General features: G+C 55.0%; 52 protein-coding genes and 1 pseudogene. 30 read left to right on the forward strand and 23 right to left on the reverse strand.

Going from position 1 to position 57,671, the window contains the following annotated elements; all coding sequences use genetic code 11:
* Positions 1–448: pseudogene (locus AAC076_RS05465) on the forward strand (hypothetical protein); the annotation flags it as partial.
* Positions 449–533: 85 nt separating this feature from the next.
* Here AAC076_RS05465 and AAC076_RS05470 read toward each other — a convergent pair.
* The gene (locus tag AAC076_RS05470) at positions 534–1,460 is read right to left on the reverse strand and encodes a DUF808 domain-containing protein (RefSeq protein ID WP_339843435.1); all 927 of its coding nucleotides are present in this window, start codon (positions 1,458–1,460) and stop codon (positions 534–536) included.
* A gap of 354 nt (positions 1,461–1,814) precedes the next feature.
* Here AAC076_RS05470 and AAC076_RS05475 point away from each other — a divergent pair, with 354 nt between their 5' ends.
* A complete protein-coding gene (locus AAC076_RS05475; protein WP_339843436.1) occupies positions 1,815–3,014 on the forward strand; it encodes a GGDEF domain-containing protein in 1,200 nt (399 codons plus the stop codon).
* Here the strand turns inward: AAC076_RS05475 and AAC076_RS05480 are convergent.
* Together AAC076_RS05480 and AAC076_RS05485 are read right to left on the reverse strand one after the other, a co-directional pair.
* Positions 3,001–3,888 carry an SDR family NAD(P)-dependent oxidoreductase gene (locus AAC076_RS05480; RefSeq protein ID WP_339843437.1) on the reverse strand — a complete coding sequence of 296 codons (888 nt, stop codon included), beginning with the start codon at positions 3,886–3,888 and terminating at the stop codon, positions 3,001–3,003. The two genes, AAC076_RS05475 and AAC076_RS05480, sit on opposite strands and share 14 nt — an antisense overlap.
* Positions 3,889–4,104: 216 nt before the next feature.
* The gene (locus tag AAC076_RS05485) at positions 4,105–5,364 is read right to left on the reverse strand and encodes a PQQ-dependent sugar dehydrogenase (RefSeq protein ID WP_339843438.1); all 1,260 of its coding nucleotides are present in this window, start codon (positions 5,362–5,364) and stop codon (positions 4,105–4,107) included.
* Between the two features lie 435 nt (positions 5,365–5,799).
* Here AAC076_RS05485 and AAC076_RS05490 point away from each other — a divergent pair, with 435 nt between their 5' ends.
* The gene (locus AAC076_RS05490) at positions 5,800–7,656 is read left to right on the forward strand and encodes an alpha/beta fold hydrolase (protein WP_339843439.1); all 1,857 of its coding nucleotides are present in this window, start codon (positions 5,800–5,802) and stop codon (positions 7,654–7,656) included.
* 117 nt (positions 7,657–7,773) lie between these two features.
* On the opposite strand, the gene AAC076_RS05495 is transcribed toward AAC076_RS05490, so the two are convergent.
* The 3 genes from AAC076_RS05495 to AAC076_RS05505 all read right to left on the reverse strand — a co-directional run bounded on the left by AAC076_RS05495 (position 7,774) and on the right by AAC076_RS05505 (position 9,755).
* Entirely contained in the window at positions 7,774–8,547 is a 774-nt protein-coding gene (locus tag AAC076_RS05495) for a DNA-binding domain-containing protein (protein ID WP_339843440.1), read from the reverse strand.
* Complete coding sequence (locus AAC076_RS05500; RefSeq protein WP_339843441.1) at positions 8,544–9,380, reverse strand: DUF692 domain-containing protein; 837 nt, start codon at positions 9,378–9,380, stop codon at positions 8,544–8,546. Before AAC076_RS05500 ends, AAC076_RS05495 begins: the two co-directional genes overlap by 4 nt.
* 111 nt (positions 9,381–9,491) lie before the next feature.
* Complete coding sequence (locus AAC076_RS05505) at positions 9,492–9,755, reverse strand: hypothetical protein (RefSeq protein WP_339843635.1); 264 nt, start codon at positions 9,753–9,755, stop codon at positions 9,492–9,494.
* A gap of 286 nt (positions 9,756–10,041) precedes the next feature.
* On the opposite strand from AAC076_RS05505, the gene AAC076_RS05510 reads away from it, so the two are divergent.
* The 7 genes from AAC076_RS05510 to AAC076_RS05540 all read left to right on the forward strand — a co-directional run bounded on the left by AAC076_RS05510 (position 10,042) and on the right by AAC076_RS05540 (position 15,734).
* The gene (locus tag AAC076_RS05510) at positions 10,042–10,278 is read left to right on the forward strand and encodes a DUF2282 domain-containing protein (protein ID WP_339843637.1); all 237 of its coding nucleotides are present in this window, start codon (positions 10,042–10,044) and stop codon (positions 10,276–10,278) included.
* A gap of 8 nt (positions 10,279–10,286) precedes the next feature.
* A complete protein-coding gene (locus tag AAC076_RS05515; RefSeq protein WP_339843442.1) occupies positions 10,287–10,826 on the forward strand; it encodes a DoxX family protein in 540 nt (179 codons plus the stop codon).
* 7 nt (positions 10,827–10,833) lie between these two features.
* A complete protein-coding gene (locus AAC076_RS05520; RefSeq protein WP_339843443.1) occupies positions 10,834–11,364 on the forward strand; it encodes a sigma-70 family RNA polymerase sigma factor in 531 nt (176 codons plus the stop codon).
* A 1-nt stretch (position 11,365) separates the two neighbouring features.
* Positions 11,366–12,007 (forward strand): DUF1109 domain-containing protein, encoded by a 642-nt coding sequence (locus AAC076_RS05525; protein ID WP_339843445.1) that lies wholly within the window; start codon positions 11,366–11,368, stop codon positions 12,005–12,007.
* 210 nt (positions 12,008–12,217) lie between these two features.
* A complete protein-coding gene (locus AAC076_RS05530) occupies positions 12,218–13,237 on the forward strand; it encodes an MBL fold metallo-hydrolase (RefSeq protein ID WP_339843447.1) in 1,020 nt (339 codons plus the stop codon).
* Between the two features lie 113 nt (positions 13,238–13,350).
* Positions 13,351–15,309 carry a DUF389 domain-containing protein gene (locus AAC076_RS05535; RefSeq protein WP_339843450.1) on the forward strand — a complete coding sequence of 653 codons (1,959 nt, stop codon included), beginning with the start codon at positions 13,351–13,353 and terminating at the stop codon, positions 15,307–15,309.
* Positions 15,310–15,515: 206 nt separating this feature from the next.
* Positions 15,516–15,734 carry a DUF2945 domain-containing protein gene (locus AAC076_RS05540; protein WP_339843452.1) on the forward strand — a complete coding sequence of 73 codons (219 nt, stop codon included), beginning with the start codon at positions 15,516–15,518 and terminating at the stop codon, positions 15,732–15,734.
* 100 nt (positions 15,735–15,834) lie between these two features.
* Here the strand turns inward: AAC076_RS05540 and AAC076_RS05545 are convergent, their stop codons facing one another.
* Entirely contained in the window at positions 15,835–16,746 is a 912-nt protein-coding gene (locus AAC076_RS05545; protein WP_339843455.1) for a DUF1295 domain-containing protein, read from the reverse strand.
* A gap of 56 nt (positions 16,747–16,802) precedes the next feature.
* On the reverse strand, positions 16,803–17,414 hold the full coding sequence (locus AAC076_RS05550; RefSeq protein ID WP_339843457.1) for a TetR family transcriptional regulator C-terminal domain-containing protein: 612 nt from the start codon (positions 17,412–17,414) through the stop codon (positions 16,803–16,805).
* Between the two features lie 466 nt (positions 17,415–17,880).
* Between AAC076_RS05550 and AAC076_RS05555 the strand changes: the two genes are divergently transcribed.
* The 6 genes from AAC076_RS05555 to AAC076_RS05580 all read left to right on the forward strand — a co-directional run bounded on the left by AAC076_RS05555 (position 17,881) and on the right by AAC076_RS05580 (position 25,428).
* Positions 17,881–19,752, forward strand: coding sequence for a diguanylate cyclase (locus AAC076_RS05555; RefSeq protein ID WP_339843459.1), 1,872 nt, complete (start codon positions 17,881–17,883; stop codon positions 19,750–19,752).
* 74 nt (positions 19,753–19,826) lie between these two features.
* Complete coding sequence (locus AAC076_RS05560) at positions 19,827–21,587, forward strand: diguanylate cyclase (RefSeq protein ID WP_339843461.1); 1,761 nt, start codon at positions 19,827–19,829, stop codon at positions 21,585–21,587.
* A 72-nt stretch (positions 21,588–21,659) separates the two neighbouring features.
* Positions 21,660–21,908, forward strand: coding sequence for a DUF3297 family protein (locus tag AAC076_RS05565; RefSeq protein ID WP_339843463.1), 249 nt, complete (start codon positions 21,660–21,662; stop codon positions 21,906–21,908).
* A gap of 16 nt (positions 21,909–21,924) precedes the next feature.
* Complete coding sequence (locus AAC076_RS05570) at positions 21,925–22,407, forward strand: DUF1456 family protein (protein WP_339843465.1); 483 nt, start codon at positions 21,925–21,927, stop codon at positions 22,405–22,407.
* A gap of 146 nt (positions 22,408–22,553) precedes the next feature.
* On the forward strand, positions 22,554–22,967 hold the full coding sequence (locus AAC076_RS05575; RefSeq protein WP_339843467.1) for a DUF4174 domain-containing protein: 414 nt from the start codon (positions 22,554–22,556) through the stop codon (positions 22,965–22,967).
* 217 nt (positions 22,968–23,184) lie between these two features.
* On the forward strand, positions 23,185–25,428 hold the full coding sequence (locus AAC076_RS05580) for an EAL domain-containing protein (RefSeq protein ID WP_339843468.1): 2,244 nt from the start codon (positions 23,185–23,187) through the stop codon (positions 25,426–25,428).
* Here AAC076_RS05580 and AAC076_RS05585 read toward each other — a convergent pair.
* The 5 genes from AAC076_RS05585 to AAC076_RS05605 all read right to left on the reverse strand — a co-directional run bounded on the left by AAC076_RS05585 (position 25,423) and on the right by AAC076_RS05605 (position 30,178).
* Positions 25,423–25,761 carry a hypothetical protein gene (locus AAC076_RS05585; protein ID WP_339843469.1) on the reverse strand — a complete coding sequence of 113 codons (339 nt, stop codon included), beginning with the start codon at positions 25,759–25,761 and terminating at the stop codon, positions 25,423–25,425. The two genes, AAC076_RS05580 and AAC076_RS05585, sit on opposite strands and share 6 nt — an antisense overlap.
* A gap of 81 nt (positions 25,762–25,842) precedes the next feature.
* The gene (locus AAC076_RS05590) at positions 25,843–28,359 is read right to left on the reverse strand and encodes an EAL domain-containing protein (protein WP_339843471.1); all 2,517 of its coding nucleotides are present in this window, start codon (positions 28,357–28,359) and stop codon (positions 25,843–25,845) included.
* Positions 28,360–28,488: 129 nt separating this feature from the next.
* Positions 28,489–28,860, reverse strand: a complete 372-nt coding sequence (locus tag AAC076_RS05595) for a hypothetical protein (protein WP_339843473.1) — start codon at positions 28,858–28,860, stop codon at positions 28,489–28,491.
* 84 nt (positions 28,861–28,944) lie between these two features.
* Positions 28,945–29,787: an META domain-containing protein gene (locus tag AAC076_RS05600; protein ID WP_339843474.1), complete on the reverse strand. Its 843-nt coding sequence runs from the start codon at positions 29,785–29,787 to the stop codon at positions 28,945–28,947.
* Positions 29,788–29,965: 178 nt separating this feature from the next.
* Complete coding sequence (locus tag AAC076_RS05605; RefSeq protein WP_339843476.1) at positions 29,966–30,178, reverse strand: hypothetical protein; 213 nt, start codon at positions 30,176–30,178, stop codon at positions 29,966–29,968.
* Between the two features lie 16 nt (positions 30,179–30,194).
* On the opposite strand from AAC076_RS05605, the gene AAC076_RS05610 reads away from it, so the two are divergent.
* Positions 30,195–31,040, forward strand: a complete 846-nt coding sequence (locus tag AAC076_RS05610; RefSeq protein ID WP_339843478.1) for a hypothetical protein — start codon at positions 30,195–30,197, stop codon at positions 31,038–31,040.
* Between the two features lie 141 nt (positions 31,041–31,181).
* Here AAC076_RS05610 and AAC076_RS05615 read toward each other — a convergent pair whose 3' ends face one another.
* The gene (locus AAC076_RS05615) at positions 31,182–32,168 is read right to left on the reverse strand and encodes a YhdH/YhfP family quinone oxidoreductase (RefSeq protein ID WP_339843481.1); all 987 of its coding nucleotides are present in this window, start codon (positions 32,166–32,168) and stop codon (positions 31,182–31,184) included.
* A 9-nt stretch (positions 32,169–32,177) separates the two neighbouring features.
* The gene (gene sohB, locus AAC076_RS05620) at positions 32,178–33,197 is read right to left on the reverse strand and encodes a protease SohB (RefSeq protein ID WP_339843483.1); all 1,020 of its coding nucleotides are present in this window, start codon (positions 33,195–33,197) and stop codon (positions 32,178–32,180) included.
* A gap of 177 nt (positions 33,198–33,374) precedes the next feature.
* Here sohB and AAC076_RS05625 point away from each other — a divergent pair, with 177 nt between their 5' ends.
* The 4 genes from AAC076_RS05625 (at position 33,375) to AAC076_RS05640 (ending at position 36,845) form a co-directional block, all read left to right on the forward strand.
* Positions 33,375–34,076, forward strand: a complete 702-nt coding sequence (locus tag AAC076_RS05625) for a histidine phosphatase family protein (protein ID WP_339843485.1) — start codon at positions 33,375–33,377, stop codon at positions 34,074–34,076.
* 56 nt (positions 34,077–34,132) lie between these two features.
* Positions 34,133–34,447 (forward strand): SCP2 sterol-binding domain-containing protein, encoded by a 315-nt coding sequence (locus AAC076_RS05630; protein ID WP_339843486.1) that lies wholly within the window; start codon positions 34,133–34,135, stop codon positions 34,445–34,447.
* A gap of 541 nt (positions 34,448–34,988) precedes the next feature.
* Positions 34,989–36,056, forward strand: coding sequence for a phosphotransferase family protein (locus tag AAC076_RS05635; protein WP_339843488.1), 1,068 nt, complete (start codon positions 34,989–34,991; stop codon positions 36,054–36,056).
* A 21-nt stretch (positions 36,057–36,077) separates the two neighbouring features.
* Positions 36,078–36,845 carry an SDR family oxidoreductase gene (locus tag AAC076_RS05640; protein ID WP_339843490.1) on the forward strand — a complete coding sequence of 256 codons (768 nt, stop codon included), beginning with the start codon at positions 36,078–36,080 and terminating at the stop codon, positions 36,843–36,845.
* A gap of 40 nt (positions 36,846–36,885) precedes the next feature.
* Here AAC076_RS05640 and AAC076_RS05645 read toward each other — a convergent pair whose 3' ends face one another.
* The 4 genes from AAC076_RS05645 to AAC076_RS05660 are packed head-to-tail and all read right to left on the reverse strand — an operon-like array spanning position 36,886 to position 40,931.
* A complete protein-coding gene (locus AAC076_RS05645) occupies positions 36,886–37,539 on the reverse strand; it encodes a hypothetical protein (protein ID WP_339843491.1) in 654 nt (217 codons plus the stop codon).
* 18 nt (positions 37,540–37,557) lie between these two features.
* A complete protein-coding gene (nudC, locus tag AAC076_RS05650) occupies positions 37,558–38,397 on the reverse strand; it encodes an NAD(+) diphosphatase (protein WP_339843492.1) in 840 nt (279 codons plus the stop codon).
* A 5-nt stretch (positions 38,398–38,402) separates the two neighbouring features.
* Positions 38,403–40,076, reverse strand: a complete 1,674-nt coding sequence (locus AAC076_RS05655) for a ferrous iron transporter B (RefSeq protein WP_339843494.1) — start codon at positions 40,074–40,076, stop codon at positions 38,403–38,405.
* 42 nt (positions 40,077–40,118) lie between these two features.
* Positions 40,119–40,931: a crotonase/enoyl-CoA hydratase family protein gene (locus AAC076_RS05660; RefSeq protein WP_339843495.1), complete on the reverse strand. Its 813-nt coding sequence runs from the start codon at positions 40,929–40,931 to the stop codon at positions 40,119–40,121.
* Positions 40,932–41,257: 326 nt separating this feature from the next.
* Between AAC076_RS05660 and nhaB the strand changes: the two genes are divergently transcribed.
* The gene (gene nhaB / locus AAC076_RS05665; RefSeq protein ID WP_339843496.1) at positions 41,258–42,754 is read left to right on the forward strand and encodes a sodium/proton antiporter NhaB; all 1,497 of its coding nucleotides are present in this window, start codon (positions 41,258–41,260) and stop codon (positions 42,752–42,754) included.
* A gap of 15 nt (positions 42,755–42,769) precedes the next feature.
* On the opposite strand, the gene dnaQ is transcribed toward nhaB, so the two are convergent.
* Genes dnaQ through AAC076_RS05680 form a run of 3 tightly spaced genes read right to left on the reverse strand, consistent with a single transcriptional unit; the run spans position 42,770 to position 44,719 of the window.
* The gene (gene dnaQ / locus AAC076_RS05670) at positions 42,770–43,495 is read right to left on the reverse strand and encodes a DNA polymerase III subunit epsilon (RefSeq protein WP_339843498.1); all 726 of its coding nucleotides are present in this window, start codon (positions 43,493–43,495) and stop codon (positions 42,770–42,772) included.
* Positions 43,488–43,949: a ribonuclease HI gene (rnhA, locus tag AAC076_RS05675; RefSeq protein ID WP_339843499.1), complete on the reverse strand. Its 462-nt coding sequence runs from the start codon at positions 43,947–43,949 to the stop codon at positions 43,488–43,490. Before rnhA ends, dnaQ begins: the two co-directional genes overlap by 8 nt.
* Entirely contained in the window at positions 43,946–44,719 is a 774-nt protein-coding gene (locus tag AAC076_RS05680; RefSeq protein ID WP_339843501.1) for a methyltransferase domain-containing protein, read from the reverse strand. Before AAC076_RS05680 ends, rnhA begins: the two co-directional genes overlap by 4 nt.
* 104 nt (positions 44,720–44,823) lie before the next feature.
* On the opposite strand from AAC076_RS05680, the gene gloB reads away from it, so the two are divergent.
* From gloB to fabI, 8 genes are all read left to right on the forward strand, one after another.
* Complete coding sequence (gene gloB / locus AAC076_RS05685; RefSeq protein ID WP_339843503.1) at positions 44,824–45,603, forward strand: hydroxyacylglutathione hydrolase; 780 nt, start codon at positions 44,824–44,826, stop codon at positions 45,601–45,603.
* Positions 45,604–45,808: 205 nt separating this feature from the next.
* Positions 45,809–47,275, forward strand: coding sequence for a LysM peptidoglycan-binding domain-containing protein (locus AAC076_RS05690; protein WP_339843504.1), 1,467 nt, complete (start codon positions 45,809–45,811; stop codon positions 47,273–47,275).
* Positions 47,276–47,343: 68 nt separating this feature from the next.
* A complete protein-coding gene (locus tag AAC076_RS05695; RefSeq protein ID WP_339843505.1) occupies positions 47,344–49,176 on the forward strand; it encodes an extracellular solute-binding protein in 1,833 nt (610 codons plus the stop codon).
* Positions 49,177–49,207: 31 nt separating this feature from the next.
* On the forward strand, positions 49,208–51,049 hold the full coding sequence (locus tag AAC076_RS05700; protein ID WP_339843506.1) for an extracellular solute-binding protein: 1,842 nt from the start codon (positions 49,208–49,210) through the stop codon (positions 51,047–51,049).
* A 2-nt stretch (positions 51,050–51,051) separates the two neighbouring features.
* Positions 51,052–52,125: a microcin C ABC transporter permease YejB gene (locus AAC076_RS05705; protein WP_339843507.1), complete on the forward strand. Its 1,074-nt coding sequence runs from the start codon at positions 51,052–51,054 to the stop codon at positions 52,123–52,125.
* 2 nt (positions 52,126–52,127) lie between these two features.
* On the forward strand, positions 52,128–53,162 hold the full coding sequence (locus AAC076_RS05710) for an ABC transporter permease (protein ID WP_339843508.1): 1,035 nt from the start codon (positions 52,128–52,130) through the stop codon (positions 53,160–53,162).
* A gap of 1 nt (position 53,163) precedes the next feature.
* Positions 53,164–54,801 (forward strand): ABC transporter ATP-binding protein, encoded by a 1,638-nt coding sequence (locus AAC076_RS05715; RefSeq protein WP_339843510.1) that lies wholly within the window; start codon positions 53,164–53,166, stop codon positions 54,799–54,801.
* A 17-nt stretch (positions 54,802–54,818) separates the two neighbouring features.
* A complete protein-coding gene (gene fabI / locus AAC076_RS05720; protein WP_339843512.1) occupies positions 54,819–55,613 on the forward strand; it encodes an enoyl-ACP reductase FabI in 795 nt (264 codons plus the stop codon).
* A gap of 105 nt (positions 55,614–55,718) precedes the next feature.
* Here the strand turns inward: fabI and AAC076_RS05725 are convergent, their stop codons facing one another.
* A complete protein-coding gene (locus AAC076_RS05725) occupies positions 55,719–57,608 on the reverse strand; it encodes a SurA N-terminal domain-containing protein (protein ID WP_339843515.1) in 1,890 nt (629 codons plus the stop codon).
* Positions 57,609–57,671: the final 63 nt, after the last annotated feature.

Genomic DNA, 57,671 nt, shown 5'->3' on the forward strand with positions numbered 1-57,671 from the left:
TATCTTTTTTGACGAGGCGCTGGCAAAAGACTTCGATCTGCGTCGCAAGCGCGCGGGTCATTTGGTGTCGAAAGGTCGCCTGTTTGGCGCGCAAATGTGCGCCTGGCTCAAGGACGATCACTGGCTCACGCTGGCCCGTCACGCCAATGAGCTGGCTCTGGCGCTTGAGCATTGCCTGCAGCCCTACCCCTCGATCCAGATCGCCTGGCCGGTTCAGGCCAACGAGCTGTTCGCTGTCATGCCCGAGCCGCTTTTCGTGTACCTCAAGGCACAAGGTGTACGCCTGAATGACTGGCTTCCAAGCAGCGTGCCACAGGCGCTGGATATCAAGGCAGGTCATCTGGCAGTGCGGTTCGTCACTTCATTTGAGACAGAGATGACAGAAGTACAACAGCTCCAGGATCTGCTGACAGCCTATTTCGACGCCTTAGTACTGGCGAATGGTTAAATGGGGTCAGATGATCATTTCTTACAAACCCATTTTCATCTGACTCCGATTACCTGGCTTCCCCCGCTTCTTGCCATCAGTCAGATTACTCATCCCCTTGTTTTCCGATGATCCGACCTGCAAACGTCACAACGCCCAAGATCACAGCACCAGCCAGTATGCCGAATAGCGCATCGAGTAGTGTTGGTACCAACCCGCCCAACACCGACCCGATATAAGGCAACGCCAGGGTAAACTCGGCGCCGGATTGAATCGCATGATGCACTGCGCCAAAGCCGTGGGTCAGAATGCCGCCACCGACCATGAACATCGCTGCCGTGCCGACAACTGACAGGGTTTTCATCAACCAGGGCGCGATAAAGAGTATGCCGTTGCCAATACGCTCTACAAAGGCACTGGACTTCTGACTCAACAAGAGACCGAGATCGTCGAGCTTGACGATGCCGGCAACCAGTCCATACACGCCAATGGTCACAAGCAACGCAATGCCTGACAGCACCAGTACCTGCTGCAGAAATGGCGCATCAGCCACTGTGCCTAGCGTGATCGCAACGATTTCTGCAGACAGAATGAAGTCGGTTCTGACCGCCCCGCTGATCTTGCTCTTTTCAAAAGCCACCATATCCACGTTCGGATCAGCCAGCGCTCTGACGGTTTCGGCATGCTTTTCCGTATCATCATGCAAAAATCGATGGGCCAGTTTCTCGAAGCCTTCGTAACAGAGGAAAGCGCCGCCCAGCATCAATAATGGCGTTACCGCCCAGGGAATGAAGGCGCTGATCAGTAGCGCCGCGGGGACCAGGATCAGCTTGTTGCGCAAGGAGCCTTTGAAAACGGCCATCACTACAGGCAATTCTCGGACCGGCTTTACACCCGTCACTTGCTGCGCGTTAAGGGCAAGATCATCACCCAGCACACCGGCGGTTTTCTTGGCAGCGATTTTGGTCATGATCGAGACGTCGTCGAGCATGGTGGCAATATCATCGATCAGCGCAAGCAGACTGGAAGCCAAGAGGTGAATCTCCTATTTGTTGGATGAGTAAACTTGGGGTCATAGTAGTTGGGATCAATGTAATGGGGGTAACCCCGATTACTCCAGACCCTCACTGATGTCGGGTGATACTCCAGCCTTGACGCATTAGCAGGCTTTGCTATAACAAAGGTGATGCTTTCGCGGCGAGTACACTATTTTGCCGCCAAGGAAATCAACCATTCCAACAAGACCTGCTGACGACAACGGACTTGGGCAATCTACAAGCTCGTCGTCAGATGCACTTGGTATAGGCTAAAAAATTAAAGTGGTGTCACCCTACTCTCTTTCAGTTACCCGTTATCCACTCCGCTTAGCCTGCACGGTGCTTTACCGATGATTGCTCACACGCCAACCATCTTCGCCTCGGTGGCCTGGGTGGCATTGATTATGGCCTTTTGTTTGCTGGTTGTCGGGCGCTTCAACCAGCGCGATGGCATGCTGACGGTGGGGGCCGGGTTGCTGGCTCACGCACTGGCCTACGTCTGCTTCACCCTGTTTGGCCATGCCTCCCTGTGGCTTACCTATGCCGTGCCCAACTCGTTACTGTCGGTCGCAGTGGCTTTCTACACAGCGAGCATTTTTCGTATTGTCGATCACCGGGTACCCTGGCTCTGGCTGTTCAGTCTGCCGCTCTGCCAGATAGTCCTGCTTACTGTTCTGCTTAATACGCTGGAGCCGCGCACACTGGTGGCCTCCGGCATACTCATGATTCAGTGCGCGTTCCTCATCCGCTGGGCATCACACTTCGCCCAGCCGGGCGGTCGCGCTCACATTCTGCTGATTGTCGGCGCGGGGATCAGTTTGATAGGCGTCCTTATCCGAGTAGTGTCTATCGTTGGGGGCAACGCCCCGGAAATGCGTTATGACGTCAGTAACCTAAGGCAATCCATATCTATCAGCATAGGCACGGTAACGGTGATGATGTTATCGCTGGGGTTGGTGCTCATGTCCAAGGAGCGTAGTGAGGTGGCTCTCAAACATCTTGCCCTGCGCGATGCCCTTACCGGCATACCGAACCGGCGAGCTATTCTGGAAGAACTGGAGCAAGAAGTAGAACGTGCGCGGCGGACCGAAACCGGGCTGGCCATCGTCATCATCGATCTGGATCATTTCAAGAACGTCAACGATCAGTATGGACATCTGGCTGGAGACGAGGTGTTGCGGCACTGCGTTGAACAAATGAAAAAGAGACTGCGGATGACCGACAGTCTGGGTCGTTACGGTGGCGAGGAGTTTCTTCTGATAATGCCCGGCGCCACCGAGGAAGGCGCCATGTCAGCGGTGGAAGAGCTGCGTCAGACCATTTCAGACAATCACACGACGTTTGGTGAGCTTAGCATTCACCAGAGCTTCAGCGCTGGCGTCTGGGTCGGTTTACCCGGCGCCAAGGACAATTGCAACAGCCTGATCGCTTATGCAGATACCGCTTTGTATGAATGCAAAGCGGCAGGACGAAATACAGTGCGATTGGCGGGTGGCAAGCCTGCTGAAGCCAGTATTACAGGGATATCCGCATCGCTTAACCGAAGCTGATAATCTCCTGATCCGCCACATCGGCCAGCAATGGGCTGGCTGCAGCACGCTCGAAAGCTTCATCAATGGCTTTGGAACGGGCCTGGGTAGAGGGTCGGTAGTTGGGATGAGTGAAGATATACAGTTCCTTTGCGTTCAGGGCTTCCACCACGCGCTCCCCAACAATCTCGACAGGCAAACCGTTATCTATGATTTTTTGCATATGCGCAGCCATAGCCGCCTGCTGTGGTGTGGCTTCGCGCTTGATGGCGTCACCTTTGTAGGTGCTTTGCTTGTTGCGCGTGGATAAGTTGATGCGCGTTTTCACAAAAGCCGGGCACAGCACAGATACTCGAATGTTGTGGGGCTGCAGTTCCGTAAACCAGCTTTCCGACATGCCAACAACGGCAACTTTACTGGCCGTGTAGGCGCCACCGTAGGGTACGCCGCCCATGCCGGCCATGGAGGCAACGTTAATCAACCAGCCTCCCTCGCCGTGCTGCTTGATGTGTGGAATCATGACCTGGGTACCGTTGATCACGCCCATCAGATTAACGTCCAGGACCCAGCGCCACTCGGTGGTATCCATTTGCTCGATGCTACCGGTACCGCCACCCACACCAGCGTTATTGACCAGCATGTGAATTTTGCCGAAGCGTTCAATAGCCTGTTTGGCAAGCGCTTGCCATTGATCGATCTGGGTCACATCCATCTGGGCGGTCATTACTTCGATGCCAGCTTGCAGCAGTTGCTCTTCTGCGAGTTTTAGCTGATTCGCATCAATATCGCCCAAGACGACTTTCATGCCTTGTTTGCCCATCGCCATGGCAATACTCAAACCGATGCCTTCAGCGCCGCCGCTGACAACAATGGTCTTACCTGCGAAGTCATTCATGTTCTGCTCCTTGTGAGATGCTCGTCGCTGGCTTGGCGCAAGGCGGCGAGATCGGGTGGAAGATGCTCAATTTGACCAATGTGCGCCTGATCTGCGCCGTCGGTACAGCACTATCTCCATCCATTATTCTGCGACATAAGCACCTGCAGCCAAGCATTGTGGGGGCTTGGCCACAGAGTGCGGGAGCATCAACGTAAGGCTCACTCTGCTGCGAACCTACTCGCTGGGAGTCAACTTAAGCAATGTGCCGTCGCTTCCACGCTTGCCATCTTCCAGGAGCCATATCGCACCGTCCGGACCTTGCTCAACCTCACGTACACGTTGTTGCATGTCGAACCGTTCTGCCTCTCGGGCACTGTTGCCATCGAACTCGACACGCACCAGGGATTGCGATGATAAGCCGCCGATGAAGCCGCTGCCTTGCCACTCAGGGAACAGCTCGCCGTCATAGATAATGAAACCGGCCGGTGAAATGACCGGCGTCCAGGAAACGTCGGGGGCGTTAAACTCGGGTCGGGTATCATGATCGGGAATCGGCTCGCCGTCATAATGCATGCCGTTGGAGACGATGGGGTAACCGTAGTTGGAACCCTTTTCGATCAGATTCAGCTCATCGCCCCCTTTCGGCCCCATCTCATGGGCCCACAACCTGCCCTCGGCATCGAATGCCAGACCGAGGATATTACGGTGGCCCAGGGACCATACCTGCGCTGCCACCCCGCCCTGGTCAGTAAAGGGGTTCCCTTCCGGCACGCTGCCATCGTCATTCAATCTGATCATCTTGCCCAGATTGCCGGACATATCCTGCGCCGGGTCAAACTTCTGCCGCTCGCTGGAGCTGATCCAGAGCATGCCTTCATCATCAAACGCTAGTCGGTGGCCGAAGTGGCCGTCGCCAGACACCTTCGGCACTTGCCGCCAGATCACTTCCAGGTCCTCTAGCTGACCACCACCACTGTCATTCAGTACCAGCCGGGCACGGGCGACTGCCGCACCGGAAACGTCATCTCCCGCCTCGACATAGCTGATATAGATCTGCTGATTTTCTGCGAACTGCGGATGCAACAGCACATCACCCAAACCACCCTGCCCTGCATAAACAACCTCGGGCACACCCCCGATGTTCCCGGTTTCGCCTGAGCCGAGATCATGCAAACGCAAGTTGCCTGCCATCTCTGTCACCAGCAGTCGCCCGTCTGGCAAGAATGTCATGGCCCAGGGGGAATCGAACTGCGCAACCTCGGCTACCGCGAAAGGTGTTCCATAGTTGGTTGCTTCAACCTGGCCTTGATCAGACGCTGCCACCGTTTCAGTAGAGTTTGTATTGGCGGCAGTAGAAGACGTTTCCGCCGGGGCCGGGGCTGCAGCGGTCGATGCGGATGGCTGATCCTGGTTAACAGGGCTCGACGAGCTGTCGCAGGCCGTCAACAGCCCAAGGGTAGCGAGAAAAATAAGCGAATGTTTGAAAGGGACCATGGTTGCTCCTTAATGTTGGGACATCTAATCCATTGTTCCGGCGAGTCGGCCGAGTTGTGATCGCGCAAAGACTCAATGTAGATCGGTTTTTTTTGGCCAATCCGACCATGTGAACCTGATCTACTCCCTACTTCGAAACTCGACTTCCAGCATACACGGGGAGCTTCTATCCAGGCCCTACCCACCTGTGACCATTTGTTTTCATGCCGGTTTCTTGCCGTACGCAAATTCTGAGTAAAAAGGCTCGATTGAAGAAAAATGTTCAGCTGATCAAGCCTGCCCAAAAAGACTAGAATGAATATTCATTTTTATTGACTGGCCGGTCGGGCTGAACTAGTGTTGAAGCTGTTTAACAATTACTCATTCAGTAGCTTCCATCTGCAATTTTTCTATTTGAGCTGCAAACAACCAATAACAAGAAATGGAGTCTTCACCATGCAATACTTCACATTGCGACCTCTACCCGCGCTCGGTTTATTGGGCCTGAGCACCCTGTTGATGAGCGGCTGTCTATCCGGTTCTGGCTCAGGTGACAGCGTGCGCACCGGCACTTTTATCGACAGCCCGGTCGAAGGCTTGTCTTTTAGTACCGGCAGCACTGAGGGCAAGACCAATGCCCAGGGCAACTTCACCTATCGGCGCGGGGAAAGTGTCGAATTTTCCATTGGTGACCTGAAACTCGGCAGCGCAAGCGGCGCGGCTATAGTCAGTCCCAAGGACCTGATTCCAGATGCGCAAGACAGCAGTGATCCGGCAGCCATCAATCTGGCCCGTCTACTGCAAAGCCTGGATGCCGACGGAAACTTGAGCAACGGTATACAGCTCGTGGAAGAGCTGCAGGAATCCATCAATACCTTTCTGGCGGATAACCCCGCTTTTGATCTTTCGCTTGATGACGCCAACGATTTCGAGGCTGCGGTTAGCACATTGCTGACTCACCTGAACTCCCAGGATGTGTTCAGTAACGGCGACCGCCAACTACGCGACCGCCTCAACGCTTGGTTGCACGTGCAAGATTCACAGGATGCAGCAGGTGGCAAGGATATCGATTTCGACAAACGCCCGGTTATTTTTGTCCATGGAGGTGCAGGCTCTGCCTCTCAGTTTGAATCCCAGGCCCAACGATTTATCGCCAACGGCTACCCGCGCAGTCATCTGGCTACCTATGAGTACAACACGAACCCACCTGATTTCACGAAAACCACTGTGGAGCTGAATGAGGCCATCGACGCCCTGAGACAAAGCACCGGCTTTGACACCATCAACCTGATGGGGCATTCGATGGGCACTGAGGTCAGTCGCTTCTATCTGAGCGATCCAGGCCGCGCTGCGAAAGTGGCTGCCTATGTAAACCTTGATGGCCGTGGTGGTGAGGAGCCCTTCGGTGGAGTCCCAACTCTGGCACTCTGGGGCCAGTACGTGACGCTGGAGATCACCGGAGCAACCAACGTTTATCCTGTAGAAGGTGACCCTGTCGGGCACATTGAAGTCGCCACTGCGGCCGAGTCATTCGCACGCATGTACCGCTTTTTCAATAATGGTGCGGAGCCTGCCACTACTTCGATTCCCGCAGCTGAAGGAGAGCACCTATGGATTGCTGGACGCGCCAATCTGTTCCCGGCAAATATCGGTGCCGAAGGGACGACATTGGAAATCAGTGAAGTTGATCCAGCCAATGGCCGCAGCCTGAGCGATACGCCGGTGCATTCGCAGCCCATCTCCAGCGATGGTCATTGGGGTCCGTTCCGCATCAATAACGGCGGTAGCTACGAGTTCGTTTTACGGCGTCCTGACGCCGCGAACGCTGATCATTATTTCTACCGCGAGCCCTATACCCAGGATAGCTACCAGATTCGTCTCAATACTTCCCTGCCCGGTGCAGGACTCGGGGCCTACCTGGCTCGCAGCGCGAATCACAGCAACCTGTCGATAAGCCGAGATATGGAGTTGTGGGGCGACCAGGGCGAAAGCAACGACGTGCTGCGGGTCAACGGCACCAACGTGGTGACACAGCAGACGGGGCCGTTGCTGAATAGATTGAGCAACATTTTCATCCATGACCGCAACTCTGACCAGGTCAGCAATCTAATAGTGGCCGACCCGGTTTTCAGTCGGTTCCCCTTCATGTCCGGTCTGGACCTGTACCTGCCCGCAAGCACGGAACCTGACAACGTGATAGAAGTTGAATTGACCTCCCGTCGTGGCGGTGAGATTCAAAGCGTCAATGTGCCCAACTGGTCCTCGGATCGTGTGCGCTCCATCTCGGTTCACTTCCGCGACCATAACGATTAAGTCGTATCTCCCCGGTATCAGCCAGGTCTCTGGCTGATACTGCTCTAACCCCAAAATTTTACGTGATCAAGACGGCGCGCTTATTAATCTGATCCCGGGCTTTCGCTTAACAAGTGATCAATAACCGATGCTGACGACCAGCCCGTCAGTCAACCAGCGACTAAGCATGGTTCCTGCCACTGCCGCTGCCTCGTCTGCAGGACATGCAGCCATGACAATTTCACAGGCATTACCGTAACTCGCGCCAGCCATCATGGCTTGCAGTGCGGCTGCTTCGTAATCAACTACAAGCCGGAAAACTGGCAGCTCTCCTTCACGCCAAACGATGGCCGAGTGGTTCACGCTCAGCTTGCTGACCGGCTGTATCGCTTGTGGCTCTGCCGTCTGTTGCCAAAGTGCAATCAGGTCATGAGTAATGACGCGCATGGTGAGCTCTTCGGTGAATCCCAAGCGCAGTTCATACCAGGCATCTGACTCAAAAGCAGCGGTGGCCTCGGCAAAGGCGCTCGTCTGCATAGCATCTACATCAGGTGCAGTAAACGCACAATGCATGGCCCACTCCAACCAAGCCAGTTCAGACACCTCGGGATCGTTCCGGAAGAGTTCCGCACAGGTCGAGCTGAATCCCTCGCCGACATGATCCAATGACCAACTGTGCGGTGGGTGCTGAATGATGTGGTGAATGGCCGCCTTGATAAAACTCGCCTCGCCTACCAACCGACAGGTGCGCTCGAAGAAATTTTGCAAAGCTTCAATGGTCGCGGTTCGATAGTTATTGCGGTACACAGCCAGTCCTGCCTGCTGCTGATCGCTCCAGAGCGCCGAGATTTCGACGTCCTCCGCCACCAGAGTGGCAATCATCTGATGTTGCATGGTAGCCAGCGAGGTCATGCCGCGACCTCCCGCTTTGCTCTGCGGGCGCAGTCCCGCGCGCAGCCAAGCTCGACAAGCAGTTCGGGCAGCGGCGGGATGGCATCGTCACGCTCAAGCAGGGTGGCTACATCACCAACTTGGCTGATCACCTTTTCGTACAAGGCCCACACCTCATCGCACACCGGACGGTCGTGAGTGTCGATGCGAATATCGCCAGGGGTGTGTCCGGCCAGGTGGATTTCGCGTACCCGTGATAACGGTAATTGCGCCAGATAGTCCAGCGGATCGAAGCCATGATTGTGGGCGTTGACGCACAGATTATTGACGTCCAGCAGCAGGTAGCAACCCGTGCGAGACGCCATCTCCTTGAGGAAGCTAGCCTCGGTCATTTCGTCTTCCGGGAAAGACAGATAACTCGAGGGATTTTCAAGCATCAGAGTTCGCCCGAGGTATTCCTGGGCGTAATGAATATTGGAGCATACGGCATCCAATGCCTCCATGGTCAGGGGCAACGGTAGCAGATCGTGACTGTTATGGGCGGTTGTTCGGGTCCAGCATAGGTGGTCCGAGACCCACAATGGCTCTATCCTTGTGGCAAGTGCTTTGAGCCTGGCCAGGTAGTGGTGATCCAGCCCGTGGGCAGAGCCTACGGACATGGATACACCATGCAAGCTGACTTCGTATTTCTGGCGAACCTGGTCAAGGATACGCAGTGGCCTGCCGCCGTCGAGCATGAAGTTTTCAGAAATAACCTCGACAAAATCCACCGCCACTTTCTGCTCAAGAAACTCTTGGTAATGTGGTGAGCGAAGGCCCAGCCCGAAGCCGGGGAAGGTTTTAGGGTTGGACATGTTAATACTCCGAGTCTTTCAGTTTGAACCTGCACTCGCGGGTGAATGCAGGTGCTCAAAATGAGTAGTGCATGAAGTTGCGGCGTACGATCAAGATTGACTGACGACCTGTCAGCCCAGATCACCGATGGTGCCGCCTTTGGTAAGGCACTCTCCTGCTTCCATGGCCTTGAAGCCGTGCCCTTTGCAGGCGTTCTGGCCTTTACAGGCATGTTCGGCAGTAGCGCAATCAGACATGCCCTTGCAGCTATGCACTTCGTAGCAATGCACCTTGTCAGTGGCGTTAATGGCGACGCCCTTGCTGCCTTTTGGCAGATCTGCGGCGCTTGCTGCCATAGAGAAGATGGCAAAAGCTGCAGCGGAAGCGGCAGTCATGGCGGTTTTGCGAGTAGACGTTTTCATGGATAGATCCTTTTCAAAGACTTTGTTTTCTCGAGAGAGAGGTATGCGTTAGACACGCACTATCTGGTTCGCGCAGGCTCGGCAAAAAGTTACAGCTTTTTTTATTTTTTTTATGTGTAACCCAATGAGCGATCGCAACGAACTAGTAGATATGCACGCCGCTACAGCGGCTTGTTGAGATTTCAACTTGTGGATAACGGAGACTGCTATGAACACTAGAACAATTGCCCGTCTTGCCGGACTAACCCTCACTGCCACCATGGCAAGCGGCCTGATGGCCGCCACAGCCGACGCCAGGGAAAAAATACCTATGGAGAAATGCTATGGCGTCTCTAAAGCCGGTGAGAACGACTGCGCCGCAGGCCCCGGCACCAGTTGCGCAGGAACCTCAACCAAGGACTACCAGGGCAATGCCTGGACGCTGGTAGAGACCGGTACATGTGAAAGTATTGATACACCCAATGGCATGGGCTCGCTCGCGCCCGCAGAGGGGTAGTTCAACCCATGCTATTCAAACAATGGCAAAGGGCGAGCGAGGTTTACCACGCTTTGCTTCGTCCGCTCACCACGGCCTTCACCGAGGGGTTGGCACTCCTTCTGACCCGCGTGGCCCTGGCGGGAGTGTTTTGGCGATCTGGGCGAACCAAGGTGGAAGCCGAAACCTTGATAACGGTCAAAGACAGCGCCTATACGCTTTTTGAGTATGAATACACCGGCCTGCCGCTCCCGGCCGAGTTGGCTACTCCATTGGCTGCTTACGCTGAACATCTGTTCCCGATATTGTTGGTCTTGGGTCTGGCCACTCGCTTCTCGGCGATGTCCTTGTTGATCATGACGCTGGTTATTCAGGTTTTTGTCTACCCGGATGCATGGTGGACGACCCACAGCCTATGGGCTGCTATGGCACTTGTGCTGATGGTGCGCGGTGGTGGCTGGTTATCACTGGATACGACTTGGGCTCGCTGGATGAATATGGTTACAAACAAGCGCCCCTCATCTGTAACGCTTGCACCTGCCAAGCGACCACCTGCAAAGGTTGAGTAAGCAAACAATGCAGCAGGATGAACCTACACTTGCCGGCTTGATGGCAGCTGCCCAGATGGGAGACCGAGCGGCCTACCGCGCCCTCCTCACGGAAGTGCAACGTTGGCTGGAACGTTATTTTCGCCGCCGGGTTGCGCCGCAGCAACTCGACGACTTGGTGCAGGAGGTGATGCTGTCCATGCACAACAAACGCGCGACCTGGGACCCCTCACGCGCATTTCTGCCTTGGTTGGCTGCCATTGCTCGCTACCGGTGGCTGGACCATTTGCGCGGCCTTTATCGCTCGCAGGAGCAGCCGTTAGAGGATAGCGACTACGCTGCGCCGGGTGAAGAAGATGCACTTCACGCCCGTTTGAGCCTGGATCGCCTTTTAGCACAGCTGCCTGATAAGCAGCGGAGCGTGATTGATCTGGTTAAAATCAGCGGGCTTTCCGTTACCGAGGCTGCGGCGCGAACCGGGCAAAGCGAAAGCCTGGTCAAAATCAACATTCACCGAGGGCTGAAACGACTGACCTCACTGGTGGAGAAGGCAAATTAATATGAAAAAAACCAACCAATCTCTGATTGATGATTTAACTGAAGACTTGCAACCAATAAACCCGATAATGGCGCGGCAGGGGATGCTTTGGGTGGCTGCAGCCGCTTTCGCGACTATTGTTCTAGTGGTTTTGCTACTGGGTGTATGGGAGGGATTAACCTCTGGGAAGGCCTCGGCATTTTTCTTTATCACCAACGGCATGTTGGCGGCGCTCGGCGGCGGCGCAGCATGGACCGTGGTGCACATGGCCAACCCTCAGGTCGGCAACTCCGCCCGCCCTACCCTCTGGAGCACCTTACTGCTAGTCATCATACCGGCAAGCGCTATCATCACACAGAGCGTGCACGGCCGAATGGATGAGGTTGTAACGGACATTCACGGTTTTGCCTGCGCAATACAGGGCATAGCGTTTGGTATGATTACTGCCGTTGCGCTGATTTTTTGGTTACGCCGTGGTGCGCCTGTGTCACTAGCGGCGGCGGGGACTCTGACGGGCTTCGCTGCCGGTGCCATCGGCACCTTTGCCTATGGCTTGTCTTGTCCGCTCGATAGTTTGGCCCATCTCGCCATATGGCACTGTATTCCGGTAGGGTTTTGTGCACTGGCTGGACGTTTTGCAGTACCAAGGTTGATTCGCTGGTGAACGCATACATAAACGCTGACTTAAAGTTTATGGTGAACGGCTCACATTAACTTTTCTCGCACCAGCCAATCCGCGATTAATTGGGGTCAAAGAGAAATGCTCATATGACCCCGGCTTTTCCATACACAACTGGATACTGTCTACCGCCCCCGGTAATAACTCCACGTTGATATCATTTGCTCTCAGGTCACCGCATGAGAGAAATAAAAAATGAAATCACGCATCGGGTTTATTTTTATCTGCATGCTGGCTACCACCCCGGCCATCGCACAGAGCGTTAAAATTACCCCCCTTGGCTCGCACCCGGGTGATCTGTGCGCGAATGATCGCGCGATCATTTTTGAAGATCCGACAGGGGTCCGCTTTTTATACGACGCGGCGCACAACGTAACCGGTGGTGATGACCCACGCCTGGGCAACCTGCACCTCGTTTTACTCAGTCATATGCATGGCGATCACCTTGGCGACCAGAAGCTCAAAGCTCCTGGTGCTGGAACCTGTGCCAACTCGGAACGCGTGGCGTCGACTCATTCCACGACAGCCGAGGTCGCCGCTACGAAAAATGCTGCCTTGGTAATGACTCGTGCCATCGGTGGTTTTGTGGGCAATAGAGTCCAGCGCATACAGGGTGAGAACAGCATCGCTTTTTGCCCACAAACTAACGGTGTCACGACGGTGCCGGTCAAGACAGTTTGTAGATCTCAAACGGACCTGGGTGGTGTGTTCATTGCAAAGGCTGCCGATGCCGAACAAGGTGTGGAAATTACTATTGTCTACGCTTCGCACGTGAACAATGCTCCCCCCGCATTACTCTCGCAAGCTCAGCAAGCTGCTGCTGCAGCGGATGGCGCTATTGTTGAGTACGGTCCGCCCACCGGCTTTGTGGTGAAATTCACCAATGGTCTGACTGCCTACCTCTCGGGAGATACGGGCATTCATTCCGAAATGAAAACCATCGTCAACGAGTACCACAGGGCTAATCTTGCGGTGCTCAACCTGGGAGGAAACCCGGGCATCTTCTTTACAGGCGCCCATGCTATGAACGAGCTGGTCAAGCCAGCATCGGTCATTCTGACCCATCCCAATGAGCCCGTAACCGAGGGCGGCAAGCTACTGCCCGCTTCTCGCACGGCTACGTTTATGCAACAGCTAAAGCCAACCACCCATCTCGCCATCAGTGGCCGCACGATGGAATTCGATGGCACAGGTCGGTGTGTGGCAGGCTGCTGAGTCACGCCACGAAGGCGCGCAGGCCCTTAACAAGATGAACATGCCTACCCTTTTCCGAATTGCCGCAATCACGCACAATCGACACCTTGCTTGCTAATCGGAAACCTCCGCACGTGACATTTCATCAACAGGTACTGCTCGTCTGTCCGGCCGAGCATCAGGCACGTTTGCCGGATATTCGGGCCTTTGCTGCCGAACACAACATACTCCTCAACGAATTCGATAAAGAGCACTTTCTCAGCCAACCGGGACACTGCCTCGATCACGCCGAGCATGTGGTGGTGATCGTCGAGGATGATGACATCAGCGAGTACGTCAACCTGGCCAAAACTCTCAATTTCTCGTTGGGTATCATCCCGGCAAACTCGAAGAGTCGCCTGCATCGTTGGTTTGGCATCCCCGCCAAACGCGATCAGGCACTCACGCTGGCGTTTACCGGCAGTGCCACCGCACTGGATGTGGTGCGGTGTAACAACGAGGTGGTACTGGGCATGCTCATGCTGGGCGAAACCCCATTTCTTGACCAGCGCAGCAAGAGATATCAGAACCGCCAGGTCTCCCGCTGGCAGCATCTGCTGTACTGGCTGGCGCTGGTCTGGAACAGCCTGCGCAACCTGCTGATAATCAAACCCTTTGCGATCACCCTGACTACCGGCAAGGACGTGACGCTGAAAACCGCGATTACCGGTCTGGTTGCCATCGAGAACGATGTCAACAGTGCCGCTGCCAAGCTGATCAATACCAGTATTTCAGCGCAGGATTGCAAGATCTCGACCATTCTGGTGGCCCCAAAATCGGTCACCGAATATCTGGCATTTCTTTTGGCTGCCGTATTCAGGGGCGAAGCCGGAGTGCAGCGTTTGCCAGCGGCGGTCAGTTATATCAAGAGCCAGTACCTGAAGCTGGAGTCAGCGCAGCCGTTGACCTACTACGTAGATGGTCGGCGTCGCCAGGCCAGCGTCATTGAGCTTGAGCTCTACCCGGAGGCGGTACGCATCAATACCGGGGAGATTATCCAGGCCAGCAAGCCCGGTAATCGCCAGAACAAGGACACCATGCGGGTCGACAACCTTCCAACCAATGAAACCCGCCTGGAAATGATCCAGAGCCACCTGCCACTGTTCACCCGCGCACTTGAGGACGACTTCAAGGATTTGTTCCTGCTGTTGCGTGACAATGCCCAGGCTAACCCGCACTACATTGCCTTGATGATGCTTAGCGTGGTGGTGGCCAGCTTCGGTCTGTTTCTCTCCAGCGCCGCTGTGATCATCGGCGCCATGGTCCTGGCACCACTCATGGCGCCGATCATCTCGTTGGCCATGGCGCTGCTGCGTGGTGACCGCCCGCTGCTGGATCGATCGCTGTTGACCATTGGTATCGGGGTTTTGCTCGCGTTGGGCACGGCAGCCCTGATTGCCCTGATCATTCCGATTGATCGTATCACCCCGGAGATGGCTGGGCGTTTGCACCCCAACTTGCTGGATCTCGGGGTAGCCATCGCCTCGGGCATTGCCGGCGGCTACGCACATGCCCGCGAAAGCATCATGAAAAGCCTGCCCGGAGTGGCGATTGCCGTAGCCTTGGTACCGCCGCTATCAGTAGCCGGCATTGGTATCGGCTGGTGGCAATGGGAGGTCTTCAGCGGTGCCATGCTGCTGTTTATTACCAACCTGGTCGGCATTGCCCTGAGTGCGGCCCTGACCTTCCTGGTGCTGGGTTACGCCCCGCTGCTGCGCGCCAAACGTGGGCTGGCCATTTCAGCCGTATTGCTGCTCGCCGTATCGATTCCGCTGACGCTGGCCTTTATTGATATGAACAGCCACTGGCAGATTGAACGTGACCTCAGCCGTCATGGCCTGCTGATCAACGACAAACCCGTCAATTTGAGTAATCTGCAGGTCAGTCGCCGGGACGGCGGCTTGCTGGTACGCGGCGAGCTTGTTGCCGAAGAGTTGCTGCAGCGTGAGGACCTTGAGCAGTTACGCAGCCAACTGGAAGAAAAATGGGATCGCCCGGTTACTCTGGAGCTGGGCACTCGACTAAGCGTGGGAGGTGCGTTGCATCGCCCTTGACTCGCCTGCGGAGGCTGTATTCGCCCTGCAATAAACCAAACACCCTACTGCTCTCGGTGGCCGAGGAGCCTGTTTCGGCTACGCTAGTGGCATATGAAGCCGCTGCCGAACTGGCGATGACTCGTCAAGAGCCACGCTCAAAAAAGCCGGAAGTGGTCATCCCAGGCCAGGGTAAGCGGTACTCAACTCACACAGGAGAGCAAGCAATGAGCGAGGCTTATCAAACGAATACCCGAGTGCAGTGGGACTGGGGCAATGGAACGGCAGAGGGTTATATACGCGGAGTTTTTCGGGAGAAGACGACGCGCACGATCAAGGGGACTCAGGTAACCAGAAACGGCAGTTCTGATGATCCTGCCTATCTGATCGAACAGAAGGATGGCGATGAGGTGCTCAAGCTGCATTCTGAAGTGCAGAAGGCCTGAGAGGCCGACTATTCGACGGCCCATCATTTTATCAATGCCTGCGCACTGACAGGGGCTGACAAATCTGTCTGGCACGGGCTATAGGGATACCGATCGCGTATTATTTTTTTGGACCGGGAAAGAACATATTCGTGGTCTGTTGATATGCCTTGTACTCAGGTCGTTTTTTAACCGAGAAATATTCTGCGGGAATCGCGCCGGTGTAATACACCAGTGTCACGTACATGATTCTTGAAGCAAACAATAGGCCGACCCCCAGAAGGATCCACACTACCAGGGCCTCGTTATCGTAGAGCGCCAGCCAAGAGGGAATAGCGGCAATGACCAGAGCATTCCAGACCATCCACTCGGCAAAGTAGTTGGGATGCCGGGTGTACTTCCAGAGTCCCACGTTGCATACCTTATTGCTCTCCCCGGCCGCTTTCATTCTCCGGATAAAAGCATGCTTCTGACGATCGGCAATGGATTCCATAGCAAAGGCTACGAACCATAAAACCAGACCGATGACTTCAAAAATCGAAATGCTGTTTTGCGGGTTGGAGGCAATCACCAGCGCTGGCATGGCGAGAAACGAAAGATTCGCGGCCCCCTGAGAAATAACCTCCACCTGCTTGGCCAGAGCCGCATTGCTCTTGCCGGTTTTTTCCCACCGGCGCCGTTGGTAGGCGTAGCGCGGCAGCTCGGTTTTAAGCTCACCCGATACCCACATTCTCAACGCGTCGAGACCCATTCTTCCGCCAGCAAATACATAAGCAATGCTCACCAGGGCAACCCGTGTGGCATCGCCCTCTCCATAGATGTAGACCACCACCCCAATGACTACCAAGCCCCACGGCCAGCCTATGTCGACGTAGGACATGCGACCGGTAAGCCAGGTCGGCACACACACTACCAGGGCGAACAGTACGCACTGCAGCAGCGCATTGATGAGACCCGTCTCCCTCAAGCTGTCAGACAAAAGTAAAAGAACCAGTCCCAGGGCTAATGGGAGTAGTGGGGAAAAATATTTCATGGAAAGTCCTGTCTGCAGCGGTGCTGAATCATTTAATTTATTAACCCCGGCTGACGCTACGCCACCCTGATGGCTGGCGGATAAAGCAGGTTGAGAATGACAGCGATGCTGTCTCTGACCGGTCGGATGGACCCCTCGATCTTCATGCGAAGAAGCGCCCCCTCCCATACATTCCAGGTCGTTTCGGAAAGCAACGTTGCGTCAATATCCCCTCGCACTGCTTGCGCGACCTGGGCATGGTTAATCAATTCTGCAAGGCGGTCACGCCAGGCGGCTTGAGCCTTGAGCAACTCTTTGCGACACGTCTCGCTGGACGATGCGATTTCGGCGGCGAAGATGCCGATGAGACAGCCGCATAGCCTTCCTCCATGCTCGTGATAGGCAGTCATCTGATCAAAGACGTGATGGATCTTGTCGAGGGGGCCGTCGGGTGCCGTGGCCATCATCAGCTCCCAGGACTTCGCATTATTGTCGGAATAACGCTCGACCACTGCTGCGGCAAAAGCTTCCTTGCTCGCGAAATGATTGTAAAACGAACCTTTAGGCACGCCCGCATGGCTGGCTATTTGTTGCACACCCGTGGCGTTGTAGCCCTGATTCAAAAACAGATCAAGGCCAGCCGCGATCAGGCATTCGGGTACAAAGGTGGGGTCTGATGTTCTGCTCATGCGGTAATAATATGACCAGTCGTCTTGCAAGTCAATTTAGAAAAAAAGACTACTGTCAGGCCTTATACAAATACTGAATTAAAAGAAGACATATTTGTAAATAGCTCCACTGATAGGCATAACAGCCTGCATGCGGGCGGCAACAACAAAATTGACCAACATCTAACCTGCGACCAAAAGAGCATATTCAGGATCATATCGCCTGAGTGATGATATAATTGGCCAAGTGCTACTATCCGTGTGCAGTGTTTTTCTGTCTTCAAAGTCGGCGTTCACAAGCCAACTGACATTTCAGCAGATTCATTGCCATACACGGGTGCGGCCACAGATTACTTTTGAGAATTGTTCTGTTGGCTGTAATCCGCTTTTAAAGGCTTTCAGCACTGTAAATGTCCTGGTCACAGAGTTTGTTCTGCTCGGCGAATAAACGATAGGATCAGTAGGAAACCGAGGCTGATTAGCTACCATGTCGAGTAAAGCGCGCTTTTTTTGCCTGAAAAACAGGGCCTATCGCCTTGTTTGCTGCGCCTCGCTGGCTTTACTGGTTTGTCTGGCGTTACCGACCTCTGCCGATACCCTGAGTCTCACCTCAGAACTGAAGCGTATTCAGCTCGGCCCTTACCTTGATTACATAGAAGATCCAAGCGGCACCTTGACGCTCGACCAGGTCCGGGAGCCCTCCTCACGCTGGCAGGATTCGGAGCAGGACGTCCTCAATTTTGGTTACTCGGTGTCTGCCTACTGGCTTCGTGCAGGATTCACTCAGGCGCAGAAACAGCCCCACAATTACCTATTAGAAGTAGCTTACCCAGTACTCGACCATGTTGAAGTATATATCTTTGAGAACGGCGCGCAGGTCGCGCAATACTTGATGGGCGATTTGCAGCCTTATTTTCAACGCCCGGTCGATCATACCCATTTCCTGGTCCCCCTCGTTGTGCGACCCGAAGTGGCTACAATCGTCTACTTGCGTGTCCTGAGTACGTCCTCGGTCCAGGTTCCTATGAGCCTGACTCAAGAGCTGACAATGGTAGAAGTCAATTATCATCAGGGGATGATACAGGCCCTTTTTTTTGGGGCCATGCTGGTAATGGCGGTATACAACCTGCTGATTTTCTTTTCCATTCGAGATGTCAATTATCTGTACTACGTTCTGGTCGTCGTATCGATCGTAACGTTGCTAGGAGGCATTCAGGGGCTGACGTTCCGATACCTGTGGCCTAACACCCCCGAATTGAATACCCCCGTTTTGATCGCAGCGCTTAACGGCATAGTCATTTTTTCCGCCCTGCTTTTTCGCAGATTCCTGGAGACCGGGACTACGCGCCCGATTCTGGACAAGGCGATACTGGTGTTGGCGATCCTGGCCGTGTTCACGATGGCCACGGCGTTTTACCTGCCCTATCGATCCTTGAACCAGGCAACCATTATGCTCGCGGTAGGTGGGATCATGATGGGCTTCTGGACTGCCATTGTTCGCTGGCGTGATGGCTTTGAAGCTGCCAAATATCTCAACATTGCATGGAGCGTAGTGCTTGTTGGAGGAATTATTTTTGCTTTCAACAAGCTTGGTTTTCTCCCGCGCAATGTATTTACAGAGAACGTAATGCAGATAGCGACCGGCATGCAGGCGCTTCTGCTCTCTTTCGCGCTGGCCTACCGGATGAATTCAGAGCGCGAACAGCGGGAAAAAGCTGAACAGGAATCCGCAGCCGCACAAAAAGCACTTCTGAATCAGCAGATCAAGGCGAATGAAAATCTTGATCTACTGGTCAAGCATCGTGCTGCTGAGTTGCAACAGGCAAACAAGAAACTGGAGGCGCTTGGCGCCACAGACAGTCTGACGCAACTTCTCAACCGGCGTGCTTTTGAGGAGCGCTTTCTCATCGAGTATGAAAGGGCTTACAGGAATCAATCTCCCCTCGCTGTATTGATGGTCGATCTGGATCATTTCAAACAGATCAACGACAACTACGGGCATCTATTTGGCGATACCTGTCTGACTAATACGGCGCAGGTTATCAAGGCCAGTCTCAGTCGCGCCTCGGATATCGTTGCACGTTACGGGGGAGAAGAGTTCCTCGTCATGCTACCTGACACCGATGTGCAGGGCGCAGCCTCCATCGGGCAGGCCATCCTGGACGCGCTGGCAGGCATGGTCGTGGATGATGGGAGCTACAGCGTTACCCTGACCGCAAGCATTGGTGTTGCAGCCCACATACCCCAGAACACATCAGACCGCGAGGAACTGCTGAAGGAAGCAGACCGGTATCTCTACCTTGCCAAGGGCAACGGGCGTAACAGAGTTGAACGGCAGCATGGGGCGCCGTCAAAATGAGGCAGGCACGGTTTTTTCTGTATTTACTTTTGGCGTTCTCTAGTGCTGCGTTCGCTGGCAAGCCGCCCCACCCCATGACACTGGCGCAAGGCCAATCAACGCTCTCCCTTAACACCCACATAGAGTACCTTGAGGATAGAGACGGGCAGCTCGATATAAATACGCTGATCGGCGACGAACATGAGTGGCAATCCCCCGACAAGGAGGTGCCCAGCTTCGGCTTCACCAGTTCGACGTACTGGATCCGGTTCACCGTCTCACGGGAAACAACAGATAACAGCTCCGCAACGCCTTATGCTTTGGTGATCGGCAACGCGATTCTTGACTGGGTGGATGTGTATCTCTACGAGAATGGCTCGCTCGCTGCGCATCATGCTCTAGGCGACAAGCTTCCCTATGCCCAGCGGCTCGTAGACTATCCCTACTTTGTTGTCCCTTTAAATCTGCCGCAAAGCGATGCCACCACCGTGTACCTGAGAGTTCGTAGCAGCTCCTCAATGCTTATTCCCTTATATATCTTCAGTAACCAGCATTTGGTCGAGCGAAGCTACGAAAGAGGCTTGGCGCAAGCGCTGTTCTATGGCGCCATGCTGTTGATAGCCTTTTACAATCTGCTGATTCTCAAATCGATTCGCGATGCCAGCTATCTCTATTACGCCATGATGGTGTTATCCACAGCCCTAGTGCTGGCAGGCATTGAGGGCATCTCCTTCAAGTACCTCTGGCCTGATACAACCTGGCTGAACGACGTGGTACCAATCTTGTCAGTCGCCAGCCTGGTTGCTTTTGCGGCACTGTTCTTCCGCAGTTTCCTTCTGCTTCCAGAGACCCGCCCATTCCTGGCTCGCCTGGCCCTGGGAGTTGTTTATGTCTCTGCACTCATTGTCGTTGGAGCATTTATTTTGCCTTACCAGCAAATGATGATGAGTGCTGTGCTGTTAGCGATCGGCGGGATCATCTGCGGTGTATGGGTCGGGATAGCACGCTGGCTTGACGGATTTCACGGCGCGCTGGTGTTCAATCTGGCATGGGGATGTCTGCTGGTTGTGGGCATGCTGCTGGCGCTTACTTCCCTGGGCATTCTTCCGCTTGAGTGGTTTTCCATGCGGGTCATGCAGATAGGCGCTGGTGCCCAAGCTGTTCTTTTGTCATTTGCCCTGGCGCATCGTATGCGTTTCGAAAAAAGCATGGCGGCGTTGGCACGGCAGGATGCGGCCAAAGCGCAGCAAAAAATGCTTGATCATCAGATCCAAGCCAACGAAAACCTGGACAGGATCGTCCTGGAGCGAACTGTTGAACTGGAAAAAACCCATGCCAAGCTCAGTGCCATCAGCACCACCGACGGTCTGACCCGGCTGATCAACCGACGAGCCTTTGACGAAATCCTCATTACTGAATACAAAAAAGCCTATTGGTACCAGTCGCCAATAGCGGCCCTTATGATCGACCTTGATCACTTCAAGAACATCAATGATACCTATGGCCACCCCTTCGGAGATCTTTGCCTGATCAGAGTGGCCGAAGTTATTCGCGCCTGCCTGCCGCTGACGTCGGACATTGCTGCCCGTTACGGTGGTGAGGAGTTTGTTGTCCTTCTTCCAGAAGCGGACATCCAAAGAGGCGTGGATGTGGCGCAAGCGATCATGGAGGCCTTGAGCAAAAGCGTTATGGACGACAACCAGCATCAAATAACGATTTCCGCCAGCATTGGTGTCGCCTCATGGGTGCCCAAAGCACCGACAGACCAGGACGCCCTTTTGAGGGAAGCAGATCGCCAACTCTATATTGCCAAGGAAAATGGTCGAAACAGAATTGAGTGGCTTGACCCAAGGTAACGATACCCCGTTATTGAGTGCTTGTTCTTTACTGTCTAAGATGCAGCCTTTATTCCAGATCAGGATCACCGCATGAACGATACTCAATCGCTACCTCCTTTACCGGATAGACTGTCGAGCAACCCCCGTAGCCCACATTATGTAGAGGCGATTTTCGACCATAATATCGGGATCATGTTGAACGGAAAGGAGCGTACCAACGTCGAGGAATATTGCATCAGCGAAGGTTGGATAAAAATTCCTTCCCCCAAAGCACTGGATCGCCGCGGACAGCCAGTACTGCTCACTCTGAAAGGCAAGGTCGAAGCCTTTTACAGTTAAAATCAGGAAATGCATTTTGACCAACAATGATATTTTGCGCCGCCTACGTTATACATTTGATTTAAAAAACAGCACCGTGACTGACGTATTCACACTGGCCGACGCGGAGGTAACCGAGGAGCAGGTTGCTGCCTGGCTGAAAAGGGAGGAAGACGACGGCTTTCTCCAGATGAGTGACATTGAAATGGTCGCTTTTTTAAATGGTTTTATTAATTTTAAGCGAGGCAAGCGTGAAGGAGCACAGCCACCGTTAGAAGAGCGCCTCAACAATAATATGGTCTTGCAGAAATTGCGGATTGCTCTCAATTTGCAGGCCGAATCCGTTCTACAAATACTCGAGTTAGCCGATTTCCGCCTGGGCAAGCATGAATTGAGTGCTTTTTTTCGCAAGCCCGAAAACAAGAATTATCGCGAATGCAAAGATCAGGTCCTTCGCCGCTTTTTGCTCGGCATGCAACTTCAATTCAGGCCGGGCGAGACGGATCCAGCATTGGATTGAGCCGCGCGCTGCAGAGAAAAGTCTCCTTGCATTGGCCAGGAAGCCCTCTTCGGGATACGCTCACTCAAGGCACTGCAATATGCCCAGAAACATCACATTCGGCTGTTGGGCCTGTGGGCCCAGAATGAGTATCTGGAGATCAGACCATGCGCTACATCATCCCTCTTCTTCTCTTGTTCAGTTTCTACGTGCAGAGCAATGAGCGACCTATGCTGACCGACCTTTCCAGCCTGCAATGGCAAAATCGGATTATCGTTGTGAATGAGGTTGCTGACGTAGAGGCGGTATTGCCTCTATTCGAAAAAAACGCGGCCGGTGTGACTGATCGCGATTTGATCTGGCTGGTGTTCAACGACGATAAAACGCTGACCAATTATCCAGGTGCCCTATCGCCGAAGCTGTCAGCCAACACCCTTGAAACCTACTATATCAAGTCCGGCCAGGTGATCCTGATCGGCAAGGATGGCGGTGTCAAAAACAGACTTGACCGGGTAGACCTCCAAGCAATATTCGCCAACATTGACGCAATGCCCATGCGTCGGAACGAAATGAGGGATTAATAACGTCACAGCGCCGGCTTTCTCGACATGAGTCGTTAAGTGGGGTAATCATCATAGGTGCTACTAAGATCCTGAGCCGCTCTGCTAAGCTGTGTAATATCAACTAGCCAGCCTTTCAGTGGACCTGTCGAGTAATCGCAACTTGAAGAATCGATACTCCGAATTTCGGCAACTGCTTAACGACGTATCGGCGATGTACTCATCCGACGATGCGGATATGGCACGTCTCAGAGGCACCCAGCTTGCGTCGGTCGTGCGGGTATCATTGCCGATGATGCTGGCCAATGTGGGTAGCGCCGCTTGTGTTCTGATCGCTTTTGCGCCAAACATTCCACGTGCACTATGGCTATGGATGTCGCTGATAACTTTAGTCTGTGTCTTCTCCAGTCTTGGATGGTACAAGACGCGCAAACACCCTTTTACTCAGGCTTCGCCGAAAAGCGCTCACAAGGCCACACTACACGCCTCTATCCTGGCTCTCATCTGGGCATGGATGGTATTGACCTGGTTTCCTGAGGCCTCCCGCGGCCAACAAATGACCATCGCTACGATTGTCACGGGCATGATCAGCGCCGGCAGCTTTGTTCTCAGCCCGCTACCCTATGCGAGCATCAGTTATGCTCTTATTTATACTTTCGCCTCGATCGGCGCCCTTTGGCTGTCAGGCCAGATGATTTACATGGTCGTCGCGCTCCTGGTCTGTCTGTATTCACAGATGGTCTTGATCGGCTCTCTGTCTGCCTGGCGAAAGGCAACAGATCTGATTGCCGCCAAGTCCAAGTCCGAACGACAGGAGCAGTTTATGACGCTACTCCTGCAAGACTTTGAGCGTAATGCCGGTGACGCGCTCTGGGAGACTGACAGCAGCGGCAACCTGAACCATGTATCGCCCAGGCTGACCGACGTGCTGGCCTTGCGCGAAGACGAGCATCAGTCCCAGACATTCCTGCAACTGCTTGCCAACCGGTGCCCCGACGATGTTGGCCAGCTGCAACGACTGGCCACAGCCGGGCATCCTTTTCGTGAGCTGAAATTGACCATGCGTACAGCGCATAACACCATCCATCTGATCATGACGGGTAAGTGCCTGTACTCGGTCAAAGATGAATTTTTGGGCTGGCGCGGCGTATTGACCGACGTAACCGAGCGTGTCGAAAGCGAGGTAAAGCTCCACGAGCTAGCGCACACTGACTCTTTGACCTCCCTGTCCAACCGCTTTCATCTGCGTGAGGCCCTGGGCGAGGTGATCGGTCAGGAATCGCCTTTAGCGCTGCTATGCATCGATCTCGACCGTTTCAAGGCAGTGAATGACAATTACGGCCACAGTGTGGGCGACTCCATTCTTGTAGCCATTGCCAGGCGGTTGGAGTCCTGTGTTGGTGACAAAGCATTGATAGCCCGCTTGGGCGGCGACGAGTTTGCCATTGCACTCTGGTCAGCCGAAGGCGTTGCTTCGGCCCCTGAGCTGGCACAGAGCGTGGTACAAAGCCTGTCCGAGACGATCATGATAGAGGGTCGCCAGCACCGAGTCGGTGCGAGCGTGGGCTTCACCGTGCGCAATGGGCCCAGATGCGGGTTGGACGACCTGCTGGTGGAGGCTGATATCGCTATGTACGCGGCCAAGGAGACAGGTCGCGGGAGATGGGTCGAGTATTCACCGCGCCTGGGTGAAATCAACCGCCGTCGTTTGAGCATAGAGCAAGGCTTGCGTTACGCGATTGATAACGATGAAATATCGCTGCACTGGCAGCCCCTCGTCGACCTGCGCCACTGGCAGATCACCGGCGCAGAAGCACTGATGCGCTGGCATCACCCCGAAATGGGGAGTGTCAGCCCGATGGAATTCATTCCCATTGCAGAACAATGCGGCATGATTGACCAGCTCGGTTTATGGGCTCTGAAGGAAGCCTGCCGCGCAGGCACGCATGAACTTGCCGAGTTGACCATTGCGGTGAACATATCGGCTACGCAACTGCAATCCTCTGACTTTCTTGCCTCCCTCAAAGAAGTACTCCTCTCGTCAGGTATGGCACCGGAAAGACTTGAACTCGAATTGACCGAGTCCGTGCTGATAGATGATGCGGACAAGGCGATGGGTATTCTCAACGATATTCGCAGCACCGGCGTCAGATTGGCACTGGATGACTTCGGCACAGGTTATTCCTCGCTGTCTTACCTGCGCCGCTTTCCCTTCGATACGCTGAAGATTGATCGCTCCTTTGTCACCGAACTGCTGACCAAGGTCGATGCAAGGGCCATCGTCAAGATGATTACCGATCTGGCCCGGGAGTTGGGTAAGCGGACAGTGTGTGAGGGCGTAGAGACAGCAGAACAACTCGAGCTGATCCGCGCCGCGGATTGTCACGTGGTCCAGGGTTATCTGATATCCCGACCCTGTCCGCTCGAGGATTTTCCGCGCGTACTGGACCTTGAAATGAACCCGCGATTGCCGGAGTTATGAAGCGGAGGATTCGCGTCTGGTCACACGCACATCCAGATAGTCCCGTTGAATCGCTGTTTCCAGTGCATTGGCTGCGCTTACCAGCTCATCGTAGGTTTCTCTAAACGCACGCAGAGTTTCTATTTGCTGGCTATCGGGCGCTTCGCCCTGGCAGTCTTTGGCCATCTCGGTCAGGCAACAGAGGTAGTTTTTACGTGCCTGGGCAACCATCGTCAGCATCGGGTTGAGCGCCTCAAGACTGAGTTCGGGGATGGCCGGGTTGATGATGCTGCGATTGATTTCCCGGCGCTTCTTTTCCAGCTCCAGCAGCAGCCTGTTGCTATCGATTTCCATGTTTGTACCCTGTGTAAACGAAAAACGGGGCGATTAGAGTCAACGCCGCCCAAGCACCAACCGATTTCCCTTAAAAAAACCTCAGTCGTAGTCAGCCTGGAGCTTTTCGAGAATCAACTCTGGAGGCTGCGGATAGCTGAAAAAGTAGCCCTGAAACCCGGTGCAGCCCATTTTCAGCAACAGGTCCCACTGCTCTTGCTGTTCGATCCCCTCCGCGATGACATCCAGTTTTAGTTCGTGAGCCAACAAAAGGATGACCTTTACTATAGAGCGAGTCTCCGAATTACTTAATAACGTACGTACAAAACTGATATCGATTTTAAGCTCATCGATGGGTAACTGCCGAATGTAGGACAGAGAGGAATATCCCGTGCCAAAGTCATCGAGGGAAAAGCGTACACCCATGGCCCGAATGCGGCCCATTTGCTGAATACTGACGTCGATATACTCTGCTATGACGCTCTCAGTGACTTCAAGCTTCAGGGCTGAAGCGGGCAGTCCAGATTGAGCCAGCGTCGCCGCTACTTTTTCCGGGAAGTTACTCATCGCCAGCTGACTCTGGCTGATGTTTACCGAAAGCGTCCAGTCATCCATGGCAAACTGCTCGCGCCAGAGGCTCATTTGACTGCACGCCTTCAAGAGTATCTGATCGCTTAGGGGTACTATCAGGTTCTTCTTTTCAGCCAGCCCGATAAAGCTCGCGGGATTGATTAATCCGCGCTCAGGGTGGTTCCACCTGGCAAGGGCTTCAAACCCGATAAACCGACCGTTACGATCCACTTTGGGCTGGAACCAAGGCACGATCTCATTTTCCGCCAATAGCGCTCTGTTAAGGTCTGCAGTGAGCTGGTGCTCCTCTACCAGCTCTTTCTGCATGTTTTCGTCAAAGAGACTGAAGTGATTCTTCCCTTTCCTCTTGGCATCGTACATAGCGATGTCGGCCATCCTCATCAAGTCGCTGGCGGAGGTGGAATCATCATTGAAAAGCACAAAGCCGAGGCTGGTTGATATGGGAGGGCCATGGCCCAAAGCATCCGTTGGCACGGCTGCTGCTGCCAGAAGTTGCTGAGCCATGTGACTGATCTCTTCCAGGGCGGCATTGTACTCAAGGCACGTTGTATTGATGACCACCAGAAATTCATCGCCGCCCAATCGTGAAATGGAGTGGTGATCCCCCAGAACGCTGACAAAACGCTTGGATACTTCGATCAATAGCTGGTCGCCGTCACGATGGCCTAGCGTATCGTTTATCGACTTGAAATCATCCAGATCAGTCAGCATAACTGCACCAAAATGACCAGTTTTTGCGCTCTTACGCAAACACGTATCCAATTTAGAGGCGATCAGGCTGCGGTTAGGAAGATTGGTCAACGGGTCGAAGTAAGCCAGGTGTTCAATTTTTTCCTGGTGCTTCTGCCGCTCAGTAATATCCCTGACGATAGCGATAAACCGGGCGGGCTCATCCTCCAGCTGGACGTATTGCAGAGAAATATCTACCGGCAGGTCGTAGCCGCTTTTGTGCCGATGCATCGTTTGAAAATTCAAACGGCGGACCTCCCCGTTTATCAGAGGCTCAAGCATTTTCCTGAACTCTGATTCGGTAAAGAGCGGCTTTACGTCGAAGGGATGTAACTCCAAAAGCTCGCTCTCGGTGTAGCCGAGCTGGTCGAGCGCACCCTGATTCAGGTAGAAAAACTGTAGCGTCTGCGCATCAAACATGAAAACGCAATCCAGAGTACTGTCGAGCGTCTTGCGGAAGCGATTGAGGTTTAACCTGGCCTCCTCGCTTTCTGTAATATCCTGCAGGGCAGCAACCAGCAAACGTTCAGACCCGACCCTGGCTTCGGTGATTGCGATCTGAAGCGTGAAGCGCGTGCCATCGGCTTTGAGCCCCTGAACCGAACGCAGGTTACCCATTATTTTCCCTGGCGTTTTGCCCTCGGCATAGGACTCCATGTAACCAGGATGACTGTGTGCTACTTCTGGCGGCATGAGTTTGGTAATGAACTCGCCGATCAGTTCGTTCTCCGGGTATCCAAACATTTTGACCAGTGCCGGGTTCACACTCTGGATACGACCCTGAAGATCAGTCATGAGAACCGCATCATAGAGGGTATTGAGGATAGCGCGATTGATATTGAAACTATGCTCCAGGGCCTGCTGACTCTGATCCTCCGAAGTACCTGCAGCAATAAACTGTTCGGCCAGTTGGGCAATACGAGGTAGGGTTTCTTCTTTCTGCTCGTCGTGCTGTTTTGCCGTGACGCTGAGCGCAACCAGCAAGCCCTGATGGTCTCCCCTGGCATTGAAAAGATTAACGGCCTTGAGCGTGCGAGCTGTCACGAAGGAGGATCGGGAGGTCTCACCGTTCAATACGGCGACCGTCTCCTGTAATTCAACCTTGATGAGTTCCTTGGAGCTTCTGTCAATCAGCTGTTCCGCGGCCTGCAGATAAGATCTGATTTCTGCTTTATCAGCCGGCGTGTGTATGACGGGGTCAAGCGACTCATCCAGTACCAGGGCAAGCCACTTGTTACCGCTGGTACTGGCGGCAAGCTCAAATAGATCAGCGATGGCTTGTCTGACTTTGTAATTCATGGATTCCACCCTGTCCCTGATTTTTCTTGTTTGGCGCGCTAGTGACTGGCAGTGATTTGCGATCAGTATTGCTCAAAACTTATTTCAATATAGACCATTCAGCGAGATAGTGATGCCTGAACTGAGCTACTACAACCCTAAATATTCGGCTATCAAAAACGCCTCACCGGCGCCCTCCTCCTTGCCGAAATAGCTGACCGGCTCGCGCTGGTCATCTTCCATATAGCCTACTTCACAATCTATGTCGTATCGCCGTGCGAGGCTGTTGAACAGGTTCACAGGGAAGTTGAGGTGGATGTTCTTCTTTACCGGCTGGGTGATCCCCAGTTGCCAGTCCTCACAGTCGTCGCTTGCGCATTCATTGATGAGGGTAACGTTATTGGCTTCGTTGCCATCCACATAAGCCTGCAAGGCTGCCTGCAGCCCTGGCAGGTTCTGCCTCAGCTTCTTCTCCTGTTTTTCATCAAGGCGATCACAGGCGATGAGAAGATATATGAGCATCTAGATATCCCGAATTGAATTTGGCAGGCCCAGTGTACACGTGGCTTTGCCCCAAGCAGAACTCACTTGGTGCTAGCCACCGAATCAATCAGCGCGTATTGCCTCGATAGTCTGGCCTGAACCGGAACGGAGAATCAGCCTGCCTACATTATCGATCTCAAAGTACTGAGTGTTACCCAGCAGTTCCAGGAAGCGCTGCTCCTGGTTATTGAGTGAAGGCGCGCAGGCCATCCTCGTTGAAGCTAGCGGGCCTGTGGTGAGTGTTTCACCTGTCACTTGGTACTGCCCTCGATAATTGTTGCAGCTGGCTAGACCGTAAAGTTGGCCGTCTGTCTCGAAATTAAGAGTGACACGCGAGCGGTCGATGATTCCTGCCCCGGCAATGTCTTCGACCACCCACTCGGTTCCACTAAGCAGCGACTGGGGGTTACCGCCGCAGCCCTGCAGGTTCTGTCCGTCGACCTCCACCTTGACTTGATGCGGATAAGGCATACCGGACATGGAATCACGGCAGATAGCATGAACAATATCGACAGCAACTGTGTGCTGATTATTGGTTGCAATAAAGCGTGAGCCGTTGCTCATGGGTTGCCCCAGGGGCAATGGCATGTGCACTTGCTGTTGGCCGTAATCCCACTCGAGGACTACCTCGCCGTCGGCCAGGGACAGTAGCCAGCCAGGCTCGTTACCTTGAGCCTGATAAGGCAGGGACACGCCACTTTGCGAGTGCGCATATGCCCCTGCCTGTAGCTCGGAATCCATGCTGTTCAATTCGTTTACCGCATCAATGGGCTGGTCTTTATCGGCGTCCAAAAGTACTGCCTGATCACCGATTGCAGTGCAGCCTGTAAGGCCGGCCAGCAACAATAGAGTGAGGGGTATGTTGTGAAAAGAAGGGCTTTTAGCGTCACGTTTGATGTATTGCATTGGTCTTCTGCTTTGGCAATGGACGGATAGAGCAGGCGCTCGATTTAACCTGGCTGCACAAACCTTATAGTGAAACACTCCTCAATGGGTAGCGAGAAAGTACCCGTGCCCGTCACCTGTGCATCGACCGGCTGCCCAAGGGTCTTGCCAGCTCCACCCACCCAGGGCACTATGCCCTTCACTGCTCATGACGCAGTCCCTCCTTAGCGGCATGGACGTCCTGTTTTCGATTGAGACGCTCTCTACCCTTCTGATGGCCCTGCGAGGTGCTTGGCTGCGTGTAGTCGTCGTAAGGCAAACCGGTAGTACGTGGCTTGATGTGCAGAGGTTCCTGAACGGGCATGACCGATACTATATGCATTGGTTGCCCAATCTGATCACTCGTGGCCATTAAGGAGGCTTCCTCAATGGGGTGTCTTACTACCAGAAGGCGACAACACGCCTGTGTGCTAACGCTGGTTTTCTCGGGACTGCTTTTGCTGGCCGGCTGTTCTGATCAGAGCAACCAGCAGTCGGTCGATACATCCGAACCGCCGCCTGCTCCTGTAAAGCCCCCCGCGGCGGTTCAGCAACCCACTGAAAGTTATCCGTCTTACCAAGCACAACAAGGCAGCCACTCCACCGATTACAGTGATGCCGATAATGCTCACGATCAGTTCGTTATCGAGATTGAGGCTAGCGTTGAGACGGCTGCACCACAACAAGCAAATCCTATCGAAGAGTACCGCGTGGTACTCGCGGCAGACGAGACAGTACGGATGCCGGGGATACCGGGTGAGCTTCGGGTGTGGATCGGAGGTCAGGACTATCAGCCACGTTTTGCCGATGACATGGTCGAGGATGAAACCGCTGTACCTGCGGTTGGCGAGTCCGCGAAGGTACAGCCCTTTGCACCGGCCTTCAGGATAGAGCCAGAGGAAACCCAGTGCATCCGCATACATCCCTCCGGGTCGGAGGTGCGCTTCAAACTGATTCCGGTCGAACAGGGCGAGTTTGAGGTAGGTGCCGACGTCTTTTTCTTCGACTCGCCTGACTGCAAGGGGTCACCAATCCCCAAGACCGCTGCCACCCTGAAAGTTCAGGTGGAAGTAGATCCTCAGAAAATCGTCATTGGCAAAGCGCTGCAACTGTGGGACGTGCTTTGGGAAAAGTTTGTCGAGTTCTGGGCAGCTCTGGTCGCCATATTCTTCGGCGTATTGCTGTTTCTCATCCGTGGCCGGCTGAAAAAATGGTTCGGTTACGAGGGTGAGTGAGTTGTTTTCTGGGTTACCTGGCGATGCTGTGAGCAAACAGAACATCACCTCCAACAAAAACCTTGATGGCTGGTAGATCCATGGGGAAAGCGCATCAGGCAGTTCAGCCCGATGCGCCTATGGCAGAGAGGGGGAAGAAACCTAGTCCAGCCTGACTACCACACGTCCGACCATCTTGCCGCCGAGGATGCGTTGGATCTCTGCAGGCAGATCATCCAGGCCGACTTCGTGCTCCAGGGGTTGCAGGTCGGTTTTCCACTGCACGGAGAGTCGGTCCCACATCGAGGCTTTCACCACCAGCGGCTGCTCTACCGAGTCCACGCCCAGCAGGTTCACGTTACGCAAGATGAACGGCAGCACGCTGCCCTGGAACTGGGTGCCCGCGGTCAGGCCACAGGTGACAACGCTGGCGCCATAGCGTAACGACTTGACCACGTTGAACAGGATATCGCCGCCGACCGTATCGACTGCGCCTGCCCACTGCTCCTTGAGCATGGGCTTTTCCTTGCCTGCCTCAAGCATGGTGCGGTCAATGATCTGGCTGGCCCCGAGCTTGCGCAGGAAATCGGCCTCAAGCGCCTTGCCAGTGGATGCAGCTACCTCGTAGCCCAGGCCTGACAGCATGGACACGGCGATGCTGCCTACCCCACCGGTGGCGCCGGTCACCAGCACCGGGCCTTGCTCGGGAGCGAGGCCAGCCTGCTCGAGCTTATCGATACACAGGGCTGCAGTCAGACCGGCGGTGCCCAGCAGCATGCTGTCGCGCAGCGACAAGCCTTCTGGGCGCTTGAGAACCCATGCAGCGGGAACGCGGATGTACTGGCCATAGCCACCAGCGGTGTTCATCCCGAGGTCGTAACCGGTAACGATCACTTCATCGCCGACACTGAGCTCTGGTACAGATGAGGCTTCAACTACACCGGCGGCATCGATGCCGGGCGTGTGCGGAAACTGTTTGGTTACGCCCTTGTTGCCAGATGCGGAAAGTGCATCCTTGAAGTTCAGCGAAGAGTACTTGACCCGAATCAGCACTTCCCCGGCGGGCAGGTCATCGATATGCCTGGTGGTGATACGGGATACATATTTGCCGTCTTCTTCGGTGACGACCAGAGCCTTGAATTCAGACATGTTTTTCTCCTACCAGAAACGCTGATTGTGAAAGCGTGACACCCAGGTCAGCAGCAAACGATCAACTGTTGCCGACATGCCTGCCGACAGTTTGTCCTGCAGGCGTTTACGATGCACATAATGCACTTCAAAGACGTCCGCTTCGTGGATCATGCGACTAATGTACTGGTCGCTGGTGGTAATTTCATCTGCCAGGGATTTTTCCAGGGCTTCAGTACCGAACCATATTTCCCCGGTAGCCACCTCGGCTACGTCCAGCTGCGGGCGGTACTGACCAACAAACGACTTGAACAGTCGATGAATGTTTTCCAGGTCCTCCTGGAATTTCTCGCGCCCCTTATCGGTGTTCTCGCCAAATAGCGTCAAAGTGCGCTTGTACTCACCGGCTGTCAGCATCTCGTAATCCACGTCATGCTTCTTGAGTACCCGATTGAAGTTCGGCATCTGCGCGACCACCCCGATGGAGCCCAGTATGGCAAAAGGCGCTGCCAGCACCTTGTTGCCAATACAGGCCATCATGTAGCCGCCACTGGCTGCCACCTTGTCGACACAGACCGTAAGCGGTACGCCAGCATCACGAATACGCACCAATTGCGAGGCAGCAAGACCATAGGCATGCACCATACCGCCGCCGCTCTCAAGCTTGATGACCACTTCATCTTTTTCCGTGGCCAGCTCCAGCAAGGCGGTTACCTCGTGGCGCAGGTTATCCAGGGCACTGGCCTTGATATCGCCATCAAAACCCAGCACGAATACGCGCTTGCCGGTCTCTGTTGATTTTTCACGTGCCTTGGCTTTTGCCTTGCGCGCCTTGACCAATGCCTTCAGGGCAGTCTTGTTGAGTATTGTGTGCTCAAGCTTCTCGGTCATGCGTTGCAACTGGTCGTTTAGGCGCACCACCGTCAACGCACCCTCCTCTCGCTTGCTACGCGACTTCAGCGAGGCAATCAAAGAGACAATCAAAAACACCACTACGACAAACGTAAAAGCCTTAGCAAGAAACATTGTGTACTCAGCAAGCCATTCCACAAGCGCACTCCAAACAATCAAAAATGGGTTAAAAATAATAGACAGCAAGCATACAGGATCATCCGACACTGAGGCGCGGAGGTGCCACAAGATGATTCAAACAAGCGTATGGTTTTCAGTTGACACCACCCACGTCGCCCCATACCCTCATGTCTTACTTTCAAGACAGGTGACAACGTGGGCAGTATCTATCTGATAAGGCATGGTCAGGCTTCCCTGGGTGCCGCTAACTACGACGTACTGTCCGAACTGGGCATCAAGCAGTCCAAATTACTTGGCCAGTTCGCACATTCCAACGGCCTCAGATTTGAACGTTCCTACGCAGGAGAGATGCAACGCCAGATTGATACTGGCCGCCATGCCCTGGCAGAAATGCCCGGATCGGGAACCGAGATTCTGATTGAGCCTGCATTCAATGAATACGCCGCTGACGAGGTTATGCGCACCTACCTGCCCCACCTGGAACAGAGCGAGCCAAAAGCACGGTATTTTGTTGAGAACGCAGGTCAATACCGAAAGGAATTCCAGAAAGTGTTCAGCCAGGTAATCACCATGTGGATTACCGAGAAGAATCACGTACCCGGCTGCGAGCCCTGGTCAGACTTTGTGGCTCGGGTAAAGGCTGGCCTTGCACGGGTCATGGAACAGGCTGGACGCGGTGAGAACATCGCTATCTTTACCTCGGGCGGCACCATTACCGCAGCCCTGCAACTGATCACGGATATGCCGGCTACCAGTGCTTTCGAACTGAACTGGCAAATAGTGAACACCTCTGTAAGCCGTCTACAATATGGTAGAAGCAAGATCAGTCTGGCCTCTTTCAACAGCCAGTCGCATCTTGACGTACACCAGCAGCCAGACTGGGTCACTTACAGATAACCAATGGCGTCAGGCTTCGCCTGCTACCTTTCAAGCATAGAAACAAGGACTTAGACATGAGCAACGTTGCAGAAGTTACCCAGAAGATGGAAGAGAAGTTCAACCCGTCCGCCGCTGCCGGTCTGGACCTGGTATTCCAGTTCAACATCGAAGACGACAGCAACTTCAACGTCACTATCAAGGATGGCACTTGCGCCATCGCCCAGGGCGAGGCTGCTTCGCCTAACGTTACCCTGATCATGGACAGCGACACCCTGAACGGCGTAATGAGTGGCGAGACCGATGGCATGCAGGCCTTCATGGCTGGCAAGCTGCGCGCTGAAGGCGACATGATGCTTGCTCTGAAGCTGGGCGAGTTGTTCCCGGCTTAAGCAGCAGAAGCGACACAAAAAACCGGAGCCCAAGCTCCGGTTTTTTATGCTTTTGATTTTGGACAGCCCTATCTCAGCTACGCATTGGCCGAAAGAGCGTTCCGGCTGGTCAGGGTGAAGAAAGTGTCCAAAACATGGACGTTTTGGCCAAGCCTACAAGGACGTATCCACGGCGTCTTTCGCAACCCTGCCCAGCCGGGCCGCGACCACCACCGAATTACTTTCGAGCGTAACACCAGGCTTTTCGAGCTCCGAGCATATCATCGCAGGCCGGCAGTTCACGCCGACACGCTGCAAGTACGTCCCTGTAAGCTCGACGATGGCATCCCTGCCATCGACGGTCGGCTTAGCTCCACAGCACTGCGATGATCGGCACAATGTGCTTACTGAAAGAAAACCCGAGCAAAGCCAAAATAGCCCCAACCAATCCCCCAACAACACGAACCCTGATAACCCCATTCAAACGAGCGTTTGGCTTGTTACAAACCGCGGCCTGCATTAGATTAGCTGATTGTCCTAGACCACCATCATAAGGAAAGCCATGAGCGCAACAGACCAGGCTAGCCAGATCCGCGAAGGCGAAGAGCTCGACGTACAGGCTGTAGACCAGTACCTCAAGAGTCAGATCCCGGGTCTTGAAGGCACCCCGACTATTACCCAGTTTCCCGGCGGCGCATCCAATCTGACCTATCTGGTCGCCTACCCCGATCAGGAATTCGTACTGCGTCGTCCGCCGTTTGGCAAGAAGGCCAAATCGGCCCACGACATGGGCCGCGAATACCGGATTCTCAAGCAGCTGGGCGAAGGCTTCCCCTATTGCCCCAAGGTATACGCCTACTGCACCGACGACAGCGTCATCGGCGACGAGTTCTACGTCATGGAGCGCATCGAAGGTATCATCTTGCGCTCAGAGTTACCCGATGACCTGGGCCTGGACGAGGGCAAGACGCGCGAGCTGTGCAAGAGCTTTATCGACAAGTTTGTCGACCTGCACAACCTTGATTACGAAACCTGCGGACTAGGCGACCTGGGCAAGCCCGAAGGCTATGTGAAGCGTCAGATTGAAGGCTGGATCGACCGCTATCAGAAAGCCGCCACACCAGACGCCCCAGACTGGAAAGCTGTGATGGAGTGGCTCCGCGAGAAAATGCCTGCCGATCACCACAAGCCCGGCCTGATACATAACGACTATCGATTCGACAACGTCATTCTGGATCCGAATAACCCGATGGAAATCATCGGTGTGCTGGACTGGGAAATGACCACGATTGGCGATCCGCTGATGGATCTGGGCAACACCCTTGCCTACTGGATCCAGGCCGATGATCCGCAGCCGATCCAACTAATGCGCCGCCAGCCAAGCCACGCACCCGGCATGCTGACCCGTCAGGAGTTCGCTGATTACTATGCCGAAAAAGCCGGCATCGAGATCCCGAATCTGGATTACTACTACACCTATGGCCTGTTCCGTCTGGCAGGCATCATGCAACAGATCTACTACCGCTTTTACCATGGCCAGACCAAGGACAAGCGTTTCGGCAGCTTCATCCACATGAACAAACTGCTCGAACAGACAAGTCTGGACGTGATCAACAAATCATCTCTCTAACCTTTTGAGGAGGATACTAATATGCAGAAGACTCAACTGTTTGATCTGGACGGCAAGGTAGCGCTGGTTACTGGCGCCAGCCGCGGTATTGGCGAGTCCATCGCCCGCCTGTTGGCCCAACAGGGCGCACACGTGATCGTGTCCAGCCGCAAGATCGACGGCTGCCAGGAAGTGGCCGACTCTATCGTTGCTGCCGGCGGCAAGGCCACAGCCGTTGCTTGCCACATTGGTGAAATGGGACAGATTACTGCTGCCATCGAGAAGATCCGCGCTGACTTCGGCAAGCTGGATATCCTGGTCAACAACGCTGCGACCAATCCCTACTTCGGCAACGTATTGGATACCGACCTGACGGCATTCCAGAAAACCGTAGATGTAAACATCCGCGGCTATTTCTTCATGTCTGTAGAAGCTGGCAAATTGATGCGCGAAAATGGCGGCGGAGCCATTCTCAACGTCGCCTCGGTCAATGGTATGGTGCCCGGCGATATGCAGGGGATCTATTCGATCACCAAGGCAGCCGTTATCAACATGACCAAGGTGTTTGCCAAGGAATGTGCCCAGTTTGGCATCCGTTGCAACGCCCTGCTGCCAGGCCTGACTGATACCAAGTTTGCCTCGGCACTGACCACCAACGACTCGATTCTGAAGACGGCTCTGCAACGTATCCCGCTGCGTCGCGCTGCTGATCCGAGTGAGATGGCTGGCACAGTGCTGTATCTGGTGAGCGAGGCGTCAAGCTACACCACAGGTGCAGCTATCAACGTCGACGGCGGTATGCTCGCTTAAGATGTTGACCGGTCCTGCGCCTGCAGGACCGGGCTATTGCTTACTGTGAGCGCTGCATAGCGTTCACAGCCTGCCTGTTCATGGGTACCGGGGTCAGCCCCGTCTCACCAATCTCGATTCCGAAGCGCGCACCCTCAGCCATGGGTATGAAGCGCACCACAAATGCGTCGGTTTCCAGCAACGACCCACTATCCAGGCGATCCAGCCAGTGCCATGCATCACGCCAGGCTGGCGTTTCATGCAATACACCCGACTGCTCGACGGACTCGAGTCCACGCTGCTGCTCCAGGGCCAGATAACGACCGGTTAGCCGGTGTAAACGATAACCGTCCTGTAACCCTATGGCATTGGCCAGACCGCGCCAGCGCAGAACCTGGGCGTCAAGCTGCCACATGTCACCTTCGAGAATGATCGACCTTGGCTCGGTACCGGCAGAAAACAGCAGTTCGAACTGCTGATCTCCGACCTTGCGAAACTCCAGAGTGGCAACGTTGGCGCCTGGGTCCAGGGCTTTGAACTGCTGCAGTTGCCAGGCAACAATAAGCAGCGCACCCGCCAACGCAATGCCCAGCAACAACACATTGCCCTTGAGCCACTGTAGCAACCAGCCGAGACGCCAGCCGGCACGCAGCACAGCAACAAGGATCAGCGCGACTATGACCAGTACCAAACCGGCCAGACCGTAGTACTGCATGGTAGCTCCTGTGTTTTCTCAGGCCGGGACGGGCGGGAGAGGTTGACCTTCAAGACGTGCCAGATGGCAATCAATCAGCCAGCGGGAAATAGTGCCCTGGGGTGGAATGCCCGGCAACCGGTCAACCGGCCACCAGTCCGCTTCTTCTATCTCACCAGGTTGGGGCACTATCTCACCACTGACATAGCGAGCATGGAAACCCATCATCAGCGAATTAGGGAAAGGCCAGTTTTGGCTACCCAGGTACTCAAGCTGATCGACCTTGAGGCCCACCTCCTCCATTACTTCACGGTGCAGACATTCTTCGACCGACTCACCCGGCTCGATAAAGCCAGCCAGGGTGCTGAAAAAGCCGGGTCGAAAATGCGGAGCCCTTGCCAATAGCACCTCATTGCCCCGGGTAATCAGCACGATAATGCACGGCGCAAGTTTGGGATACTGGCGCAAGTCACACTGGCTACACTCCATTGCGCGCTCTTCGCCGCGGGGCTGCATGGGAGCAGAACAGCGACCGCAGAAGCGGTGACTGTCATACCAGGCGTCCAGCTGCTGGGCCAGACCGAGCAAACGAAACAGGTCATCGTCAATCTGACCGATCAATCCGCGCAGGCCATGCCAGGTCAGCCCCGGCACCTGAGCGGGGTCGCTGATGCGCAGCAGATGACAGGGCTTCTCGTCGAGATGGCCGAGCAGCAACTGATGATCAATGTTGCCGAGAAAGCGGACGGCGTCGGGCTCAAGCAGGAAGCGGCCCTGCAGCATTCCGAATTGTTGTTCATGGAAGATTACTACCCAGTCCTGATCATCGATCCTGGCAGTCCGGGTAGCCGGCACAAAACGTTTTGTAGTCAAACCCATACCGCTCAAGCTCCTGCAACCTTGTAACCGAGCTCCGCCAGACTTTCTTCAGCCAGGGCCAGAACGTCGGTGTTGGCAACGACCGAACGCTCGGCTGATTCAAGATAGAATTCTATGCTGGTCAGGGCGTCTGCCAGGACTTCGAGCTGCTGAGCCTGCGGCGGCGCCTGCTGTTCAAGCATGTTTTCCTGAATGAACCGTGCCGACTGATGAATGATGGAGCCGGCTCGACTCATACCAAGGAAGATCAAACCGCCACGTACGGTCTCCAGGGTGGAAGGTACGTTCATCAGATGCATCAGGTCGTTGCCTGATTCCATATAAGCGGTGATGGCGCGTTTGGCCAGAGACAGCCCCGCCTGGGACTCCTCGATCAATACGATACGCGCCTCCCTAAGCTCTACCGGTTCACCGTTGGCAGTTGGTCCGCTGCCAGGCGACGGCCCCACATCACTGCCCTTTTCATCCAGGCGGTTGACTGCGGTTTCGGCACGTAACACCGCGTCGGCAACTTTTTCCAACAAGGGTAAGTCATCTGATTTCCAATCACGCAACTGCTGAGCTGCATCCTCTATACCACTTGCAACCTCATTAAGGTCGAGCATGGCGAGGGTTTTCCACAGGCGCTCCAGAGCCGCTGCCAGGGTTTCCAGGGATTGCTCGGCATCACCGGCATTACGGGCAAGAAGATCGAGCAGATCCTTGATGGCGGTGATTTCCTCACGCAATGCATCGGCAACAGAACGCATCACATCAACACCCGGGCCACGCAAACGCAGGAAAGCAGATTGCAACTCCAGCTCGGTAAAGCCGGTATCCGGGATACTCAGGAGTTGCTTGGCCTCATTGCAGCGTTCACAGGTGCCATCGGCCAGGGCTACCAGAAACAGCAGCTCACGTAATAAATCCGGATGGGATTGCAAATCGGATGCGTTGGACTGCGTGCCTCGCTCTTTGATAACGCGATCTATCTGCGCAAAGAGTTTCTTGCGTGGCGCGGTCAATTGCAGAGGTGTTTGCTCGATAGCCTCAAGCGCGGCTGCAGCGGCCCAGCACAAGGTTGCCGCCTCGCGGTCCAGCCGATTCTCCCAGCGCTGCAGCGCTCGCAGCATAAGCGGTGCAGAGCCTGCCACACCCTCGCCCCGAATAATGCCCAGAAGCCCCAATTGGTACATCTGGCGCAGGCGATTGAAAGTGCGCTTGTCCAATGGTTCTGCCGCATCACTACCGCGCAGTTTGAGAGGTAGGTCATCGGTAGACAGTGCGTAAAAAAAACTTTCAGAGTAGACAGCCGCACCTGAACGATGGGAGCGCAACTGATTGATCGCGGGTAACAGTAGCTCCGGGCGCTCGAACCCCTGATGGCGACATTGCTGCAGATACCGCTCAAGCAGAAAGAGTCCATCACACAATGCCGACAGCGGCTCGTTGCGATCCTCTCCGTCATGCTCGGGAATGTCCGTTGCAAGGGCGATCATTTCTGTCAGCAACAACGCCGCGCCGCGCAACTCGATAAGTTGCAGAGTGCCGCGCAGTTGATGCAGACCCTCAATTGCCTGTTGCAGCAGACTACCGTTGTGCCGATCCTCAAGAAACTGCTGTAGCAGATCCTCTACCTCGCCCATGCTGGCAAAGAGTTCGTCCCTGACAAGATCCAGTGATGTAGCGCCCGTTAGCATCGCGTTTTCTCCTAACTTCCCTGCCGTCAGCCTGACGCGGTATCAATCGGCGAATTCAGCTGTCTTCTTGCCCATGTGGGCTGCCATCGCCAACTTCATGTCTTCTGACTGAAGCATGGCAGCGTTCCAGGTGGCAATGTAGTTAAGACCATCCTCAACGCTGTGATCACGACTATAGCGAATCATTTCCTTGGTCCCCCGAATGGCCAGGGGCGACTTGCTGGCAATCTCGTTAGCGATCGCCATGACTGATGTCATCAATTTTTCATGGTCAGTCTGAGTGCTGTTAACGAGACCCATCCTGGCAGCTTCGTTACCATCAAAGGAGCGACCGGTGTAGGCCAACTCCCGCATCATGCCATCGCCTATCAAGTGCGGCAATCGCTGCAATGTACCTACGTCGGCGGCCATCCCCATGTCGATTTCCTTGATGGAGAAATGCGCATCGGCGGTCGAATAACGCATGTCGCAGGCGGAAATCAGATCGATAGCTCCGCCAATACAATATCCGTGGATCGCAGCGATGACCGGCTTGCGGCATTGATCGACTGCATTGAACGAGGCCTGGAGACGCAGAACATTGCGACGAATGATATCGGCATTGCGGCCGATATCGGAGGTCATCTTGTGCGACGCACCGGCGAGCATCATCAGATCGATGCCGGCGGAAAAGTGCTTGCCTGCACCGCTGATGACGACAACCCGAACGCTGTCTGTCTGATCTATCCACTCAAAGGCGGTGATGATTTCTTCCCAGAACGCGACGTTCATCGCGTTGATTTTCTCGGGACGATTGAGCTGCACATGGGCGACGGCGCCAGACTGCTCCACTAGCAACGTTTGGTATTCAGGCATCACTATCTACTCCGAAATGTCGGCTGCGGCCTTCAGGCCCGCTGATGAGTCAAGACTGTTACATAAGTCCCAATATAACAAGTATAAGGATCAATGGCATAGCTGACGCTCTTGGCTAAGCACTTTACTACCTGACCAGTCGGTCGACCTGTTGTATCATAATGCTCGTAAGCCTGTTCCAGAGCGGCGCGGCGCCCAAACATCCCTATCCCCGACGCGACGCAGTATCGAGAAACCATTGGAGGAAAACCCTGAATAGGGTTTCGGCTGACAGCCCGAGACACTATTCAGAGCTTTCTTCCCAACCTTCTCGACAGGATTTTCCCATGACCACCTCTGTGCTGCCCGCGTTGGCGCATAACTTTCTGGGGCAGGCCCCCGGTTGGTACAAGCGCACCATTGTGGCTTTTCTGGTTCTCAACCCTCTGTTGCTCTGGCTCGCCGGCCCTTACATTACCGGCTGGATTCTGGTGCTTGAGTTTATCTTTACGCTGGCCATGGCGCTTAAATGCTATCCGCTGCTGCCGGGTGGCCTGCTGGCACTGGAAGCGCTGGCCATAGGCATGACTTCCCCCGATGCCCTGTATGCAGAAGTTCTGACCAACTTTCCGGTCATTCTGCTACTGATATTCATGGTCGCCGGCATCTACTTCATGAAAGAACTGTTGCTGGTGACCTTTACCCGTCTGATTCTTGGTATCCGCTCCAAGTCATTGATGGGCCTGTCCTTTTGTCTCGTAGCTGCAGTGCTTTCTGCATTCCTGGATGCCCTGACCGTCACCGCCGTGATTATCAGCGTGGCCGTGGGCTTCTATGGCGTTTATCACAAGGTCGCTTCGGCCGGATCAGGCCAGGAGGGCACGGTCGAGTCCGAAGACGAAGAGCCGCTGCACCGCGAGCACCTGGAGGAGTTCCGAGCATTCCTGCGCAGCCTGTTGATGCACGGCGCCGTCGGCACCGCACTGGGCGGCGTATGCACCATGGTGGGAGAGCCACAAAACCTGCTGATAGCCCGCGTAGCCGGATGGGACTTTGTAGAGTTTTTCATGCTCATGGCCCCGGTCAGCATGCCCGTTCTGGCTGCGGGCCTGACAACCTGCCTACTCCTGGAAAAAACCGGCTGGTTTGGTTACGGCGCTCGTCTGCCCAGACCAGTGAGGCGCGTTCTGGAAGAGTTTGCCCGCGAGGAAAAGGCCAAGCGCAAAACACCACAAAAGGTAGCACTGGCGGTGCAGGCAGTTGCTGCCGCGCTGCTGGTCGCGGGGCTGGCACTGCATGTGGCGGAAGTCGGTTTCATTGGTCTGATGGTTATCATCCTGATTGCTTCGTTCAACGGCATCATAGATGAGCACCAGATCGGCAAGGCGTTTCAGGAAGCTTTGCCCTTCACGTCCCTGCTCGTGGTTTTTTTCGCGATTGTGGCAGTCATTCACGAACAGCATCTGTTCAGCCCGATCATCCACGCCGTGCTGGCGTTGCCCCCAGAATCCCAGCCAAGCATGTTCTTTATTGCCAATGGTCTGTTGTCAATGATCAGCGATAACGTGTTCGTTGCCACCGTTTACATTAGCGAGATAAAGCAGAGCCTGGAGAGTGGCGCTATCAGTAGCGAGCAGTTCGAGCGGCTGGCCATTGCGATCAATACCGGAACTAACCTGCCCAGCGTTGCTACTCCCAATGGCCAGGCAGCCTTCCTGTTTCTGCTTACCTCGGCAGTTGCGCCACTGGTGCGGCTATCCTATGGGCGCATGGTGTATATGGCTCTGCCCTATACGCTGGTCATGGGCGGTGTGGGCCTGCTGGCGGTGAACCTCTGGATCTGAGGTTCTAACGCCCGGTCAATCGGCTGGGCGTCCGTTCCACAGGGCAAAACCAGCGGCCTTTTCGATGGCGGCGAGACGCTCGGCATGGGCCTCCAGCTCGCCTTCACTTGCACTGACCACTCGTAACGCCGGGCGCTTCGACGGATCGATCCGGCGAATCGCGCTGACACCATTGCTGCTCTGATCCTGATCACTACCCTGTCCGGCCAAGGACAATGCTGTCTGGCCGCCGGTCATGATCAGGTAGACGTCAGCCAGGATCTCCGCATCAAGCAATGCCCCGTGCAGGTCACGCTGGGAGTTGTCGACCATGTAGCGCTTGCATAGAGCATCGAGGCTGTTGCGTTGCCCCGGATGCTTTTCCCGAGCCATCATCAGGGTGTCGAGCACGCCGCAGTGATCAGCCATGCGGCCATGGGGTGAGGACATCAACTGCAATTCGGTATCCAGAAAACCGATATCGAAAGGTGCGTTGTGAATGATCAGTCGCGCACCCGTCACAAACTGCATGAAGCCCTCGACCACATCGGCGAACAGGGGTTTGTCGGCGAGGAAGGCATCGGTTATACCGTGCACCGCCAAGGCGCCCTCCTCGACCTCGCGTTCGGGATTGATATATACATGAAAATGACGACCGGTCAGACGCCGATCGATCAATTCGACGCAACCGATTTCAATGATTCTATGCCCGCTACGGGGATCAATACCGGTCGTTTCAGTATCCAGTACGACTTCACGCATGGTTCTTGCCCTTGTTACCCAGCACTTCCTGTACGCCCAGATTAGCCAGTTCGTCGGCGATCTCGTTCTCGCGATGGCCACTGTGCCCCTTGACCCAACGCCACTCTACCTGATGCTGGTTGACCAGCTCGTCGAGTAACATCCACAGATCCGCATTTTTCACAGGTTGTTTGCTGGCGGTTTTCCAGCCCCGCTTCTTCCAGTTGGGCATCCACTCGCGAATGCCTTTCATCACGTATTCCGAATCGGTGGTCAGGGTGACGCTGGCGTTTTTCTTCAGGGCCCGCAGACCCATGATGGCAGCCATCAATTCCATGCGATTGTTGGTGGTCATCAACTCACCACCGTGCAGCGCTTTTTCATGTTCGCCAAGGCGCAGTAAAACGCCCCAGCCACCCGGCCCCGGATTACCCTTGCAGGCGCCGTCGGTAAAGATCTCAATCGTATGGGTCATTTCGTATTCCGTTTATGCGTGCGTCTGGTACCCGCGACCAGCGGCGGCAAGGTCAATGCAGGGAAAGCTCTGGCGGGCTGTTTGCGCGGCATGGCGCCGAGCATCTGACGTCGGGCTATCAGGCAGTAGAATCCGCCACAAGGCAATGTGTGGCGAGAGGCCCACTGTTCAACCGAGCTTAAGCGATCCAGCATGCGCTGCGATTTAAGCGGCGGAAGATAGCATCCATCGATGCGTTTCTCTACCGCAAAACCGAGGACTTCAAGCCAGTCCGAAAGGCGTGCCGGACTCACAAACCCCGCCTCACTGAGCCAGCTCCGACCGGCAAAATGGTTCCAGCCCCAGCTGCTCCAGGGATTGAAGCCGAAAATCAGCATATGGCCGCCCGCGCGCACCGCCTGACCGGCTTCCCGTAACAGCGTGCGTGGCGCCAGACAGAAATCCAGCCCGTGGTGCAGCAACACGACATCGACGGACTGCGGAGCGAAGGGCCACTGGCTTTCTTCCAGCGGCATGGATGGAGGCTCACCGATCAAATCGAAATGCCAGCGATTGCGTAGCGTTGATTGCTGACCGTCCATCATCTCAGGCGCCAGGCCATACTGGATCATGTGTTGGCCGAAACAGCGCTCCAGGCTTTCCTGGGCGACTTGCCGCTGTTGATCCAGAAGCATCTTGCCACCGGGTGTTTCCAGCCATTGCCGCGCCTCGCGCAGCAAGCGCATGAGGTCAGCCTGGCTAATTGATCCCGCTTCGTGGTCAGTTCGCATGGTTCACCAGTGAATGATCGGTTGATCCTTTATCAACCGCTCCTTTATACATGTGCCCGCTGTCCTATAAGATAAAGCTTCATTCTCTTGAAGGCATTAGCGACATGCTCGAATTTCTGGCATTACCCGCTTTTCAGGACAATTACATCTGGTTGATCCTTGATCACAAGCGTCAGGAAGCTGCGGTGGTCGATCCCGGCGACGCGGTTCCGGTTATCACCTGGTTGGGCCGGCACCCGGAATACCAACTGCGACATGTACTTGTGACACACCATCACCGCGATCACACCGGCGGCCTGGCGACTCTCAAGGCGGCCACTGACTGCCGCATCTGGGGCCCTGCAGCAGAAGCCATCAGCAGTCTGGATCGCCGGCTCGATGACGGGGACAAGATCAACATACTTGGCCAGACACTACAGGTCTGCGCCGTACCGGGCCATACCCTGGGCCACATTGCCTTTTACTGCGACGACCCTGACGGGCCTTGGCTACTCAGCGGCGATACACTGTTCGCTGGAGGCTGCGGCCGTCTTTTCGAGGGTACTCCGCAGCAGATGCACGATTCACTTGAGCGCCTCGCCGCTCTGCCAGACAACACCAGCATCTACTGTGCCCATGAGTACACCCAGGCCAACCTGCGCTTCGCCCATGCGGTCGAACCCGCCAATGATGACATCCGGGTGCGCCTTGAAGTCGTCAATGATCTGCGCCTGGCGGGCAGAATGACCCTGCCAACCACGGTAGCACTGGAGAAGCGTACGAATCCCTTTCTGCGTTCCAACGAGCCCGCTGTTATTACCGCCGCAGAGCAGCAACAGGGCCAGCGGATTGCCGCCGGGGCGGACACCTTTGCCGCCATACGCGCATGGAAGGATCGATTCTGACACAGCGCCCATTGTTTCCTTGACCCTCCCGAGTTGAGTTTCTAAACTCGGGCAAATTTTTCCGGACCTGCCAATGCCTTTTTCTGTATCGACTTCGCGTTTTTTCTCCAGAGCCTTGCTGCTGATTGCAAGTCTCGCAATCCTCGCAGGCTGCCAGACCTCCCCGTCTCAGCAGGCCCAGAGAGGTGACTCTGGAGCAAAGAGCGTGCCGAAGCAGACTACCTACGAACGCAACCGCGGCATCATACTGCTGAAAAATGCTAAAGGTTCACGCTCTGAAGTTGAAACGATCACCGCTCGCACATTGTGGGGGCGGATCCGCCAGGGCTTCATGCTCGATCCGACGGCAATTGACAACCCCCGCATTGATCGTCAGCGACTGGCATATGCCAGCGAGCCTCGTTATTTCGAATTGACCAGCAAGCGCTCCGAACGTTACCTGCACTACGTAGTGGAGCAGCTTGACGAGCGCGGCATGCCCCTTGAGTTGGCGTTGCTTCCCTTTGTCGAAAGTGGCTATAACCCCATGGCGTTGTCACGTTCCCAGGCAGCGGGTATCTGGCAGTTCATTCCCTCGACCGGCAAAGTATTTTCCCTGCGCCAAGACTCGTGGTACGACGGTCGCCGGGATATCACCGCTTCCACCCAGGCGGCGCTGGACTATCTCAGCAAGCTAAACGAGATGTTCGACGGTGACTGGCTGCTAGCCATGGCAGCTTACAACTGCGGCGAAGGCTGCGTGGGTCGAGCGGTTGAAGCAAACCGCGCCAAGGGCCTGCCTACAGACTACTGGAGCCTGGATCTGCCCTACGAAACGATGAACTACGTGCCCAAGCTACTGGCTTTGTCGCAGATCATCGAGCGGCCTGAGCTCCACGGCACCGTCCTGCCGGAACTCGCCGACTCACCCTACTTCGCTGCGGTCACCATTGAACGCCAGCTCGACCTGCACAAGGCTGCAGAGTTGGCCGATATCCCACCGGAGGATTTCATCAAGTTGAACCCGGCCTTCAAGCAACGGGTTACGGCTCCTGGCGCCTACCAGTTATTGGTGCCTATTGATCGGCTCGAGCAGTTCAGCACTGCGCTTGCAGAGCTACCCGAGGACGAGCATGTAAACTACCAACGCTACAGTGTGCGCGCCGGAGACAATCTCTCGCAAATTGCCAGCCGTTATAACGTCAAGGTTTCTGCGCTGCGCGACGTCAATCAGCTCGACAGTAATCTTTTGCGTGTGGGCCAGGTATTGATGCTACCCCTCTCGGCCCAGAGCCTGTCTGCCCAGGCGGCCTCAAGTCAGAACCAGAGCCAGACATCTAGCGCTTTGTCCTCTGCGCCGAACGCTACAACTACACGTTATCAAGTCAGGGCCGGCGACAACCTTTGGGAAATTGCTCGCAAACACGGCATCAGCGTAGCCTCCCTGAAGCAGCAGAACCTGCTTGATACTACGGCTCTGCGGGTCGGGCAGACTCTTACTATTCCGGGGCAGAAAAACGCCTCCCAAAACACACAGAACGCACGCAAACCCGTTATATACACGGTCAAGCCAGGCGATTCACTTTTTAGTATTGCCCGTCAGTTCAACATCGCCATTGACCGGATACGCGAGCAAAATGACCTGGGCAGGCACCTTCAGCCAGGTCAGCAGCTGACTCTCAACCTTCACTGAAACCGGCTCCAGCTCAGCCAACTTCATCCGTGTCTGCGTACCGCCCAAGGCGGTGCGCAAGGGTAGCCATGAAACAGATTATGCGTTCTGCCACATTGCTGGCCCTGTTGCTCACCTGTGTTGATGTCAATGCCGGTGTGTATCGCCAGCATGGCTATTCCCTGTATGGCCTTCCCCATTATGCGGAGGACTTCGAGCACCTGGATTACGTTAATCCCGATGCGCCCAAGGGCGGCACCCTCAGGGTCATGGGCTCCGGTACCTTTGACACAGTGAACCCCTATACGTTGAAGGGCACCAGTCCGGTCAATACCGGCAATTTCCCCCACTACGGCATCACCGAACTGAATGAGCCGCTGATGGTCGGTACCGGCCTTTACGACCCCTCCGGTGACGAGCCCTATTCCGCCTACGGACTTATCGCTGAAAGTATCGAATTCGCCGACAACCGCAGCTGGGTTGTATTCAACCTGCATAAGCAGGCGCGTTTTCATGATGGTCATCCGGTTACCGCAGAAGATGTCGCCTTCAGCTTCAATACTCTGAGCGAGCAAGGGCACCCCAATTACCGGTCCATGCTCCAGGATGTATCCCGCGTGGATATTCTAAGCGAAAAGCGCATTCGCTTTGTGTTCAGCCGCAGCGACAGTCCGCTGCTGATCCTGCGCCTTGGGGAGTTGCCCGTACTACCCAAGCATTACTGGGAGGGTCGCGAATTCGGCCAGACCACCTTTGAGCCAGGCCTCAACAGTGGCCCCTACAGGGTAACGTCGGTAGAACCGGGTCGGCGCCTGGCATTTGAGCGTGTCAAGGACTACTGGGGGCAGGATCTGCCCATCAATCGCGGCAAATACAACTTCGACCGGATGGAGGTCGAGTTCTATCGGGACAACAACGTCGCTTTCGAGGCATTCAAGGCAGGCGAATTCGATATCTATTTCGATCACAAGGCCAGCAACTGGGCCAATGCCTATAACTTTCCCGCCGTGCGCAACGGTGACGTTCTGCGCCGCGCTATTCCACACGCCATACCCAGCGCTACCCAGGCGTTGTTTTTTAACAGCCGTCGATCCCCGTTCAATGAACGTAATGTGCGCCAGGCACTGGGTATGATGTTCGATTTCCAGTGGTCCAACCGAGTGCTGTTCTACGATGCCTATCAGCGGTCATTAAGCTATTACCCCAATAGCCCGTTCAGTGCGGCCGGATTGCCAGCCGGACAGGAATTTCTGTATCTGGAGCCGCACAGGGACCAGCTTCCCCAAAAACTCTTTGTCGAGCCCTTCAACCTGCCTGAAACCAGTGGTCAGGGTGTGCCCCGCAAGACGCTGCGTCAGGCAGTAAGATTGCTGGACGAGGCCGGCTGGACACTGCGCAACGGGCGTCTGGAAAACCAGGATGGTAATCAGTTGGTCTTTGAAGTACTGCTGGTCAACCCGAGCCTGGAGCGCATTCTTCAGCCTTATCGCTCCAACCTCGCACGACTAGGCATCGACATGCGTATTCGTACCGTTGACCGGGCTCAGTACAAGGCGCGGCTGGATCAGTTCGACTACGACATGATTCTCGCCACCTTGCCCCAGGGGCTATCTCCGGGTCTCGAGCAGCATGGCTATTTCCATTCCAGCCAGCGGGATGTCAAGGGCAGCCGTAACTACGCCGGCATCGCCAATCCCGTGGTAGATGAGCTACTGGAACATCTGCTGGGCGCCAAGACCCGTGACCAGCAGATCGCCGCGGCCAAGGCAATGGATCGTGTGCTACTTTGGGAACACTATATAATTCCGAACTGGTATATTGACTATCATCGCATAGCCCATCGTGCCTGGCTGAAGTCGTCCGAGACCCCACCCTATTCGCTTGCTATACGCAGCTGGTGGATGGATCCAGACTTGCAATAGACACCGTGCAATAGAACAACAAGGTCACCTGATGTCTTTAACCAACAAGCTGTTTTGTGGATTAACGCTGCTCGTTCAGACTGTAGTGGCCATTGCCGCGCCTGCTGGCGATCACGCCCTTACCCTTTATGGTGAGCCTCCGGCCTATCCCGCAGACTTCAGCCACTTTGCCTACGTCAACCCCGAGGCGCCCAAGGGCGGCACCATGCGGCTATCCGGCTTTGGCAGTTTCGATTCACTGAATGGATTCATCAGCCGCGGTGCAAGCGCTGATCAGTTAAGCCTGATCTATAACACCCTGACCTTTCACGCAATGGATGAACCCTTTACCGAATACGGTCTGATAGCGGAGCGTATAGAACGGGCGGAAGATAACACCTGGGTACGCTTTCATCTGCGCCCCGAAGCGCGCTTTCATGATGGCGAACCCGTTACTGCTGCGGACGTTGTATTTACCTTCAATACATTGATTGAGCAGGGGGCACCCTTCTACAAGTCCTACTACGCGGGCGTGAAGGAAGTAGTCGCCGACTCGGACCTGAGTGTCACCTTTCATTTTCATAATGGCGAGAATCGGGAATTACCTCTGGTTCTCGGACAATTACCTGTCTTGCCTGCGCATTATTGGGCCGAACGCGATTTCTCCAAGACAACACTCGAACCACCCCTGGGTAGCGGCCCCTATCGCATCAGTAACGTGAGCGGTGGTCGTAATATCACCTACGAACGCGTAGCCGATTACTGGGCCGCTGATCTGCCTGTGCAGAAGGGTTTTTATAACTTTGATCGCGTCATTGTCGATTATTATCGCGACACCGGTGTGGCATTGGAGGCATTCAAGGCTGGTCAGTTCGACCTCAATCAGGAGGTCAGCGCCAAAAACTGGGCCACTGGCTACGACAGCCCGGCGTTGCGCGAGGGCACCATCATCAAGGAAGAGATCCCCAACCTGAATGTGCAGGGCATGCAGGGCTTTGTATTCAATATACGCCGTTCCATATTCGAGGACGCCCGGGTCCGTGAAGCAATCAGCCTGCTGTTCGACTTCGAATGGTCCAATAGCGCCCTGTTCCACAATGCCTACACGCGCACTGACAGCTTTTTTGATAACTCGGAGCTGGGCGCCAATGGTCTGCCAGGACCAGGAGAACTCGCTCTGCTAGAACCCTGGCGGGAGCATCTGCCTGCCTCCGCCTTTGGCGAGGCCTATAGTCCACCCAAGACCGACGGTAGCGGAATAATCCGGGAACAGATGCGCGAAGCCTACCGCCTGCTTCAGGACGCTGGCTGGAAAATTGTCGATGATCGTCTGGTCAACGAAGCAGGAGAACACCTGAGTTTCGAATTCCTGATTGTCCAGGCCGACTTCGAGCGAGTATTGCTTCCCTTCAAACGTAACCTGGCGTCCCTGGGTATCGAGCTGACCCTACGCAGAGTGGATGTTTCCCAGTACATCAACCGCCTGCGTTCGCGGGAGTTCGATATGGTCGTTACCGGATTCGGCCAGTCCAACTCCCCGGGCAATGAGCAACTGGATTACTGGCATTCATCGAGTGCCGATAACCCGGGTAGCCGCAACCTGATGGGCCTTCAGGATCCGGCAGTAGATGCACTGGTAGAAGGTCTCATTCGAGCTGACTCCCGTGAATCGCTGGTCAACCACACCCGCGCTCTGGATCGTGTGCTAATAGCCGGGCATTACGTGGTGCCCAATTTCCATACAACGGTGTATCGCGTTGCCCATTGGGACAAGTTCGCTCACCCGAAGACATCGCCTCGTTACGATCTAGGGCTCTTCACCTGGTGGGTGGACGCCGACAAAGCTGCCGCACTGAAAGGCAAGCCCACCCCCGTCATCGTTCAGGAAGACTGAGCATGCTGGCTTACATTGTTCGTCGACTGTTACTGATCATTCCAACGCTGTTCGGTATTCTGCTGATCAATTTTTTGATCATCCAGGCCGCGCCTGGCGGACCGGTAGAGCAGATGATCGCAAACCTGGAAGGGTTTGAAGGCGCTACCAGTCGTATCTCGGGCAGCATGCAGGGTGAGGTGGCCAGTGGCAGCACCTATCGCGGTGCACAGGGTCTGGACCCGGATATCATTGCCGAGATCGAACGCATGTACGGCTTTGACAAGCCAGCCCATGAGCGTTTCTGGTTGATGATCAAGGGTTACATGACCTTTGACTTTGGTGACAGCTTCTTCCGCGATGCCAGCGTCATAGATCTGATTGTCGAGAAGATGCCGGTATCCATCTCTCTCGGCCTCTGGACAACCCTGATTACCTATCTGATCTCGATTCCCATGGGCATACGCAAGGCGGTGCGCCACGGCTCGACCTTCGACATATGGACGAGCTCACTGATTATTGTCGGCTACGCTATTCCGGGATTCCTCCTGGCGATCATGCTGATTGTGGTCTTTGCCGGCGGTAGTTACCTGGACTGGTTCCCTCTGCGTGGTCTGACATCGAATAATTTCGAGGAGCTGAGTACCTGGGAGCAGGTCAAGGACTACGCCTGGCACCTGGTGCTGCCGATCACCGCGATGGTGATTGGTAGCTTCGCTACGCTGACCATGCTGACCAAGAACTGCTTTCTTGATGAAATCGGCAAGCAGTACGTAGTGACCGCCAAGGCCAAGGGCCTTTCTGCCGGCCGCGTGCTTTACGGGCACGTCTTTCGTAACGCCATGCTGTTGATCATCGCCGGTTTTCCCTCGGCGTTGATCAGCGTGTTCTTCACTGGCGCTCTGTTGATCGAGGTGATCTTTTCCCTGGATGGTCTCGGCCTGCTGGGCTTTGAGGCCGCAATCAACCGGGACTATCCGGTGATGTTTGGCACCCTGTTCATATTTACCCTGCTGGGGCTGGTCGTGAAGTTGATCGGTGATATCACCTATACCCTGGTTGATCCGCGCATCGACTTCGAAAGCAGGGAGGGTTGAGAATGAGTACCCGATTTTCGCTCTCACCACTCAATCGACGCCGTTTTGGGCTGTTCAAGGCCAATCGGCGTGGCTGGTGGTCACTGCACATATTCATGGTGCTGTTTATTCTGAGCCTGGGGGCCGAGTTTGTTGCCAATGATGAGCCACTCGTAGTCAGTTACCAGGACGCGCTGTATTTCCCGGTCGTCAAGCGCTACGCCGAAACCGAGTTCGGTGGTGAGTTTCCGATTACCGCCGATTATCGCAGCCCCTATATTCGCAACCTGATCGAAGAGGAAGGAGACGGCTGGATGCTCTGGCCACCAATTCCCTTCAGCTATGACACTATCAATTACGACCTTCAGGTGCCCGCGCCTGCTCCGCCCTCGGGGGATAACTGGCTGGGTACCGATGACCAGGCTCGCGATGTCGCCGCTCGGGTAATCTACGGCTTCAGGATATCGGTACTTTTTGCGCTGACCCTGACTATCCTCAGTTCCATTATCGGCGTCATTATCGGGGCGGTTCAGGGTTTCTATGGTGGCCGTATTGATCTGTTTGGTCAGCGCTTTATCGAAGTCTGGTCGGGTTTACCCGTCCTCTATCTGCTGATCATTCTGGCCAGCTTCGTACAACCGAACTTCTGGTGGCTGCTGGGTATCATGCTGCTGTTCTCCTGGATGGCACTGGTGGATGTGGTCCGTGCCGAATTCCTGCGCGGCCGCAACCTGGAATACGTGCGGGCAGCTCGTGCTCTGGGTGCCAGCAACCGCATCATCATGTTCCGGCATATTTTGCCCAACGCCATGGTTGCGACCCTGACATTCTTTCCCTTCATTCTCACCGGCGGCGTTATCACCCTCACCTCGCTGGACTTTCTCGGCTTCGGCCTGCCTGCTGGCTCCCCCTCACTGGGCGAGCTGATTGCCCAGGGCAAAGCCAACCTGCAGGCACCCTGGCTGGGCATTACCGCTTTCGTAGTGCTGTCTCTGATGCTCAGCTTGCTGGTGTTTATCGGCGAGGCCCTGCGCGATGCCTTCGACCCCAGGAAATGACATGTCAGATCAGCCATTGATTCGGATCGAAAACCTCAGCGTGGCGTTTGCCAGCGAACATGAAGAAGTCATGGCCGTGCGCGATGTCAGCTTCGATATACGCCCAGGCGAAACCCTGGCGCTGGTAGGCGAAAGCGGCTCAGGCAAGTCAGTCACTGCGCACTCGATACTACGCCTGCTGCCCTACCCCCAGGCACGTCATCCCAGCGGACGCATTCTCTACAAGGACGAAGACCTGCTGCAGGCCGGGGAAAAACGACTACGCCAGGTTCGTGGCAATCGTATTTCGATGATTTTTCAGGAGCCAATGAGCTCGCTCAACCCCCTGCATACCGTCGAGCGTCAGATCAATGAAGTACTGGTACTGCACAAGGGGCTGAACAAGGCAGCTGCGCGTGAGCGAACCCTGGAATTGCTGGATCTAGTCGGCATCCCCGATCCAGCCAGCCGGCTAGGCTCTTATCCACACGAACTCTCAGGCGGCCAACGCCAACGGGTAATGATCGCAATGGCGCTGGCCAACGAGCCTGAGCTGCTGATTGCCGATGAGCCAACCACGGCGCTGGACGTGACCGTGCAGCTAAAAATTCTCGAACTGCTCAAATCGTTGCAGCAAAAACTGGGTATGGCATTGTTGCTGATCAGCCATGACCTGAACCTGGTACGCAGAATTGCCCATCGGGTATGTGTCATGTACCAGGGTTGCGTCGTCGAAGAAAATGAATGCGCGAAACTCTTTGCCGATCCGCAGCATGAATACACCCAGCGGCTGATCGCGGCTGACCCGACCGGTGATCCGGTAAAAGTGAACGCAGATGCACCGGTGATACTGCGGGCTGAGCAGCTTCGGGTATGGTTCCCGATTCGCAAGGGCGTTTTGCGACGCACCGTGGATCATGTCAAGGCAGTAACTGACGCCTCCTTTACGCTCAAGGCAGGTCATACGCTGGGTATTGTGGGCGAAAGCGGTTCAGGCAAGACAACCCTGGGTCTGGCTCTGTTAAGGCTCGTGGAAAGCCAGGGCCTGATCGAATGTAACGGCATGCGGTTGGATGGTTTGAGTCAGAATGCCGTCAGACCAATGCGCCGGCAGTTTCAGGTGGTCTTTCAGGATCCTTTTGGCAGCCTGAGTCCACGTATGTCGATTGCACAGATCATCAGTGAAGGGTTAGAGATTCACGGCATTGGTACAGTAGAAGAAAGGGAGAAAATGGTAATCCAGGCGCTGCAGGAAGTCGGCCTGGAACCTGCCAGCCGCCACCGCTACCCCCACGAGTTTTCGGGCGGACAGCGGCAGCGAGTGGCTATTGCCCGTGCTCTGGTTCTCAAACCGTCGTTGATCCTGCTGGATGAGCCCACCTCAGCCCTCGATCGCACGGTACAGGGCCAGGTGGTTGAGTTGCTCCGCGACCTCCAGCACAGGCACAATCTGAGTTACTTGTTCATCAGCCATGACCTGGCAGTGGTCAGAGCCCTCAGTCACGAGCTGATGGTGATACGCCAGGGAGAAATCGTCGAACAGGGTTCGGCCAAGGATATATTTGCCTCACCGCAGCATGAATATACGCATCAATTGCTCGAGGCCGCCTTCGCCAGACCCGTATCCGTCAACACGGCCAAAGACACACAGGCCAAGTAGAAAAACAGGAAACAAGCATGGGATTTTTAAGCGGTAAACGCGTACTCATCGTTGGCGTAGCCAGCAAATTGTCTATCGCCTCGGGTATAGCTTCGGCAATGCACCGCGAGGGCGCGGAGCTGGCGTTCACCTACCAGAATGACAAGCTCAAGGATCGCGTCGAGAAGTTTGCAGCGGAATGGGGCTCAGGGCCGGAGCTGTGCTTCCCCTGCGATGTGGCCGATGATTCCCAGATCGAAGAGGCATTTGCCCAACTGGCAAAGAAGTGGGATGGCCTGGATTGCATAGTGCATTCGGTCGGCTTTGCCCCTGGTGATCAACTCGATGGCGACTTTACCGATGTGACTACCCGCGAAGGTTTCCGCATTGCTCACGATATCAGCGCCTACAGCTTCGTGGCCCTGGCCAAGGCCGGTCGTGAACTGATGAAGGGTCGCAATGGCAGCCTGCTGACCCTGTCCTACCTGGGCGCTGAGCGCACAATGCCGAACTACAACGTGATGGGCATGGCCAAGGCCAGCCTCGAAGCCGGCGTTCGTTATCTGGCTACCAGCCTGGGGCCGGAAGGCACGCGCGTTAATGCTATTTCTGCGGGTCCGATCCGAACGTTGGCTGCTTCCGGCATCAAGAGCTTCCGCAAAATGCTCTCGCACAACGAGAAGCAGACCCCGATGCGCCGCAACGTCACCATCGACGAAGTAGGCAACGCCGGTGCGTTCCTGTGCTCGGATCTGGCATCTGGGGTGTCAGGCGAGATCATGTATGTCGACGGCGGCTTCAACATCACCGCCATGGGTAATCTGGAAGACTGAAACCTGAGACCCGACAGCCTGCGAAGGCTGCGCACAAAAAAGCCACTCCCAAGGGAGTGGCTTTTTTGGGGCTGGCGATCGCTACCGACCGCCGATCACATCAGATCAGAAACGCTCGACGTCAGCCCGCTCTTCGAGGCTTTCCTGTAGGGCAGTGAAATCCTGCTGACCTGTCTGTCCGGCAATGTAACGCTTGTAGAGATCACTCTCAGCCGAAGCTTGCAGTGATTCAGGCGTAGCTACACCGCGCAACTCAACGATCCACTGACTACCATCAGCCTGGCGTGCATGGCCATATACGGACTCCCCTTCGGAAGGACGAGGCATCGCAAACACATTACGCAGGAGCACCTGAGACAGCTCGTTGTTGGACCGATTGATAGCCTCATGGTTTTCCCAGGAAGCATTCAGTTCCACGGCCACTTGCTCAGGCGCAGTGCTGTCTGACTCCAAAGCCTCGACCAGCTCTGAAGCCTTATCACGCGTCTGCTCGACCGCCTTCTGGAAGCTCAATGTATCGGCAATTTCCGCAGACACTTCGTCGAGGGGACGCTGTTTGGCGCGCATGTGCTCTTTAACCCGAACCACTACGGAGGTATCAGCATCAAGCTCAAGGAGCTGGCTATTGAGACCATCCTGCAGTACTTCCGCTTCAAAGGCAGCAGCCATAACCCGTGGATTAGCTGCCAAGCCTTCGCCGCCCTCGCGATTCACCGGACCAATGGTTTCAATCTCGAGACCTAACGCACGAGCTGGTTCGTCAAGATCGGGAGACTCGTAGGCCAGGTTGGCCAGTTCGCGTGAAGCCTCGACATAGCGACGCTCTACCTGCTCCGCCTTCAATTCCGCCACAAGCCCTTCACGCATGGATTCCAGGCTGGGCATCTCCGGTGCGGCAACGCCGGTAAGCTTGATCAGGTGATAACCAAAGCTGGTACGGACCGGATCCGAAACTTCACCCTCCTGGAGGGCAAAGAGCGCTTCGTCAAACTCAGGATCGAAGCTGCCACGAACGGTATAACCCAGGTCCCCACCGCTGGAGGTAGTACCAATATCGTCGGACACTTCTTCAACCAACTTGGCAAAATCCTCTCCGGCATCCAGACGTTCCCGAGCAGCTTGTGCTTGCTCCAGAGCCTGCTCCTCACTTACCTCATCAGTGACCTCGATAAGGATATGTGAGGCTCGACGCTGTTCTGTCAGGTTACCAATTTCCCGCTCATATAAAGCCTGAAGTGCCTGCTCGTCGACCTCGACCTGATCGAAAAAATCGTCCCTGGACAACTCCAGGACTTCCAACACAACCTGCTCTTCAGTCATGAACTGTTGGGCATTGGCGGTGTAATAAGTCTCGACTTCGTCTTCCGAAACATCGATTTCATCACGCAGGATAGGCAGCTCTATAACAGCGAAATCGCGTGTTTGCTCTTCTAGCTTAGCCAGCTGCAGGCGCTCTGTCTGAGTGGCAAAGGCTGTGGCTTCAAAGGCATTACGCAGTTGCGCAAGAAGGAGCTCCTGACGGACGAGATCGCGGAATGCCAGGCGCGAACCCAATCCCATATTGCGAATGACAATATCGAAACGATTGGCGTCAAATTCGCCATCCACCTGGAAATCAGGGGTCGATAGAATCAACTGATCGATCATGGCTTCGGAAATACGCAAATCGAAATTCCGGGCACCCTCGACCAGCACTGCCCGCTCGATCAGACCGTCGAGCACCGATTGGCGTAGTAACGCATCGTCAATCATATTGGGGTCGAAGTTGTCATTAAGCTGCTGCAATTGCTGCACCAGTTGGCGACGCTGCAGTGAGACGGCCTGTTCCAGCTCGAACTTGGTAATTTCTGTTCCGTTGACCGCGGCAGCGTTCTGATCGTTGCTCCCGAAGCGGCTGATGGACTCCCAGCCAGTCAAAGCGAATATCAGCACAATGACGCCAACGATCACCTTAGCGACCCAGCTTTGCGCATTGTCCCTCATTTTTTGCAGCATCTTGCCCCCGAAATCCTAGTCATCTTCAGCCGCCCTTCGGGGCTGCCAGTACCACCGATCATT

The sequence above is a fragment of the uncultured Halopseudomonas sp. genome (assembly GCF_963977355.1).
GTDB lineage: Bacteria > Pseudomonadota > Gammaproteobacteria > Pseudomonadales > Pseudomonadaceae > Halopseudomonas.

What these genes read in the sequence shown, in the direction of transcription:
- AAC076_RS05560 (WP_339843461.1), top strand. Translation starts at nt 19,827, where the DNA reads ATGACACTGGCGCAAGGCCAATCAACGCTCTCCCTTAACACCCACATA.
- AAC076_RS05715 (WP_339843510.1), top strand. Translation starts at nt 53,164, where the DNA reads ATGTCAGATCAGCCATTGATTCGGATCGAAAACCTCAGCGTGGCGTTT.
- AAC076_RS05640 (WP_339843490.1), top strand. Translation starts at nt 36,078, where the DNA reads ATGCAGAAGACTCAACTGTTTGATCTGGACGGCAAGGTAGCGCTGGTT.
- AAC076_RS05525 (WP_339843445.1), top strand. Translation starts at nt 11,366, where the DNA reads ATGAAAAAAACCAACCAATCTCTGATTGATGATTTAACTGAAGACTTG.
- AAC076_RS05610 (WP_339843478.1), top strand. Translation starts at nt 30,195, where the DNA reads ATGGGGTGTCTTACTACCAGAAGGCGACAACACGCCTGTGTGCTAACG.
- AAC076_RS05710 (WP_339843508.1), top strand. Translation starts at nt 52,128, where the DNA reads ATGAGTACCCGATTTTCGCTCTCACCACTCAATCGACGCCGTTTTGGG.
- AAC076_RS05615 (WP_339843481.1), bottom strand. Translation starts at nt 32,168, where the DNA reads ATGTCTGAATTCAAGGCTCTGGTCGTCACCGAAGAAGACGGCAAATAT.
- AAC076_RS05605 (WP_339843476.1), bottom strand. Translation starts at nt 30,178, where the DNA reads ATGGCCACGAGTGATCAGATTGGGCAACCAATGCATATAGTATCGGTC.
- AAC076_RS05700 (WP_339843506.1), top strand. Translation starts at nt 49,208, where the DNA reads ATGTCTTTAACCAACAAGCTGTTTTGTGGATTAACGCTGCTCGTTCAG.
- AAC076_RS05630 (WP_339843486.1), top strand. Translation starts at nt 34,133, where the DNA reads ATGAGCAACGTTGCAGAAGTTACCCAGAAGATGGAAGAGAAGTTCAAC.
- fabI (WP_339843512.1), top strand. Translation starts at nt 54,819, where the DNA reads ATGGGATTTTTAAGCGGTAAACGCGTACTCATCGTTGGCGTAGCCAGC.
- AAC076_RS05680 (WP_339843501.1), bottom strand. Translation starts at nt 44,719, where the DNA reads ATGCGAACTGACCACGAAGCGGGATCAATTAGCCAGGCTGACCTCATG.
- rnhA (WP_339843499.1), bottom strand. Translation starts at nt 43,949, where the DNA reads ATGACCCATACGATTGAGATCTTTACCGACGGCGCCTGCAAGGGTAAT.
- AAC076_RS05550 (WP_339843457.1), bottom strand. Translation starts at nt 17,414, where the DNA reads ATGAGCAGAACATCAGACCCCACCTTTGTACCCGAATGCCTGATCGCG.
- dnaQ (WP_339843498.1), bottom strand. Translation starts at nt 43,495, where the DNA reads ATGCGTGAAGTCGTACTGGATACTGAAACGACCGGTATTGATCCCCGT.
- AAC076_RS05555 (WP_339843459.1), top strand. Translation starts at nt 17,881, where the DNA reads ATGTCGAGTAAAGCGCGCTTTTTTTGCCTGAAAAACAGGGCCTATCGC.
- AAC076_RS05695 (WP_339843505.1), top strand. Translation starts at nt 47,344, where the DNA reads ATGAAACAGATTATGCGTTCTGCCACATTGCTGGCCCTGTTGCTCACC.
- AAC076_RS05725 (WP_339843515.1), bottom strand. Translation starts at nt 57,608, where the DNA reads ATGCTGCAAAAAATGAGGGACAATGCGCAAAGCTGGGTCGCTAAGGTG.
- AAC076_RS05585 (WP_339843469.1), bottom strand. Translation starts at nt 25,761, where the DNA reads ATGGAAATCGATAGCAACAGGCTGCTGCTGGAGCTGGAAAAGAAGCGC.
- AAC076_RS05510 (WP_339843637.1), top strand. Translation starts at nt 10,042, where the DNA reads ATGGCAAGCGGCCTGATGGCCGCCACAGCCGACGCCAGGGAAAAAATA.
- AAC076_RS05660 (WP_339843495.1), bottom strand. Translation starts at nt 40,931, where the DNA reads ATGCCTGAATACCAAACGTTGCTAGTGGAGCAGTCTGGCGCCGTCGCC.
- AAC076_RS05515 (WP_339843442.1), top strand. Translation starts at nt 10,287, where the DNA reads ATGCTATTCAAACAATGGCAAAGGGCGAGCGAGGTTTACCACGCTTTG.
- AAC076_RS05600 (WP_339843474.1), bottom strand. Translation starts at nt 29,787, where the DNA reads ATGCAATACATCAAACGTGACGCTAAAAGCCCTTCTTTTCACAACATA.
- AAC076_RS05645 (WP_339843491.1), bottom strand. Translation starts at nt 37,539, where the DNA reads ATGCAGTACTACGGTCTGGCCGGTTTGGTACTGGTCATAGTCGCGCTG.
- AAC076_RS05490 (WP_339843439.1), top strand. Translation starts at nt 5,800, where the DNA reads ATGCAATACTTCACATTGCGACCTCTACCCGCGCTCGGTTTATTGGGC.
- AAC076_RS05485 (WP_339843438.1), bottom strand. Translation starts at nt 5,364, where the DNA reads ATGGTCCCTTTCAAACATTCGCTTATTTTTCTCGCTACCCTTGGGCTG.
- AAC076_RS05590 (WP_339843471.1), bottom strand. Translation starts at nt 28,359, where the DNA reads ATGAATTACAAAGTCAGACAAGCCATCGCTGATCTATTTGAGCTTGCC.
- AAC076_RS05545 (WP_339843455.1), bottom strand. Translation starts at nt 16,746, where the DNA reads ATGAAATATTTTTCCCCACTACTCCCATTAGCCCTGGGACTGGTTCTT.
- AAC076_RS05595 (WP_339843473.1), bottom strand. Translation starts at nt 28,860, where the DNA reads ATGCTCATATATCTTCTCATCGCCTGTGATCGCCTTGATGAAAAACAG.
- AAC076_RS05475 (WP_339843436.1), top strand. Translation starts at nt 1,815, where the DNA reads ATGATTGCTCACACGCCAACCATCTTCGCCTCGGTGGCCTGGGTGGCA.
- nudC (WP_339843492.1), bottom strand. Translation starts at nt 38,397, where the DNA reads ATGGGTTTGACTACAAAACGTTTTGTGCCGGCTACCCGGACTGCCAGG.
- AAC076_RS05575 (WP_339843467.1), top strand. Translation starts at nt 22,554, where the DNA reads ATGCGCTACATCATCCCTCTTCTTCTCTTGTTCAGTTTCTACGTGCAG.
- AAC076_RS05635 (WP_339843488.1), top strand. Translation starts at nt 34,989, where the DNA reads ATGAGCGCAACAGACCAGGCTAGCCAGATCCGCGAAGGCGAAGAGCTC.
- AAC076_RS05580 (WP_339843468.1), top strand. Translation starts at nt 23,185, where the DNA reads ATGGCACGTCTCAGAGGCACCCAGCTTGCGTCGGTCGTGCGGGTATCA.
- nhaB (WP_339843496.1), top strand. Translation starts at nt 41,258, where the DNA reads ATGACCACCTCTGTGCTGCCCGCGTTGGCGCATAACTTTCTGGGGCAG.
- AAC076_RS05540 (WP_339843452.1), top strand. Translation starts at nt 15,516, where the DNA reads ATGAGCGAGGCTTATCAAACGAATACCCGAGTGCAGTGGGACTGGGGC.
- AAC076_RS05505 (WP_339843635.1), bottom strand. Translation starts at nt 9,755, where the DNA reads ATGACTGCCGCTTCCGCTGCAGCTTTTGCCATCTTCTCTATGGCAGCA.
- AAC076_RS05480 (WP_339843437.1), bottom strand. Translation starts at nt 3,888, where the DNA reads ATGAATGACTTCGCAGGTAAGACCATTGTTGTCAGCGGCGGCGCTGAA.
- gloB (WP_339843503.1), top strand. Translation starts at nt 44,824, where the DNA reads ATGCTCGAATTTCTGGCATTACCCGCTTTTCAGGACAATTACATCTGG.
- AAC076_RS05520 (WP_339843443.1), top strand. Translation starts at nt 10,834, where the DNA reads ATGCAGCAGGATGAACCTACACTTGCCGGCTTGATGGCAGCTGCCCAG.
- AAC076_RS05565 (WP_339843463.1), top strand. Translation starts at nt 21,660, where the DNA reads ATGAACGATACTCAATCGCTACCTCCTTTACCGGATAGACTGTCGAGC.
- AAC076_RS05530 (WP_339843447.1), top strand. Translation starts at nt 12,218, where the DNA reads ATGAAATCACGCATCGGGTTTATTTTTATCTGCATGCTGGCTACCACC.
- AAC076_RS05495 (WP_339843440.1), bottom strand. Translation starts at nt 8,547, where the DNA reads ATGACCTCGCTGGCTACCATGCAACATCAGATGATTGCCACTCTGGTG.
- AAC076_RS05655 (WP_339843494.1), bottom strand. Translation starts at nt 40,076, where the DNA reads ATGCTAACGGGCGCTACATCACTGGATCTTGTCAGGGACGAACTCTTT.
- AAC076_RS05705 (WP_339843507.1), top strand. Translation starts at nt 51,052, where the DNA reads ATGCTGGCTTACATTGTTCGTCGACTGTTACTGATCATTCCAACGCTG.
- AAC076_RS05500 (WP_339843441.1), bottom strand. Translation starts at nt 9,380, where the DNA reads ATGTCCAACCCTAAAACCTTCCCCGGCTTCGGGCTGGGCCTTCGCTCA.